Annotated in this window: 55 protein-coding genes and 1 pseudogene (2 of these 56 running past the window's edge); 31 read left to right on the top strand and 25 right to left on the bottom strand. The window is 73.0% G+C overall.

The genetic code is table 11. The features are described from left to right. Positions 1-709, bottom strand: the 5' portion of a protein-coding gene (locus Q1K26_RS09310) for an NYN domain-containing protein (RefSeq protein WP_300009187.1). Its footprint begins 422 nt before the window's first position; only the first 709 of its 1,131 coding nucleotides appear in the window; it begins with the start codon at positions 707-709; its stop codon lies off the left edge, out of view. A gap of 169 nt (positions 710-878) precedes the next feature. Between Q1K26_RS09310 and Q1K26_RS09315 the strand changes: the two genes are divergently transcribed. Both Q1K26_RS09315 and Q1K26_RS09320 read left to right on the top strand, forming a co-directional pair. Continuing rightward, a complete protein-coding gene (locus tag Q1K26_RS09315; protein ID WP_300009188.1) occupies positions 879-1,721 on the top strand; it encodes a siderophore-interacting protein in 843 nt (280 codons plus the stop codon). A gap of 46 nt (positions 1,722-1,767) precedes the next feature. Then, positions 1,768-2,703 (top strand): cation diffusion facilitator family transporter, encoded by a 936-nt coding sequence (locus Q1K26_RS09320; protein ID WP_300009189.1) that lies wholly within the window; start codon positions 1,768-1,770, stop codon positions 2,701-2,703. A 227-nt stretch (positions 2,704-2,930) separates the two neighbouring features. Here Q1K26_RS09320 and Q1K26_RS09325 read toward each other — a convergent pair whose 3' ends face one another. Beyond that, entirely contained in the window at positions 2,931-3,149 is a 219-nt protein-coding gene (locus Q1K26_RS09325) for a hypothetical protein (RefSeq protein ID WP_300009190.1), read from the bottom strand. Positions 3,150-3,247: 98 nt separating this feature from the next. Then, positions 3,248-4,666: an RNA polymerase sigma factor gene (locus Q1K26_RS09330; RefSeq protein WP_300009191.1), complete on the bottom strand. Its 1,419-nt coding sequence runs from the start codon at positions 4,664-4,666 to the stop codon at positions 3,248-3,250. A 252-nt stretch (positions 4,667-4,918) separates the two neighbouring features. On the opposite strand from Q1K26_RS09330, the gene Q1K26_RS09335 reads away from it, so the two are divergent. After that, positions 4,919-5,785, top strand: a complete 867-nt coding sequence (locus Q1K26_RS09335; RefSeq protein WP_300009192.1) for an inositol monophosphatase family protein — start codon at positions 4,919-4,921, stop codon at positions 5,783-5,785. Between the two features lie 67 nt (positions 5,786-5,852). Here Q1K26_RS09335 and cei read toward each other — a convergent pair whose 3' ends face one another. Then, on the bottom strand, positions 5,853-6,476 hold the full coding sequence (gene cei / locus Q1K26_RS09340) for an envelope integrity protein Cei (protein ID WP_300009193.1): 624 nt from the start codon (positions 6,474-6,476) through the stop codon (positions 5,853-5,855). Between the two features lie 46 nt (positions 6,477-6,522). Then, complete coding sequence (locus Q1K26_RS09345) at positions 6,523-7,620, bottom strand: phosphotransferase family protein (protein WP_300009194.1); 1,098 nt, start codon at positions 7,618-7,620, stop codon at positions 6,523-6,525. Positions 7,621-7,874: 254 nt separating this feature from the next. Here Q1K26_RS09345 and Q1K26_RS09350 point away from each other — a divergent pair, with 254 nt between their 5' ends. After that, a complete protein-coding gene (locus tag Q1K26_RS09350) occupies positions 7,875-8,177 on the top strand; it encodes a DUF4193 domain-containing protein (RefSeq protein WP_300009195.1) in 303 nt (100 codons plus the stop codon). 86 nt (positions 8,178-8,263) lie between these two features. Here Q1K26_RS09350 and Q1K26_RS09355 read toward each other — a convergent pair whose 3' ends face one another. Beyond that, positions 8,264-8,746: a DUF3093 domain-containing protein gene (locus Q1K26_RS09355; protein WP_300009196.1), complete on the bottom strand. Its 483-nt coding sequence runs from the start codon at positions 8,744-8,746 to the stop codon at positions 8,264-8,266. Positions 8,747-8,895: 149 nt separating this feature from the next. Here Q1K26_RS09355 and dut point away from each other — a divergent pair, with 149 nt between their 5' ends. Further along, on the top strand, positions 8,896-9,348 hold the full coding sequence (gene dut / locus Q1K26_RS09360; RefSeq protein ID WP_300009279.1) for a dUTP diphosphatase: 453 nt from the start codon (positions 8,896-8,898) through the stop codon (positions 9,346-9,348). Further along, entirely contained in the window at positions 9,345-11,432 is a 2,088-nt protein-coding gene (locus tag Q1K26_RS09365) for a DUF3710 domain-containing protein (RefSeq protein WP_300009197.1), read from the top strand. The genes dut and Q1K26_RS09365 overlap by 4 nt, the downstream gene beginning before the upstream one ends. 16 nt (positions 11,433-11,448) lie before the next feature. Here Q1K26_RS09365 and Q1K26_RS09370 read toward each other — a convergent pair whose 3' ends face one another. After that, positions 11,449-11,706 carry a hypothetical protein gene (locus Q1K26_RS09370; RefSeq protein WP_300009198.1) on the bottom strand — a complete coding sequence of 86 codons (258 nt, stop codon included), beginning with the start codon at positions 11,704-11,706 and terminating at the stop codon, positions 11,449-11,451. Positions 11,707-11,966: 260 nt separating this feature from the next. On the opposite strand from Q1K26_RS09370, the gene Q1K26_RS09375 reads away from it, so the two are divergent. Then, complete coding sequence (locus Q1K26_RS09375) at positions 11,967-12,344, top strand: OB-fold nucleic acid binding domain-containing protein (RefSeq protein ID WP_300009199.1); 378 nt, start codon at positions 11,967-11,969, stop codon at positions 12,342-12,344. After that, positions 12,341-12,979, top strand: coding sequence for a DUF3159 domain-containing protein (locus Q1K26_RS09380; protein WP_300009200.1), 639 nt, complete (start codon positions 12,341-12,343; stop codon positions 12,977-12,979). The genes Q1K26_RS09375 and Q1K26_RS09380 overlap by 4 nt, the downstream gene beginning before the upstream one ends. A gap of 750 nt (positions 12,980-13,729) precedes the next feature. Here Q1K26_RS09380 and Q1K26_RS09385 read toward each other — a convergent pair. Further along, a complete protein-coding gene (locus Q1K26_RS09385; RefSeq protein ID WP_300009201.1) occupies positions 13,730-14,386 on the bottom strand; it encodes a TrkA family potassium uptake protein in 657 nt (218 codons plus the stop codon). Positions 14,387-14,388: 2 nt separating this feature from the next. Further along, complete coding sequence (locus tag Q1K26_RS09390) at positions 14,389-15,051, bottom strand: TrkA family potassium uptake protein (protein WP_300009282.1); 663 nt, start codon at positions 15,049-15,051, stop codon at positions 14,389-14,391. Positions 15,052-15,189: 138 nt separating this feature from the next. Between Q1K26_RS09390 and Q1K26_RS09395 the strand changes: the two genes are divergently transcribed. From Q1K26_RS09395 to Q1K26_RS09415, 5 genes are all read left to right on the top strand, one after another. Next, on the top strand, positions 15,190-17,202 hold the full coding sequence (locus Q1K26_RS09395) for an APC family permease (RefSeq protein ID WP_300009202.1): 2,013 nt from the start codon (positions 15,190-15,192) through the stop codon (positions 17,200-17,202). Beyond that, positions 17,199-18,413, top strand: coding sequence for a TRAM domain-containing protein (locus tag Q1K26_RS09400; RefSeq protein ID WP_300009203.1), 1,215 nt, complete (start codon positions 17,199-17,201; stop codon positions 18,411-18,413). The genes Q1K26_RS09395 and Q1K26_RS09400 overlap by 4 nt, the downstream gene beginning before the upstream one ends. A gap of 66 nt (positions 18,414-18,479) precedes the next feature. Next, positions 18,480-19,322 (top strand): MaoC family dehydratase N-terminal domain-containing protein, encoded by an 843-nt coding sequence (locus Q1K26_RS09405; RefSeq protein WP_300009204.1) that lies wholly within the window; start codon positions 18,480-18,482, stop codon positions 19,320-19,322. Between the two features lie 225 nt (positions 19,323-19,547). Then, positions 19,548-22,145: a Tex family protein gene (locus Q1K26_RS09410; RefSeq protein ID WP_300009205.1), complete on the top strand. Its 2,598-nt coding sequence runs from the start codon at positions 19,548-19,550 to the stop codon at positions 22,143-22,145. Between the two features lie 3 nt (positions 22,146-22,148). Next, positions 22,149-22,571, top strand: coding sequence for a VOC family protein (locus Q1K26_RS09415; protein ID WP_300009206.1), 423 nt, complete (start codon positions 22,149-22,151; stop codon positions 22,569-22,571). An 86-nt stretch (positions 22,572-22,657) separates the two neighbouring features. Here the strand turns inward: Q1K26_RS09415 and Q1K26_RS09420 are convergent, their stop codons facing one another. Both Q1K26_RS09420 and Q1K26_RS09425 read right to left on the bottom strand, forming a co-directional pair. Continuing rightward, positions 22,658-23,404 carry a haloacid dehalogenase-like hydrolase gene (locus Q1K26_RS09420; RefSeq protein WP_300009207.1) on the bottom strand — a complete coding sequence of 249 codons (747 nt, stop codon included), beginning with the start codon at positions 23,402-23,404 and terminating at the stop codon, positions 22,658-22,660. 13 nt (positions 23,405-23,417) lie between these two features. After that, complete coding sequence (locus tag Q1K26_RS09425) at positions 23,418-24,179, bottom strand: tyrosine-protein phosphatase (RefSeq protein ID WP_300009208.1); 762 nt, start codon at positions 24,177-24,179, stop codon at positions 23,418-23,420. A gap of 241 nt (positions 24,180-24,420) precedes the next feature. On the opposite strand from Q1K26_RS09425, the gene Q1K26_RS09430 reads away from it, so the two are divergent. From Q1K26_RS09430 to ilvD, 3 genes are all read left to right on the top strand, one after another. Beyond that, entirely contained in the window at positions 24,421-26,154 is a 1,734-nt protein-coding gene (locus tag Q1K26_RS09430) for a DEAD/DEAH box helicase (protein WP_300009209.1), read from the top strand. A gap of 148 nt (positions 26,155-26,302) precedes the next feature. After that, on the top strand, positions 26,303-27,712 hold the full coding sequence (locus Q1K26_RS09435; protein ID WP_300009210.1) for a hypothetical protein: 1,410 nt from the start codon (positions 26,303-26,305) through the stop codon (positions 27,710-27,712). Positions 27,713-27,806: 94 nt separating this feature from the next. Then, complete coding sequence (gene ilvD / locus Q1K26_RS09440) at positions 27,807-29,480, top strand: dihydroxy-acid dehydratase (RefSeq protein ID WP_300009211.1); 1,674 nt, start codon at positions 27,807-27,809, stop codon at positions 29,478-29,480. Positions 29,481-29,529: 49 nt separating this feature from the next. Here the strand turns inward: ilvD and Q1K26_RS09445 are convergent, their stop codons facing one another. After that, positions 29,530-30,366 (bottom strand): alpha/beta hydrolase, encoded by an 837-nt coding sequence (locus tag Q1K26_RS09445; RefSeq protein WP_300009212.1) that lies wholly within the window; start codon positions 30,364-30,366, stop codon positions 29,530-29,532. Positions 30,367-30,538: 172 nt separating this feature from the next. On the opposite strand from Q1K26_RS09445, the gene Q1K26_RS09450 reads away from it, so the two are divergent. Beyond that, complete coding sequence (locus Q1K26_RS09450) at positions 30,539-31,048, top strand: hypothetical protein (RefSeq protein ID WP_300009213.1); 510 nt, start codon at positions 30,539-30,541, stop codon at positions 31,046-31,048. Between the two features lie 16 nt (positions 31,049-31,064). Here Q1K26_RS09450 and Q1K26_RS09455 read toward each other — a convergent pair whose 3' ends face one another. Beyond that, positions 31,065-31,382 (bottom strand): putative quinol monooxygenase, encoded by a 318-nt coding sequence (locus tag Q1K26_RS09455; protein ID WP_300009214.1) that lies wholly within the window; start codon positions 31,380-31,382, stop codon positions 31,065-31,067. Between the two features lie 109 nt (positions 31,383-31,491). On the opposite strand from Q1K26_RS09455, the gene Q1K26_RS09460 reads away from it, so the two are divergent. Continuing rightward, positions 31,492-32,412 carry an alpha/beta fold hydrolase gene (locus Q1K26_RS09460; protein WP_300009215.1) on the top strand — a complete coding sequence of 307 codons (921 nt, stop codon included), beginning with the start codon at positions 31,492-31,494 and terminating at the stop codon, positions 32,410-32,412. Positions 32,413-33,402: 990 nt separating this feature from the next. After that, positions 33,403-34,813: pseudogene (locus tag Q1K26_RS09465) on the top strand (IS1380 family transposase). Between the two features lie 145 nt (positions 34,814-34,958). Here the strand turns inward: Q1K26_RS09465 and Q1K26_RS09470 are convergent. From Q1K26_RS09470 to Q1K26_RS09485, 4 genes are read right to left on the bottom strand one after another with little or no spacing between them, the layout of a single operon-like run. Continuing rightward, on the bottom strand, positions 34,959-35,561 hold the full coding sequence (locus Q1K26_RS09470; RefSeq protein WP_363320450.1) for an IS5 family transposase: 603 nt from the start codon (positions 35,559-35,561) through the stop codon (positions 34,959-34,961). Continuing rightward, complete coding sequence (locus Q1K26_RS09475) at positions 35,461-35,739, bottom strand: transposase (protein ID WP_363320451.1); 279 nt, start codon at positions 35,737-35,739, stop codon at positions 35,461-35,463. The genes Q1K26_RS09470 and Q1K26_RS09475 overlap by 101 nt, the downstream gene beginning before the upstream one ends. A 39-nt stretch (positions 35,740-35,778) precedes the next feature. Continuing rightward, positions 35,779-36,675 (bottom strand): IS3 family transposase, encoded by an 897-nt coding sequence (locus Q1K26_RS09480; protein WP_300009217.1) that lies wholly within the window; start codon positions 36,673-36,675, stop codon positions 35,779-35,781. After that, positions 36,672-36,983, bottom strand: a complete 312-nt coding sequence (locus Q1K26_RS09485; RefSeq protein WP_166665856.1) for a transposase — start codon at positions 36,981-36,983, stop codon at positions 36,672-36,674. The genes Q1K26_RS09480 and Q1K26_RS09485 overlap by 4 nt, the downstream gene beginning before the upstream one ends. A 234-nt stretch (positions 36,984-37,217) precedes the next feature. On the opposite strand from Q1K26_RS09485, the gene Q1K26_RS09490 reads away from it, so the two are divergent. Further along, positions 37,218-37,418 (top strand): hypothetical protein, encoded by a 201-nt coding sequence (locus Q1K26_RS09490; protein WP_300009218.1) that lies wholly within the window; start codon positions 37,218-37,220, stop codon positions 37,416-37,418. Between the two features lie 242 nt (positions 37,419-37,660). Here Q1K26_RS09490 and Q1K26_RS09495 read toward each other — a convergent pair whose 3' ends face one another. Both Q1K26_RS09495 and Q1K26_RS09500 read right to left on the bottom strand, forming a co-directional pair. After that, complete coding sequence (locus Q1K26_RS09495; RefSeq protein WP_300009219.1) at positions 37,661-38,473, bottom strand: mycofactocin-coupled SDR family oxidoreductase; 813 nt, start codon at positions 38,471-38,473, stop codon at positions 37,661-37,663. Between the two features lie 51 nt (positions 38,474-38,524). Next, complete coding sequence (locus tag Q1K26_RS09500) at positions 38,525-39,346, bottom strand: TIM barrel protein (RefSeq protein ID WP_300009220.1); 822 nt, start codon at positions 39,344-39,346, stop codon at positions 38,525-38,527. A 220-nt stretch (positions 39,347-39,566) separates the two neighbouring features. On the opposite strand from Q1K26_RS09500, the gene Q1K26_RS09505 reads away from it, so the two are divergent. Continuing rightward, positions 39,567-40,835, top strand: a complete 1,269-nt coding sequence (locus tag Q1K26_RS09505; RefSeq protein ID WP_300009221.1) for an ROK family protein — start codon at positions 39,567-39,569, stop codon at positions 40,833-40,835. Here the strand turns inward: Q1K26_RS09505 and Q1K26_RS09510 are convergent. Genes Q1K26_RS09510 through Q1K26_RS09535 form a run of 6 tightly spaced genes read right to left on the bottom strand, consistent with a single transcriptional unit; the run spans position 40,825 to position 46,567 of the window. Beyond that, complete coding sequence (locus tag Q1K26_RS09510; RefSeq protein WP_300009222.1) at positions 40,825-41,412, bottom strand: UbiX family flavin prenyltransferase; 588 nt, start codon at positions 41,410-41,412, stop codon at positions 40,825-40,827. The two genes, Q1K26_RS09505 and Q1K26_RS09510, sit on opposite strands and share 11 nt — an antisense overlap. After that, entirely contained in the window at positions 41,409-42,836 is a 1,428-nt protein-coding gene (locus Q1K26_RS09515) for a UbiD family decarboxylase (RefSeq protein ID WP_300009223.1), read from the bottom strand. Before Q1K26_RS09515 ends, Q1K26_RS09510 begins: the two co-directional genes overlap by 4 nt. Further along, complete coding sequence (locus Q1K26_RS09520) at positions 42,833-43,726, bottom strand: sugar phosphate isomerase/epimerase family protein (protein WP_300009224.1); 894 nt, start codon at positions 43,724-43,726, stop codon at positions 42,833-42,835. The genes Q1K26_RS09515 and Q1K26_RS09520 overlap by 4 nt, the downstream gene beginning before the upstream one ends. Before the next feature lies 1 nt (position 43,727). Next, positions 43,728-44,594 (bottom strand): sugar phosphate isomerase/epimerase family protein, encoded by an 867-nt coding sequence (locus tag Q1K26_RS09525; protein WP_300009225.1) that lies wholly within the window; start codon positions 44,592-44,594, stop codon positions 43,728-43,730. A 15-nt stretch (positions 44,595-44,609) separates the two neighbouring features. Beyond that, complete coding sequence (locus tag Q1K26_RS09530) at positions 44,610-45,530, bottom strand: sugar phosphate isomerase/epimerase (RefSeq protein WP_300009226.1); 921 nt, start codon at positions 45,528-45,530, stop codon at positions 44,610-44,612. After that, entirely contained in the window at positions 45,527-46,567 is a 1,041-nt protein-coding gene (locus tag Q1K26_RS09535) for a Gfo/Idh/MocA family oxidoreductase (protein ID WP_300009227.1), read from the bottom strand. Before Q1K26_RS09535 ends, Q1K26_RS09530 begins: the two co-directional genes overlap by 4 nt. Before the next feature lie 459 nt (positions 46,568-47,026). Here Q1K26_RS09535 and Q1K26_RS09540 point away from each other — a divergent pair, with 459 nt between their 5' ends. The 10 genes from Q1K26_RS09540 to Q1K26_RS09585 form a co-directional block, all read left to right on the top strand. Beyond that, the gene (locus Q1K26_RS09540) at positions 47,027-47,896 is read left to right on the top strand and encodes a sugar phosphate isomerase/epimerase family protein (protein WP_300009228.1); all 870 of its coding nucleotides are present in this window, start codon (positions 47,027-47,029) and stop codon (positions 47,894-47,896) included. Continuing rightward, on the top strand, positions 47,893-48,705 hold the full coding sequence (locus Q1K26_RS09545; RefSeq protein ID WP_300009229.1) for a mycofactocin-coupled SDR family oxidoreductase: 813 nt from the start codon (positions 47,893-47,895) through the stop codon (positions 48,703-48,705). The genes Q1K26_RS09540 and Q1K26_RS09545 overlap by 4 nt, the downstream gene beginning before the upstream one ends. 29 nt (positions 48,706-48,734) lie before the next feature. Continuing rightward, entirely contained in the window at positions 48,735-50,135 is a 1,401-nt protein-coding gene (locus Q1K26_RS09550) for an FAD-dependent oxidoreductase (protein WP_300009230.1), read from the top strand. 416 nt (positions 50,136-50,551) lie between these two features. Beyond that, entirely contained in the window at positions 50,552-51,409 is an 858-nt protein-coding gene (locus Q1K26_RS09555; protein ID WP_300009231.1) for an ABC transporter substrate-binding protein, read from the top strand. 74 nt (positions 51,410-51,483) lie between these two features. After that, positions 51,484-52,296: an ABC transporter permease gene (locus Q1K26_RS09560; RefSeq protein WP_300009288.1), complete on the top strand. Its 813-nt coding sequence runs from the start codon at positions 51,484-51,486 to the stop codon at positions 52,294-52,296. Next, complete coding sequence (locus tag Q1K26_RS09565; RefSeq protein ID WP_300009232.1) at positions 52,293-53,075, top strand: ABC transporter permease; 783 nt, start codon at positions 52,293-52,295, stop codon at positions 53,073-53,075. The genes Q1K26_RS09560 and Q1K26_RS09565 overlap by 4 nt, the downstream gene beginning before the upstream one ends. A gap of 34 nt (positions 53,076-53,109) precedes the next feature. Beyond that, positions 53,110-53,952: an ABC transporter ATP-binding protein gene (locus Q1K26_RS09570; protein ID WP_300009233.1), complete on the top strand. Its 843-nt coding sequence runs from the start codon at positions 53,110-53,112 to the stop codon at positions 53,950-53,952. Positions 53,953-53,993: 41 nt separating this feature from the next. After that, on the top strand, positions 53,994-54,203 hold the full coding sequence (locus Q1K26_RS09575; protein ID WP_300009234.1) for a ferredoxin: 210 nt from the start codon (positions 53,994-53,996) through the stop codon (positions 54,201-54,203). 41 nt (positions 54,204-54,244) lie between these two features. Further along, complete coding sequence (locus Q1K26_RS09580) at positions 54,245-55,489, top strand: cytochrome P450 (protein WP_300009235.1); 1,245 nt, start codon at positions 54,245-54,247, stop codon at positions 55,487-55,489. After that, on the top strand, positions 55,486-56,783 hold the 5' portion of the coding sequence (locus tag Q1K26_RS09585) for an alpha/beta hydrolase domain-containing protein (protein WP_300009236.1). It continues 193 nt past the right edge of the window; the window shows 1,298 of its 1,491 coding nt (coding positions 1-1,298); the start codon lies at positions 55,486-55,488; its stop codon lies off the right edge, out of view. Before Q1K26_RS09580 ends, Q1K26_RS09585 begins: the two co-directional genes overlap by 4 nt.

A 56,783-nucleotide genomic window follows, 5' to 3' on the forward strand; every position in this document is an offset into this window, starting at 1 on the left:
CCGGGCCGTCGGCGTGGCGGGCCAGGTCGGCGAGGGTGCGTGCCACCACGGGGCCGACGTCGCGGTCCTCGGCGGTGCTCGCCACGGTCTCCTCGACGGCGACGCTGTCCTCGACGGGCACGGTCTCCTCGACCCGGGCAGGCTCGTCCACGACGGTCACCCGAGCCGGGGCGGCGACGGGTGCGGACCGGCGGCCGCGCGACGACCGGGCCACGGGGGCCTGCGACGGCTCGACGCCGGGCAGCCGGTCGTAGAACAGGAACTCGTCGCAGGCGGGCGGCAGCAGGGCCGAGGTGGAGGACTGCACCCCGATGCCGATCACCCGCTTGTCCAGCTCGCGCAGCTTGTGCACCAGCGGGGTGAAGTCGGAGTCGCCGGTGCCGATCGCGAACGTGGTGATGAAGCCCCGCTCGAAGGCCATCTCGACGGCGTCCACGGCCATCTTGATGTCCGCGGCGTTCTTGCGCGACGCCCCCATGCGCTGCGGGATCTCGATCAGCTCGACCTGCGCCCGCGCCAGCAGCCTGCGGTCGTCGTCGAAGTTGGACCAGTCCGCGTAGGCGCGGCGGGCCACGACCCGCCCGCGCACGGCCAGCGCCTCGGCGATCGGGGCGAAGTCGAACGGCGTGACGCCCAGCCCGTCGCGGGCCCCGATGGCCAGGTTCTCGTAGTCGAGGAACAGGGCGATGCGCTCGTCGTCGTTGCTCACTGTTCTCCGTTGTCGAGGGCCGGGGAACCCGCAGCCTAGATCGGGCGGTCCTCTCGTCGGGGGTGCGGGCGTCGAAGGGGACGGAGGCCGGTCTCCGACGGGTGGCCGGACCGGAGGGTGGCAGGCTAGCCTCAGCTAACAAATTCGTCGGTACTGAGGGGTGCACGCCATGTCGGACGAGGAGAACACCACCACCTACCTGGTCGAGGTCCAGGAGGTGCGGCGGCTCTCGCCGAGTCTCGTGCGGGTGCAGCTGGGCGGGGCGGGTCTCGACGGGTTCGCCTCGCTGGGGGTCCCGGACGAAGGGTGCGTGTTCCACTTCCCGGCCGACCCGGGCGGGGAACCCGACCCGGAGGTGGGTCGCTGGTACACGGTGCGCCGCTTCGACGCCGTGACCCGTCGGCTCACCGTCGACATCGTGGTTCACGACGGGGGCGCCGGGGGCGAGTGGGCCGCGGTCGCCCGGGTGGGCGACCGGTTGCGGATCACCCACCGGAACAGCTGGTTCAAGCGCCCCGAGACGGCGCGATGGCAGCTGCTGGTCGGCGACGTCACCGCGCTGCCGGCGATCGGGCGCATCGTGGAGGAGTCCGCGGCGACCGTGCCGACCACGGTCGTCGTCGAGGTGCCCGACGCACAGGACGCGCAGGTCCTCGACGGGGCCGAGGTCACCTGGGTGCACCGCCCCGAGCTGGCCACCGCCGGCAGCGGGCTGGAGGCGCTCGTGCGGTCGGTCGAGCTGCCCGACGGACCGGGGTACGTCTACGCCGCGGGGGAGGCGGCGGCCACCCGAGCGGTGCGCAAGTACCTGCGCCACGAGGCGCGGATGCCGGCGGGGTCCTACGGCGTGATCGGCTACTGGCGCGTGGACGGGGAGAGGTGGAGCCGGAAGTTCGCGGAGTCCGGCGTCGACACGGTCGCGCTGTACGAGGCGGCACGGCTCGCGGGGTCGGACGAGGAGGAGGTCCGCGACATCTACGAGAGCAAGCTCGCGGAGGTCGGGCTGCTGTGATCACCCCGCTAGACATGCACAGATGCGCATGAGTACGGTGTCGGCCATGGGGCTCGACGGGATCACGGCGCACCACGGCCACGGGCACGGGCACGGGCACTCCGCCGACACCGACCGGCGCCGGCTGGCGGTCGCGCTGGCGGTGACGCTGGCGACCGCCGCGGTCGGCGCGGTCGGCGCCGTGCTCACCGGCTCGCTGGCCCTGCTCGCCGACCTCGGGCACCTGCTCACCGACGCCGGCGCGCTCGCGGCGGCGTTCGTCGCGTCCGTGCTCGTCCAGCGGCCCGCCAGCTCCCGCCGCACGTTCGGACTGGGCCGCGTCGAGGTGCTCGTGGCCGGGATCAACGCGATCACGCTGGTCGCCGTGGTGGTCTGGGTGGCGGTCGAGGGCGTCGGCCGGCTCATCGAGCCGGCCGAGGTGCCGGGGCTCCCGCTGCTGGTGATCGGCGCGCTGGGGCTCGTCGGCAATCTCGTGTCGCTCGCCGTGCTCGCCGGGGGCGACCGCCGCAACATGAACATGCGCGGCGCCATGCTGCACGTGCTGGGCGACGCGCTGGGATCGGTCGGCGTGCTCGCCGCGGCGCTGGTGCTGATCCTCACCGGCTGGCCCTACGCCGACACCGTGGCCTCGCTGTTCATCGTGGCGCTGATCCTGCCGCGCACGGTCGCGCTGCTCCGCGAGGTGGGCCACGTCCTGCTGGAGGGCGCGCCGCGCGGGATCGACACGTCCGACGTGCAGGCGGCCCTGCTCACCGTGCCCGGCGTGCTGGACGTCCACGAGCTGCACGTCTGGTCGATCAACGACCGGCGACCGACGGTGTCCGCGCACCTCGTCGTCGACGAGGCCACGCACGTCGGCTGCGGGGAGGCGTCGGTGCTCGACGCGGCCGCGGGCCTGCTGCGCGAGCGGTTCGGCCTCGCCCACAGCACCCTGCAGATCGAGCAGGACGACCACACCGACCACGAGGACCGCTGTCACTGACAGCGAGCCTCGTGGCTCCTGGTGCTCGCTCCACCCGGTGTGCGGGCCGGGGCAGCGATCGCACCGCGCCGTCCTGGTGTCGGCGGTGTCGGGTGACCGGCGTCGTCGTGGGCCGGCTGCTCGCCGCGGCCGAAGGGTGCCACCGCGCTCGTGGTGCTCCGTGCGCCGTGGGGGAGCGAGTTCTGTGCGCCGCGGGGGAGACGGCGGCCCGATGGCCGCGGCCGGGGCTACTGCGCCAGATCGTCCAGGCTCGCCGCGGCGAGGATCCGCGCGACCCGCTCCTCGTCGGGGAGCACCGCCAGCCGGGCCGCGACGGAGTCGAGCCGGGCATCGTGCCCGAAGCGACGACGGAGCAGGATCCGCACGACGGTCCACGAGCAGCCGAGTTGTCCGGCGTCGACGTCGTCGAACCGGTCGGGGACGGGTCGCCCGGAGGAGTCGTTCATGGCGCGGCAGGCTAGGCCCGGGAACCAGGTTTCGGGGGCGAACGCGAAAGGCCCCTGCACCGCCCGAGGTGCAGGGGCCCTTTCATTGCGTGTCGCCGCTAATCCAGGTAGTCGCGCAGGACCTGGGAGCGGCTCGGGTGGCGCAGCTTCGACATCGTCTTCGACTCGATCTGCCGGATCCGCTCGCGGGTGACGCCGTAGACCTGGCCGATCTCGTCGAGCGTGCGCGGCTGGCCGTCGGTGAGGCCGAACCGCAGCCGCACCACACCCGCCTCGCGCTCGGACAGGGTGGCCAGCACCGACTGGAGCTGGTCCTGCAGCAGCGTGAAGCTCACCGCGTCGACGGCCACGACCGCCTCGGAGTCCTCGATGAAGTCGCCGAGCTGGCTGTCGCCCTCGTCGCCGATGGTCTGGTCGAGAGAGATCGGCTCCCGGGCGTACTGCTGGATCTCCAGCACCTTCTCCGGGGTGATGTCCATCTCCTTGGCGAGCTCCTCCGGGGTGGGCTCACGGCCCAGGTCCTGGAGCAGCTCGCGCTGGATGCGACCCAGCTTGTTGATGACCTCGACCATGTGCACCGGGATGCGGATGGTGCGCGCCTGGTCGGCCATCGCGCGCGTGATGGCCTGCCGGATCCACCAGGTGGCGTAGGTGGAGAACTTGTAGCCCTTCGTGTAGTCGAACTTCTCGACCGCACGGATCAGGCCCAGGTTGCCCTCCTGGATGAGGTCCAGGAACGCCATCCCGCGACCGGTGTAGCGCTTGGCGAGCGAGACCACGAGCCGGAGGTTGGCCTCCAGCAGGTGGTTCTTGGCGCGCTCGCCGTCGCGGACGATCCAGCGCAGGTCGCGCCGCAGCTGCGGGGAGACCTTCTCGCCGGAGTCGATCGCCCGGCGCAGGCGCTCGGCGGCGTAGAGGCCGGCCTCGATGCGCTTGGCGAGCTCGACCTCCTCCTCCGCGTTGAGCAGCGCGACCTTGCCGATCTGCTTGAGGTACGCGCGGACCGAGTCGGCCGAGGCGGTGAGCTCGGCGTCCTTGCGCGCCTGGCGTAGCGCCTCGGACTCCTCCTCGTCCCAGACGAAGTCGCCCGACTTCGTGGGCGTGGACGAGCGCTCGCGCGGGCCGCGGCGGTTGGCGCCGGTGTTGGCCGGCTCCTCGTCGTCGTCCTCCTCGTCGTCCTCGTCCGTGACGACGTCGGCGGTGGTGACGATGTCGGCCGGGGTCTCGGCGACGAGCTCGGGGTCGTCGAGGTCGACCTCGACCTCCTCGAGGTCGCCGCTGACCAGATCCGGGCCCTCCGGCGACCCGTCGAGTTCGGCGGAGCCGTCGGGCTCGGTCGACTCGTCCCCGGGCTCGCCCTTGGTGGCCGGCGCGGCCTTGGCGGCGCGCGAACGCGGCTTCGGCGTGGCCTTCGACGCGGGAGCGGTCTTGGCCCGGGGCGCCCGGCGTGCGGGAGCGGGAGCCGTGGCCTGATCGGCCGGCGACTCGGTTCGGGTTGCGGAATCTGCGGCTGCCACCTAGGCCCTCTCACTACGGTGCGCTCTGTGGTGAGCCGGAAGAGCACATACCGGCTGCGTGACGAGATCTGTGCCTGACGTGTTCGACAGGGCTTGTGATCGTGCCCGCCCCCGGCGGCGCCCGGGCTGGTGATGCTCTCGGCGGCCGATCCGCGGTGGGGTACCCGGCCATTGTAACTGTGTGCGTCGTGGGTGCTGACGCCTTGCATGCCGCAGGCGTGTCCCGGCCCGTCGATGTGATCGGATGTGGCGGTGACCGACCCGTCCCGCACTGCCCCACCCGCGGCCGACCCGGCCGCGTTGCGCCTGCTCGCCGAGGGTGTCGCCCGCGACGCGGCCGAGCATCTGCGCGGCCTGCCGCGGCCGTGGGACACCGGTCCGGCAGGCGGCTCGGTGGGCACCAAGAGCAGCCCCACCGATGTGGTCACGGCGTCGGACACCGCGGTGGAGGCCCTGATCCGCGAGCGGCTGGCGGCGCTGGCCCCCCGCGACCTGATCGTGGGGGAGGAGCACGGCGGGGTGGCCGGCACCGACGCCGAAAGGGTCGTGTGGGTCCTCGACCCGATCGACGGCACGGTCAACTTCCTCTACGGCCTGCCGTGGTACGCCGTGTCGGTGGCGGCCACGCGCGGCGGGGTGACGCTCGCGGGCGCCGTCGTCGAGCCCGTGTCGGGGCGGGTCTGGAGTGCCGCGGCGGGCCAGGGCGCCACCTGCGACGGCAGGCCGCTCGCCGTCTCGGCCGTCACCGAGCTGGCCCTGTCGCTGGTCGGCACCGGGTTCGCCTACGACGCGCGCCGCCGCGGCAGGCAGGCCGCGCTGGTCGCGGGCCTGCTGCCGCGGATCCGCGACGTGCGCCGCACCGGGTCGGCGGCGCTCGACATGTGCGCGGTCGCCGCCGGCTGGACCGACGCCTACCTCGAACACGGCTGCAGCTGGTGGGACTGGGCGGCGGCCGCGCTCGTCGCGCAGGAGGCCGGTGCCGTGGTGCGGGTACCCGGGGTCGCGGGGCTGCCCGATCCCGACGACGGGCTGGGGTCCGACGCGATCCTGGTCGCCGCGCCCGGGATCGCGACCGAGCTGGCCGCACTGGCCCGCGGGCACGGCGCCGCGGAGGTCTGAGCGGCAGGGGTGCCGGCCGTCGGCGTCCGTGGCGCGAGCGGCGACCTGCCGGGCCGTGCGCCGCCCGTCAGCAGGCTGCGCCGCGCGCCTCGGCGAGCGTCGTCGGGTCGGGCGGCATCGGCTCGCCGGTGGCCCCGTCGTCCGCGGGTGAGGGAGCCCCCAGGCTCTCCAGGACGTCGCGGACCGGGCGCGGCGGGTTGACGTCGCCGAACGCGGTGCCGACCGACACGTCCACGGTGGGTTCGGCCCGCCCGTCCCGCACCAGCTCGGCGCAGGGCAGTACCAGGGCGACGGTGCTCGCCGCCCCCTCGCCCGCCGCCCCGAAACGGATCTGCCCGACGCACTCCATGTCGCCGTCGGGGAAGAAGGGGTCGTTGTCCGGGTCGCCCGCGGCGGCGAAGCCGAGATCGCCGAGCTGGGCGGCCACGAGGTTCGCCTGGCCGCGCTGGCCGCTCGCGTTGAGCACGCGCACGGGCGCCTGGCCGGGGGGAGCCGGGGCCACCGCGTCGAGCGCCTCCGCGTCCAGCGACTCGCCGGGCGACCCGACCGCGGACTCGGGGCAGGACTGCGGCCCCGACGGCCCGGACGCGTTCGTCAGCACGACGGTCCAGGTGACGACCGCGGCCACGGCGAGGACCGAGACGACGGCGACGAGCGGGCCGCGCCGGCGGCGCCGCAGCGGGGCGGTCACGGCCGCACCTCGCGTGACCCGGCGGTTCGTGCGGCCGCAGGGTGCCTCACGAGCCCAGCCCCTCGGTGAGCACGTGCCGGCCGAGCGTGACGAGCGGGTCGACGGCGTCGTCGAGCCCGTCGGCCATCGACGCGGGCACCATCCCGGCGTGCACCCGGGCGAGGATCCCCGCGAGCACGACGGCCAGCTTGAACGTGCCGAACGCGACGTACCAGTTGAGCGGTTCCAGATCGAGGCCCGAGCCCGCGGCGTAGGCCGTCGCCACCTCGGTGCGGGTGGGGAACCCCGGCAGTCGGGTGGGGCTGGGGATCCGCTGCGCGGCCTCCCACAGGGGATGGTCGTCGGCCTGGCGCCAGTAGACGAGCAGCAGACCCAGGTCCGCCATCGGGTCACCGAGGGTGGACAGCTCCCAGTCGAGCACGGCGCGGATCCGCCCGGGGTCGTCGGCGTCGAACAGGCAGTTGTCGATGCGGTAGTCGCCGTGCACGATCGTGTTCCGCTGGGTGGCGGGCACCGAGTCGGCCAGCGTCCGGGCGAAGCCGGTCAGCGCGGCGGCCGTGTCCTCGTCGGCGGCCCCGCCCGCGTCGCGGGCGGCCTCCCACTGCTTCCCCCAGCGCCGCACCTGGCGGGCCATGAACCCGTCCGGGCGGCCGAAGTCGCCGAGCCCGACGGACTCCGGCTCGACCGCGTGCAGCGCCACCAGCACGTCGACCAGCGCCTGCCCGGCCCGCCCGCGCTCGCCCTCGGTGGCCGCCCACCCGTCGGGGAGCTCGCCGAGCGGTACCACCCCGTCGACGAGCTCCATGACGAAGCACGGCGCGTCGACAGGGGGGCCCTCCTCGGCCCAGGCGAGCACCCGGGGCACCGGCACCGCCGTCGACGCCAGCCCGCTGATGACGCGCCGCTCGCGGCCCATGTCGTGCGCCGTGGCCGCGACCTGCCCCACCGGCGGCCTGCGCAGCACGACGTCCCCGGCCGCGCTGGACACGCGGTAGGTGAGGTTGGACCGGCCCGCGCCGATCGGGCTGAGCGTGCACTCCGACCACCGGGGATCGTCGAGTCGAGCGGCCAGCCAGGCGCCCACCCGACCGGCGTCGGCGCCGGGGACGGAGCGGTCGGGTCCGGGAGCGGGAGACGCGGTCACGAACGAGGACCCTACGGGGGTGGTGGGCCCGCCGAGCAGGCCCGTGGCGTTCGGAGCGGGCCGACGAGCCGATCATGTGAGGCGCGCCGTGACGGGGGGTTGACGGGTGGGCTAAGGTTCGCCGCCCGGGCAGGGGTTCGGGCGCGTGTTCGGGTGAGACCGGCGTCACTCCCGGAGCCGGGCACAAACCCCGCCGCTGTGACGTTGTCCAGCGGCACGACGACGACGAACTGCAGTTCACGAGGGTGGGGACGATGGCAACCGACTACGACGCTCCGCGGCGCAACGAGACCGACGACATGGCGGAGGACTCGCTCGACGAGTTGAAGGCTCGTCGCAACGAGGCGCAGTCGTCCGTGGTCGACGTCGACGAGACCGACACGGCCGAGAGCTTCGAGCTCCCGGGTGCCGACCTGTCCGGCGAGGAGCTCACCGTCAAGGTTCTCCCGAAGCAGGCCGACGAGTTCACCTGCGCCAGCTGCTTCCTTGTGCACCACCGCAGCCGGCTCGCCGAGAGCAACGGCAGCCAGTACATCTGCCGCGACTGCGCCGCCTGAGCTCCGATCGCCGACGCCCCCGGACCCCGCAGGTCGGGGGCGTCACCGCGTTCCGGGGTGGCTGTGCCGCGGGGTGGATGTGCAGCTCAGCGTCCGAGCGCGGCCAGCAAGCGGTCGGGATCCGACACGCTGATCACCCAGTACGGCACGTCCGCGTCCGGGTCGGTGATCTCCAGGCGCACCACGGGCCGGATCCAGGCGCGGTGCAGCAGGTGGGCTGCCGGGTCCAGGTCGGGACCCAGCGCCACCTGCTTGGCGTCGCGGTCGCGGATCACCTCGACCCGGCCGATGCTGTCCACCGCGACCGACTCCTCGCCCGCGTGCAGCCGCCCCTCGCGGACCCGCACCCGGGTGCGACCCAGCCACACCAGCACGCCGACCGCCACCGGGACCACCACCGCGTAGCCGATCCACGACCGCAGACCCGGGTAGCCCATGTGGATCTCGGCGCCGAGCAGGGCCGCCACGCCGACCGCCGGCAGGTACCACCACCACGGCACGGACAACCGCTCGTCGAACCCGGGGATGCCGGACGTCGCAGGTTTCGGCGTCGATGGGTGCTCGTTCACAAGCACCGAGGGTAGCGTCGACCGTCGTGTCCGGCTCCGTCGATGCTCCCCAGCAGGCGCCGTCCACCGCACCGCCCGCCGCACCGCAGACGGCCGGGTCGTCGGTCGACGGGCGCGCCGCCGACGTGTCGCCATCCGACGTGTCGCCGCTGGAGGTTCCGGTCGTCCGGCTCGACCCGGCGCTGCCGCTGCCCTCCTACGCCCGCCCGGGCGACGCGGGGGCCGACCTGTCCTGCACCGCCGATCTCGTGCTCGCGCCCGGGGAACGCCGTCTCGTCGGCACCGGCGTCGCTCTGGCGCTCCCGCACGGGTACGCCGGGTTCGTGCACCCGCGGTCCGGGCTCGCCGCCCGCACCGGGCTCTCGATCGTCAACGCCCCCGGCACCGTCGACTCCGGGTATCGCGGCGAGATCCGGGTCTGCCTGATCAACCTCGGCGGCGAGGAGGTGACGTTGCGGCGCGGTGACCGGATCGCCCAGCTCGTCGTCCAGCGGGTGGAGCAGGCCCGGTTCGTCGAGGTCCCCGCCCTGCCCGCGTCGGAGCGGGGCGCCGGGGGGCACGGCTCGACGGGCGGTCACGCCGCGCTGGGGGAGGCCCCGTGACCGCCGACGCCCCGGGCCGTGTCGGCAGGCGCACCGGCGCCACCGGGGCGTTCCGCACGGGCTCGCACAAGGCGGCCCGACAGGCCGCGCGGGACTTCGGGCCCCACGACGCCGAGGACCTCGACCCGGGCGCGGCGCCCGCGCCGGGGACGGTCGACTTCGGGTCGGTCCGGGTGCCGGTGCCGGAGGGCGGCACGGTCACCGTCGAGCCCACCGCGAACGGGCGGTTGCAGGCCGTGCACGTCACGATGCCCGGCGGCCGGCTTTCGGTGAGCGCGCTCGCGGCCCCGAAGTCCTCCGCCCTGTGGCCCGAGCTGGTCGCCGAGATCGACACGTCGCTGCGCGACGGCGGCGCCCGGGTGCGGTCGTTCCAGGGTGAGTGGGGCCGTGAGCTGCACGCCCGCACCGGTGCCGCCAACTCGGTCTTCATCGGCGTCGACGGTGCCCGCTGGATGCTGTACGGCGTCGCGACCGGTCCCGCGAGGTACGCCGTCGAGCTCGAGGCCGCGCTGCGCACCATGATCAAGGGTGCCGTCGTGGACCGCGGCCGCTCGCCCTACCCGGTACGCACCGTGCTCCCGCTCGTCGTCCCGGAGCATCTGGTCGCCGACGCTCCGGTCGAGGAACCGCCGCGGTCGGTCCCGGTCCCCCCGGCGGCCCCCGCGCCCGCGGCGGCCCCCGCGCCGCCCTCACCGCCGACGCGGCCCGTGCCCCCGCAGCGTCTCGTGGCCGCTCCGCGTGCGGTGGCCCCGATCCGGACCGTGGAGCCCCGGACGGTGGAGCGCCGGACCGTGGAGGCCCGGACCGTGGAGGTCCGCCGGCCGGTGCCTCCTCGGGTCGTGCCGATCCCCGTGTCGGCGGACGCCACGCAGGCGCTCCCGGTGTCCCCCCGCGCCACCGCGCAGGCCGGTCGTCGGCCGGTCGATCCGCCGGCCCCCGCGCCTCCGCCCGCCGATCCGCCGACACCGCTGTGGGCGGCCCCGCCCGGGCCGGTCGGTGCGATCGAGCTCGGGCGGGACCCGGGCGACGACGTGAGCGTGGATCGGCCGCTGAACGACGTCGTCACCCCGACCGAGTGGTGGCCCGCGATCCCCGCCGAGCCGGACGACGGCCCCGCGCCGGACCCGTGGGGCGGGTCGGGGGCGTCCACCGGGTTCGGCTCGCCGGTCGGCGAGGGTCCGCCGGCACCCGCCCCCGCGCCCCCAGCCCCGGCCGGGGCCGGCCGGCAGGCGGAGCGGGCCCGGTTCGACGAGATCGGGACGCCGGCCACCGAGCAGTGGCCCGTCGTGCCGGTGGCGGGGCCGCCGCGCGGGTTCCCGCAGCCGCTCGGCCGCGGCGACCGGACCGAGCGGCGGCCTGCGGTGCCGTCACCCGAGGACGAACGCCGGATCGCCGAGGAGCCCACCGCCGGGGAGACGTTGTACGCCGAGCTGCGGGCCGGGCGGGCCGTCGATCCCGAGCCGCCGGTCTCCGAACTCGTGTCGTTCGATTCCCTCGACGCCCAGCCGTCGGACGCCGAGCCGCTGTTCGCCGACCTGCTGCAGGCGCGGCGCCGCCCCGTCTCCGAGCCCGCCGAGCCCGCCGGACCGGCCGGTCGCCGTCGCGCGCCGGAGCAGGCCGGTCGCATCGCCGGGCGGCGCCGGGCCCCGGACGCACCGGCCCGGGCCGCCCCGGGCGGTGGTCGCCGCCGGGCCCCGGAACCGACCTCGTTCCCGGACGGGGCGCGTCGGCCCGACGACACCCTGGACCTCGCCGCGCTGGTCCGGGAACGGCCCGGGCGTCGCCGCGCCCGCTACGAGCCGGGGTCCGACGCCCGTGGCGCAGCGCGTGCCGGCGATGTCGACGGAGCGCCGTCCGGTCGGGGTGGGCGTCGGCGTGCCCCCGAGCCCGAGCCGCTTCCGCCGTCGGGAGCGGACACCACGCCGCTGCCGGTCGTGGCACCGCCCGCCCCGGGCCGCCACGGCCGCGCCGACCCGGATCCGGATCCGGATCCGCCGAGCACCCCCGGCGGGGACGGCCCCGCGCTCACCTACCGGCCCACCGGGCCCGCCCGCAACCCGGGCCGGCACCACCGGCCGGGCTGATCCGACGGCGGCCGGGTCACCCACGCGCGGACGCCTGGAGCCAGCCGAGCACCGCAGCGCGCCCGAGCACGGCGGGATCGGCCCCGAGCGCGTCCAGCGTCGTGGTGTGCAACACGGCGACGGGCAGCAGCGCACGCCAGCGCCGGGCCTCGGCCGGCGGGTGCAGCGGGTCGCCGGACAACGCGACCACCCCGGCCGGGACACCGAGCCCGGCCGGTTCGCCGTCGGTGGGACCGGGCTCGGCCGCGGCCGCGTACCGGGGCGGCGGGGCCACCAGCGGCACGCCCGTCGACCGCAGCGGCCCGGCGAACGCCGTCCCGGACGAACACCTCGTCCGACGCCGATCCGGGCAGCACGACCGCCGCGCACGGACGACCGTCCGGCGGGCGGAGCCACCGTTCGGCGCACGGCGGGGTGCACGCGGCCCGGTCCGCGGGACCGGACCCCGCCAGGCTCTGCGGGACACGTTTCGCGGGAGTTACCCTTGCAGGGTAGCGAGCCCGATGGCGGGCGCCGGTCGTGCTGGGAGTGAGATTGAGTACCACCGACGGTGGCGCGTTCCGCAGGATGCTCAAGAGGCTCACCAGCGACGTCGACACCCTGGACGCCGACGACCTCTCCGACGACGCCGAGAGGTCCGGGGCCCAACGGGCGTCGGACTGTGCCTGCGGCGACGAGGTCGAGGTGCTCGGTAGGCTGCGCAGCGTGGAGTTCTGCCCGCAGGACGCGGACGCGTCCCTGGAGGCGGAGCTGTTCGACGGCAGCGAGGGAGTCACGTTGATCTGGCTGGGCCGGCGGCGCATCCCGGGCATCGAACCGGGACGCACGATGCGGGTACGGGGGCGGCTCGCCGTCCGCGACGGGCGCAAGGTGCTCTACAACCCGTACTACGAGATCTGCCAGGCGCAGTGACGGCGGGTCCCGAGGGCACCGCGCCCCAACGTCAGTTCCCCACGCTGCTCGAGCAGATGGGCGGCGTGCCGGGCATCGTCGCCTCCACCATCCCGGTGGCCGTGTTCGTGGTGGCCAACATCGTCTTCGAGCTGCAGGCCGCGATCGTCTCCGCGGTGGTGGCCGGCGTCGCGGTCACGGTCTGGCGGATCGCTCGCAAGCAGGCGCTGCAGCCCGCCGTCTCCGGCCTGCTCGGCGTCGCCATCGCGGCGTTCATCGCCAGCCGCACGGGGGAGGCCCGCGGGTTCTACCTGCCCGGCCTGATCGCCAGCGCCACGTTCGGGCTCGCGTTCCTCGTGTCGGTGCTCGTGCGCCGCCCGCTCGCCGGGGTGATCTGGCACGGGATCAACGGCGACGGCCAGGGCTGGCGCCGCAACCCGGCGCTGCTGCGTGCCTACACCTGGGCCAGCCTGCTGTGGACGCTGGTGTTCGCGTCCCGGGTCGTGCTGCAGGGGCTGCTCTACGACGCCAACGAGGAGACCTGGCTCGGCGTCGCCCGCCTGGCCATGGGTTACCCGCTCACGGGCCTGGCCCTGCTGTTCACGATCTGGGCCGTCCGCCGCGCCACCCGCACGCCCGCGCCCGCCGCCGGTTGACCCCGCGGGGCCGCGGAGAACCGCTCGTCCCGGCGGGGTGCCCGCGCTGATGCCGGTTCACCGTCGCCCCGCCCGGCCAGCACCACCCGACGGGGCGCGTCCGGAACCGCGGACGGGTCGAGGAGCGGACGTCCGGCTCCGCCGGTCCCGACCCGCCGCTGGTGGCGGTGACCCCGAGCGCGGTGGATGATCGCCGTCCCGGAACCGCCGGGTGTGTCTCGGGCCGTCGGGTGTTCCGAGACGCTGATCTCGGGGCGGGGGCGGCGGTGATCGGTGCGCAGGTCCGACGGGCGTGGTCCGGTTCGCGGATGTGCCGGGTCTCTGCTGGCCGGCGTGGGGCGCCTGTGGTGCAGCTCGCCGTCCCGTCCCGTCCCGGGACGTGCCGTGGTGGCGGGTGGGTCCGGTCCTGGTCGCCGGGGTGATCGGCGTGTCGGAACCGGGAGGTGTGCGTCGTGCGGTTCCGGGTTCCGATTCGGTGATCATGGTCCGGGCTGGCGGGCATGATCGGCGTGGTGGAACCGGTGGGCGTGTCCTGGCGCGCGGAGCGTTCCCGGACGCCGATCATCGCTCCCGGCTCCCGGCTCCCGGCTCCCGGCTCCCGGCTCCCGGCTCCCGGCTCCCGGCTCCCGGCTCCCGGCCCCCGGCCCCGAAACAGGCCTGTAGCTCCGCCAGCTGCCTCGAGTCGCGCCGCTGGGTCGCGCCGCTGGGTCCCGCCGCCGGGTCCCGCCGCCCGACCCGGGCGGGCCCCGCTCAGCGTTCCAGGGCGGCGCGGATGTCCTCCTCCACCGCCGCGGTGGCGACGAGGACGAGCTCGTCGCCGGGTTCGAGCGCGTCGTCGCCCTGGGGAACGATCACGCGCCCGCCGCGCAGGATCACCACCAGCGCGGAATCGACGGGCAGCTTCACCGACCGCACCGGGCGCCCGGCCAGCGGCGTGTCGGCGGGCAGCGTCACCTCGACCAGGTTGGCCTGGCCCTGTCGGAAGGTGAGCAGCCGGACGAGGTCACCCACCGCCACCGCCTCCTCCACCAGGGCGGCGAGCAGGCGCGGCGTCGACACGGCGACGTCGACACCCCAGTTGCCGCCGAAGAGCCACTCGTTGCGCGGGTCGTTCACGCGGGCGACGACGCGGCGCACCGCGAACTCGGTCTTGGCCAGCAGCGACACGACCAGGTTGACCTTGTCGTCGCCGGTGGCGGCGATCATGACGTCGCAGCTCTCGATGTCGGCGTCCTCCAGCGAGGACAGCTCGCACGCGTCCGCGTGCACCCACTCGGCCGCCTCGACGGCCTCCGGCTCGATCTGGGACAGCTCCCGCTCGATGAGCATCACCTGGTGCTTGTTCTCCAACAGCTCCAGGGCGATCGAGCGTCCGACGGCCCCGGCCCCGGCGATGGCGACGCGCATGATCAGCCTTCCTGGGGGGCGGCGGCCGCGGCCGCGGTGACGTCGCTGACGGTGCCCGACACGGCGGCCACGTAGACCGTGTCCTCCGCCTGCACGACGGTGTCGGGCTTGGGCAGCACGCCGGTGCCGAAGCGCACGACGAAGGCCACCCGGCAGCCCGCGACGCCCTCCAGCTCCTTGATCGAGTGGCCGACCCAGTCCTCGTGCAGCGGTAGCGGCAGGATCGCCACGGTGCCCGAGGGTTCCCGCCACGCCGAGGCCACGCCGTCGGGCATCAGCATCCGCATCAGCCGGTCGGTGCTCCAGGGCACCGTGGCCACGGTCGGGATGCCGAGGCGCTCGTAGACCGCGGCGCGCTTCTCGTCGTAGATGCGGGCCACTACGCGCTCGACGCCGAAGCTCTCCCGCGCGACGCGGGCGGCGATGATGTTGGAGTTGTCCCCGCTGGACACCGCGGCGAACGCCTGCGCGCGCTCGACCCCGGCCTCGACCAGGACCTCCCGGTGGAAGCCCTGTCCGACGACCTGCCGGCCGTGGAAGTCCGCGCCCAGCCTGCGAAATGCCTGCGGGTCCTTGTCGATCACCGCCACCTCGTGGCCGAGCCGCTCCAGGCCCGCGACGAGCGCCGACCCGACCCGGCCGCATCCCATGATCACCACGTACACGCGCACCGTCCTCCTGCGTCGGGCGCACGCTATCGCGGACGGCCCGCCTCGCACACCGCTCGTCCCGGCCCGCGCCCTGGACCGGACCCACCCGGGCCTCCTCCGTCGGTCCTTCCGTTCCCGGCATAGGCTGCGCGGGTGTCCACGCTCGCCACAGCGGTGAAGCGCATCCTGGTCGGGCGGCCGCAGCGCAGCGATCGGCTCAGCAATCAGCTCCTGCCCAAACGGATCGCGCTGCCGGTCTTCGCCTCCGACGCGATGTCGTCGGTGGCGTACGCGCCGGAGGAGATCTTCCTGACGCTGTCGATCGTGGGGATCTCCTCCTACGTCTTCTCGCCGTGGGTCGGCGCGGCGGTCGCGGTCGTGCTGCTCACGGTCGTCACCAGCTACCGGCAGAACGTGCGGGCCTATCCGTCGGGCGGGGGGGACTACGAGGTCGCCACCGTCAACCTGGGCCGCAGGGCCGGCCTGACCGTGGCGAGCGCGCTGCTGGTCGACTACACGCTCACGGTCGCGGTGTCGATCTCGGCGGCGGCGGCGAACGTCGGCGCGCTCGTGCCGTTCGTCGGGGAGAACAAGGTGGCCTTCGCGGTCGCGACGATCGTCGTGCTCACCGCGGTGAACCTGCGGGGTGTGCGCGAGTCGGGCGTGGCGTTCGCGATCCCGACCTATGCGTTCATGTTCGGCATCGGGACGCTGATCATCTGGGGCCTGACGCGGATCCTGCTGCTGGGTGACGACGTGCGGGCCGCCAGCGCCGACCTCGAGCTGGTGTCCCAGGGTGACGCCCTCACCGGCCTGGCGATCGCCCTGCTGGTGCTGCGCTCGTTCACCCAGGGCTGCGCGGCGCTCACCGGTGTGGAGGCCATCAGCAACGGGGTGCCCGCGTTCCGCAAGCCCAAGTCGCGCAACGCCGCCACCACGCTGCTGCTGCTCGGCGTCATCTCGGCCGCGATGTTCATGGGTCTGATCGCGTTGGGCCAGCTGACCGGCGCGAAGATCGCCGAGGATCCCGTCCTCCAGTTCCCGGGGGCGGAGGGCTACGTCCAGCAGACGCTGGTGGCGCAGCTGGCGGCCGCGGTGTTCGACACCTTCCCGCCGGGCTTCTTCCTCGTCGTCGTGGTCACCGCCCTCATCCTGGTGCTCGCCGCCAACACCGCCTACAACGGCTTCCCGGTGCTCGGCTCGATCCTGAGCCAGGACCGCTACCTGCCGCGCCAGCTGCACACCCGCGGCGACCGCCTCGCGTTCTCCAACGGCATCGTCGCCCTCGCCGCCGTCGCGATCCTGCTGGTGATCGGTTTCCAGGCCGAGGTCACGCGGCTCATCGCGCTCTACACGGTGGGTGTGTTCACCTCGTTCACCCTCAGCCAGTTCGGCATGCTCCGGCACTGGAACCGCCTGCTCGCCACCGAGAAGGACCCCTCGGAGCGGTCCCGGATGCTGCGCTCCCGGCTGATCAACGGCTTCGGCGCCGCCATGACCGGTGTGGTGCTGGTCGTCGTGCTGATCACGAAGTTCACGCGCGGCGCCTGGATCGCCATCGCCGCGATGGCGGTGTTCTACGCCCTCATGCAGGCCATCCAGAAGCACTACGACCGCGTGTCGGCGGAACTGGTCGCGGGCGACGGTGACGGTGTGCTGCCCTCGCGCAACCACGCGATCGTGCTCGTCTCCACCCTGCACAAGCCGACCCTGCGGGCGGTCGCCTACGCCCGCGCCACCCGGCCCGACGTGCTGGAGGCCGTCACCGTCAACGTCGACGACGCCGACACCCGCAAGCTGGTGCGCGACTGGGACAAGCGCAAGATCCCGGTGGCGCTCAAGGTCGTCGAGTCGCCGTACCGGGAGATCACCAAACCGGTGCTGGACTACGTCAAGCGCATCCGCAGCGACAACCCGCGCGACGTGGTCACCGTCTTCATCCCCGAGTACGTCGTCGGCCACTGGTGGGAGCAGATCCTGCACAACCAGAGCGCGCTGCGGCTCAAGGGCCGGCTGCTGTTCCAGCCCGGCGTGATGGTCACGAGCGTGCCGTGGCAGCTCGTGTCCTCCGAACGGGTGGTGGCGCGCCGCCCGGAGACCCCGCCCGGCTCGTCCCGCCGCGGCTACGAATCACCCGACAAGGGCAGGGACAGGGCATCGAGATGACGAGCACGACCGGCACGCTGGACTGGACCGACCGCATCCTCGACCTCGACGTCGGGCCGGTCGCGCACGGCGGGCACTGTGTCGCCCGCGTCGACGGCCGCGTCGTGTTCGTGCGGCACGCGTTGCCCGGCGAGCGGGTGCGGGTCGTCGTCACCGAGGACGGCGGTGGCGGGTTCTGCCGCGCCGACGCCGTCGTGGTGCTCGACGCCTCGCCGCACCGCGTGCCGGCGCCGTGCGACTGGGCCCGCGCCGGGGGTTGCGGGGGCTGCGACCTGCAGCACGCCGACCCGGCGGCCCAGCGCGAGCTCAAGGCCGCCGTGCTGGCCGAGCAGTTGCAGCGCCTCGCCGGGATCGTGCGGCCCACCCCGGTGGAGGAGCTGCCGGGCGGGCCCCTGGGCTGGCGGCACCGGGTACGGCTGGCCGTCGACGAGTCCGGGCGGGCGGGCCTGCGCGCCCACCGCAGCCACGACGTGCTGCCGATCGCCGACTGCCCGCTGGCTCCGGCCGGCGCCCTGCCCGACGTGCTCGGTCACACCTTCGAACCGGGCGGCGAGGTGGGGGTGGCCGCCGACGCGGACGGGATCGTGCACATCGACGCGCCCGGCGTGCACGCCGGTGGGTTCCCCGACGACGGCGCGGTCGTGCAGCGGGCGATCGGCCGCGAGTGGCGGCTGTCGCCCGGGGTGTTCTGGCAGGTGCACCCGGCGCTGCCGGACACCCTCGCGGCCGTCGTCGGCGAGTGGGCCGCCGCCCCCCAGGGCGGGGTGGCCTGGGACCTCTACGGCGGGGTCGGGCTGTTCGCCGCCGTGCTGGCCGGGCAGGTCGGGCCGGGCGGGCACGTCACCGTCGTCGAGTCCGCGCGCACGGCCGTGGCGGACGGCCGGGTGGCGCTCGCCGACCTCCCGCAGGTGAGCTGGCGGGTCGGTCGCGTCGAGCGGCTGGTCCCCGAGCTGGACGGGCGATCGCTGTCCGGCCGCCCGGACGTCGTCGTCGCCGACCCGCCGCGCAAGGGTCTGGGCCGGGCGCTGGTCGACGCGCTGGCGGCCCGCGGTCCCGCCCGCGTCGTGCACGTGGCCTGCGATCCCGCGGCGCTGGCCCGCGACGTCGCCCTGTTCGCCGGGCACGGCTACGAGCTGGCCGGGCTGCGCGCGTTCGACGCCTTCCCGATGACCCACCACTTCGAGTGCGTGGCCCTGTTCGCACGGCCGTAGCGGGTGATCGAGCCCCGGGGCCGGGGCTGCCGCCCGTGGCCGTCGCCCGCGCGGGATGATCGGCCGGTGGACGTCGACGACCTCGCCCGGCACCTCGACGGCTGGGCGCCCGGGCCCCGGCTGAGCACCGGGCGGATCGGCGCGTGGCCGGGGGAGGCGTTCGCCGCGCTGCTCGACCGGGAGGCACCCGGGCCGGAGCTGCCGCCGCTGTGGCACTGGTTCCACCTGCTCGACCACCCCGCGCAGGCCGAGCTGGGCGAGGACGGGCACCCCGCGCACGGCCGGTTCCTGCCGCCGCTGCCCGACCGCAGGCGGATGTTCGCCGGTGGGCGCCTGGAGGTCCGGGCCCCGCTGCGGGTCGGTGACGAGGTGACGCGCCGGTCGTCGCTGGTCGCGGCCACGCCGAAGGCCGGGCGCAGCGGGGCGATGGTGCTGGTGACGCAGCGCCACGAGTTCGCGGTGGAAGGCGCGACGGCCGTCGTCGAGGAGCAGGACTTCGCCTACCGCAGCCAGCCGGCAGGCGTCGCCCGGCCACTACCGTCGCCGCCCGCCGACCGGTCCGAGGGTGCGGGGGAGTGGCGGGCCGAGCTGCTCCCGGACGCCGCGCTGCTGTTCCGCTTCAGCGCGCTGACCTACAACACCCACCGCATCCACTACGACCACCCCTACGTCACGGAGGTCGAGGGCTACCCCGGTCTCGTCGTGCACGGTCCGCTGCTGGCGCTGCTGCTGCTGGAGCTGCCGCGCCGGTTCGCGCCGCGGCGTCGCGTCACCGGGTTCGCCTACCGGCTGCGGCAACCCGTGATCGCCGGATCCACGGTGGTGGCCCGGGGGTCGGCGGACGGCGGCCTGCGGGCAGGCGTGCGCGGCCACCCGGCGGCGGTGACGGCCACCCTGACCCTGGCCTGATCGGGTCCGCCGGCCACCACGTGGCGGCGGGGCCCTCCCGCGCACCGAGTCGCGTCTCGCGCACGTCCGGCGGTGCGCGGGTGACGGGGAGGTGCGCGGGACACCCGTGAGGCGGACGGCTCCGTGGTGCGGGTGCGGGGTGGCCGTGCGGTGCGGGGAGGTCGTCGCGCGGTGGCACCGACCCCGGTTCGCGGGGCGGGTGGCGGGGCGCGGGACCATGTCGGGGTGACCAGTACCGCCCCCGCCTCCGTCCCCCGCGCCACCGGCCGCCCGCACGGCCCGCACACCGTCGAGCAGCGCATCGCCGACGAGCTGGGCGTCCGCCCGAACCAGGTGGCCGCGGCCGTCGGGCTGCTCGACGGCGGCGCCACGGTGCCGTTCATCGCGCGGTACCGCAAGGAGGCCACCGGCACCCTCGACGACGCGCAGCTGCGCACGCTGGAGGAGCGCCTGGGATACCTGCGGGAGCTGGAGGAGCGGCGCAGCGCCGTGCTGGAGGAGGTCGGGAAGCAGGGCAAGCTGACCCCGGAGCTGGAGGAGCGGATCCGGGCCGCGGAGTCCAAGGCCCGGCTGGAGGACGTCTACCTGCCGTTCAAGCCCAAGCGCCGCACCAAGGCGATGGCCGCACGCGAGGCCGGGCTCGAGCCGCTGGCCGACGCGCTGCTCGGCGACCCGTCGCTCGACCCGCAGGTGACCGCCGCCGGCTACGTCACCGAGCAGGTCGCCGACGCCGCCGCGGCGCTGGAGGGGGCGCGGGCGATCCTCGTCGAGCGCTTCGCCGAGGACGCCGACCTCATCGGCGGGCTCCGCGAGCGCATGTGGACCCGTGGCGTGCTCGTCACGAAGGTCCGGGAGGGGAAGGAGGTCGAGGGCGCCAAGTTCGCCGACTACTTCGACTTCTCCGAGCCGTTCACGAAGCTCCCCTCCCACCGGATCCTGGCGGCCCTGCGCGGGGAGAAGGAGGAGATCCTCGACCTCTCCCTCGAACCGTCCGCCGAGCCGGCCGAGCCGGGGGTCCGGACCGACTACGAGGCCACGGTCGCCGCCGCGTTCGGGATCGACGACCGGGGCCGCCCGGCCGACAGGTGGCTCGGGGAGGTCGTGCGCTGGGCGTGGCGCACCCGCATCCTGCTGCACCTGGGCATCGACATCCGGGTGCGGCTGCGCACCGTCGCCGAGGAGGGCGCGATCGGGGTGTTCGCCACCAACCTGCGCGACCTGCTCCTGGCCGCACCGGCCGGCAGCCGGGCCACGATGGGCCTGGACCCCGGCCTGCGCACGGGGGTGAAGGTCGCCGTCGTCGACGCGACCGGCAAGGTCGTGGCCACCGACACGATCTACCCGCACGAGCCGCGTCGCGACTGGAAGGGCGCGCTCGCCGCCCTCACGAGGCTGGCCGCCGCGCACGACGTCGAGCTCGTCGCGGTCGGCAACGGCACCGCGTCGCGGGAGACCGACCAGCTCGCCCGCGAGCTCGCCACCGCCAACCCCGCGCTCAAGCTGACCCCCGTGATGGTGAGCGAGGCGGGGGCCTCGGTGTACTCGGCGTCGGCGGTCGCCTCGGCCGAACTGCCCGACCTCGACGTGTCGCTGCGCGGCGCGGTCTCCATCGCGCGGCGCCTGCAGGACCCGCTCGCCGAGCTCGTCAAGATCGACCCGAAGTCGATCGGGGTGGGCCAGTACCAGCACGACCTGACCGAGGCGGCCCTGTCGCGCTCGCTGGACGCGGTGGTCGAGGACTGCGTGAACGCCGTGGGCGTCGACGTCAACACCGCGTCGGTGCCGCTGCTGCGGCGGGTGTCGGGCATCACCGAGGGGCTCGCCACGCAGATCGTGGCGCACCGCGACACGCACGGACCGTTCCGCACCCGTACGGCCCTGACCGACGTGCCGCGGCTGGGCCCGAAGGCGTTCGAGCAGTGCGCGGGCTTCCTGCGCATCCGTGGGGGCGACGACCCCGTCGACATGTCCGGCGTGCACCCGGAGGCGTACCCGGTCGTCCGCCGCATCCTGGCGGCGGCCAGGACCGACGTGGCGTCGCTGATCGGCAACGCCGCCACGCTCCGGTCGTTGCGCGCCACGGACTTCGTCGACGAGAACTTCGGCCTGCCCACCGTCTCCGACATCCTCGGCGAGCTGGAGAAGCCCGGCCGCGACCCGCGCCCCGCGTTCCGCACCGCCACGTTCGCCGACGGTGTCCACAGGATCTCGGACCTGCGTGTGGGGATGCTGCTGGAGGGCCAGGTCACCAACGTGGCCGCGTTCGGCGCGTTCGTCGACGTCGGGGTGCACCAGGACGGCCTCGTGCACGTGTCGGCGATGTCGAAGGACTTCGTGTCCGACCCGCGGGAGGTGGTGAAGAACGGCGACGTGGTCCGCGTCAAGGTGATGGAGGTCGACGAGGCCCGCAAGCGCATCTCCCTGACGCTGCGCCTGGACGACGAGCCCGGCGCCGGCGGCAGGCCGACCCGGGGTGGCCCGCGGGGCGAGCGCCAGGGCGGGTCGGGCGGTGAGAGGTCACGCGGCGGGAAGCCCGGCGATGGGAGGTCCGGCGGCGGGAGGTCCGGCGGTGGGAGGTCCGGCGGTGGGAGGTCCGACGGCCGGAACCAGGGCGGTGGAGCGGCCCCGGACGGTGGTGACCGTCGGGGCGGACCCCGCGGTGCGGGAAGCGGGTCACGGAAGGGCGACGCCAGGGGCGGTGGCCGACCGGCGGCGCAGAGCGGTCGCGGCGGCAGCTCCGGCGGCGCTGGTGGGCCGGGCAACAGCGCCATGGCCGACGCCCTGCGCCGTGCCGGCCTGGCCGACGACCCGAAGAAGAAGTAGCCGTTGCACCTCGGGTTGGTGGCGATCGTCGTCGACGACTACGACCCCGCGCTCGACTTCTTCGTCGGAGCGCTCGGCTTCGAGCTCGTGGAGGACTCGCCGTCGCTGACCGACGACGGGCGCCCCAAGCGGTGGGTGGTGGTCCGGCCACCGGGCGCCGCGACCGGCCTCCTGCTGGCCCGCGCCGACGGCGCGGCGCAGTCGGCGGCGGTCGGCACCCAGTTCGCCGGCCGCGTGGGGCTGTTCCTGCGGGTCGAGGACTTCGCCGCGTCCCACGCTCGGATGGTCACCGCCGGCGTGCGGTTCGTGTCGGCCCCGCGGGACGAGCCGTACGGCCGGGTGGCGGTCTTCCTCGACATCGCGGGCAACAGGTGGGACCTGCTGGGCCCGCCGCCGACGGGTGTGCCGGTGGCCGGCGGGCCGTGAGGTGGGTCGGTGCCCGAACGGAACCTGGTTGCTGTTCGGCGACGCCGGAGCAGCAATGAGGTTCCGCTCGAGCGACCTGTGGCCCGTCAGTGTCCGCGCGGTGATCGCCGCGGTTGCGGCGGAGCCGCCTCGTCCCGCAGCCGGCCCGTCGCCAGCAGCGCCACGACACCGTCGACGTCCGACAGGTCGTCGAGCACGTGGTGGGCACCGGCGTCCGCCAGCTCCGCGGCGGAGGCCGGCCCGGTCGCCACCCCGACCGCCGTGACGCCGGCGGCCAGCGCCGCGCCGACGTCGTGGACCGTGTCGCCGACGACGACGACCTCGGTGAACTCCCCGTGCGCGGCCTCCGCCCGGCCCCGGCTGCGCAGGACGAGTTCGGACCGGACGGGGTGGTCGTCGCCGTACCCGCCCACGGCGGTGTCGAGGTACGGGTCGAGGCCGAACGCGGCGACCTTCCCGATCCCGACGGCGCGGATGTTGCCGGTGACCAGCGTCTGCACGACCCCCGGCCGCCGGTGCAGGGCCGCGAGCACGTCGGGCACCCCGGGCAGCAGGGTGCCGCGCGCGGCCATCAGGTGCGCCCGGGCCGCCGACTCGGCGCCGTAGCGCGCGAAGAACGGCCGCAGGTACGGCCCGGCGTCGGCGATCCCGTGCTGGGCGAACAGCTCGGGGGCGAGCGACAGGTCGGTGCGCCCGGCCGCCTGCAGGTCCCCGGCCCACGCCACCCCCGTGACGGCCGTGAAGGCCGCGGCGAAGGCCTCCACCCCGACCCCGCCGCCCACGAGCAGGGTGCGGTCGACGTCCCACTGGATCAGCCGGGCGGGAGGGAGCACGCCGCCGATGCTGTCACGCCGCCGGCGCACGCACCGGGCTGAGCAGCCGGTCGGAGAGCCGGGCCAGGGTGTCGGCGCCCACCCCGTGCGTCGCCAGCCACCCGGCGGCGCCGCCGTCCACCGCGTCGAGCTCGTCGAGCACGGCCTCCAGCGCGCCGACGTGCACGCCCATCAGTGCGCGGTTGCGCGGAGCGCGGATCCCGGCACCCTGCAGCGCCGCCCACAGCCGCGGCAGGTTGGCCTCGGTGCGCAGGTAGTCGGCGACGACGTCGGAGCGGCGCACCCCCACCGCGCGCAGCAGCACGGCGACGACGATGCCGGTGCGGTCCTTGCCCGCGGTGCAGTGCACCAGCACCGGTCCGGGCGAGCCGGCGACCAGCCCGACGATGACCGCGATCCTGGCCGCGGCGTCGCGCACGAGCATGCGGTAGGCGGTGCCGAGGTCGTGGTGCCCGGACCGGTCGGCGAGCGCCGGCGCGAGGTCTGCCCCCATCGGGACCCGGTGCACGGCGGTGCCCGGCGCGTCGAGCGGGTGCGGTCCGGTGCCGAGGTCGGGAGGGCCGACGGACGAGGCCCGGGGTGGTTGCGACGAGTGCTCCTCGGCCGTCCGCAGGTCGACGACGACGGCGGGCGGCCAGATCGCGACGTCGCTGCCCGCGCCACCCCCGGGGAGTGGCACCTCGCTGCGGTAGAGCACGCCGCGGCGCACGATCCGGCCGTCGTCGGTGCGCAGGCCCCGCAGGTCGCGCAGGTTGGTGGGCGCAGGGGAGCTCATGGGATCCAGGGTCCCGGGGCCGGGTGAACGGCACGCGACATCGTGACCGACGGCGCATGTGACCTCCGCTGACACCACCCCGCCTTCCGGGTGAGTGCCGTCACCTGGGACTATGTGAGGACGATGGTGCGTTGAGGGCCATCAGAGACCGCAACGGCCAGGCAGATCTCGTGCAGGGGGCCCGCGGGCTCGCCCGCGGGTACGCCGACGTGTGCCCGCTGACTGCGACGAAAGACCTGACTTGAGTCTGTACGACCACGAGAACGTGCCCACCTTCGCCGACCTGCCGCTGCGCGCCGAGCTGAAGTCGGTCGTCGAGGAGCTGGGCTACACCCAGCCCAGCCCGATCCAGGCCGAGGCCATCACGCCGCTTGTCGAGGGCCGTGACCTGCTCGGTCAGGCGGCCACCGGCACCGGCAAGACGGCGGCGTTCGCGCTGCCCATGCTGGAGCGCCTGTCGGACCTGCGCCCCGGCCGTGAGCGCGGCGCCGCGCCGTTCGGCCTGATCCTGGCCCCGACGCGCGAGCTGGCGCTGCAGGTGTCCGAGGCGGTCACCCGCTACGGTTCGCACCTGCGCACCCGCGTGCTCACCGTCTACGGCGGCGCGCCCGTCGGCCCGCAACTCAAGGGCCTGCACCAGGGCGTCGACGTCGTCGTGGCCACGCCCGGCCGCGCGATCGACCTGATGAACCGGGGCGCGCTCAAGCTCCACGACCTAGAGATGGTCGTCCTCGACGAGGCCGACGAGATGCTCGACATGGGCTTCGTCGAGGACATCGAGACGCTGCTCGACGCCACCCCCGACAGCCGGCAGGTCGTGCTGTTCAGCGCCACCATGCCGCGCCGCATCGAGACCCTCGCGCAGAAGTACCTGCGCGAGCCGGTCACCGTGCGGATCGCCCGCGAGGAGCAGGTCGCGGGCGAGGCGCCGCAGGTGCGCCAGACCGCGTACCTGGTGCCGCGCAGCCACACCACCGCCGCGCTCGGGCGCGTGCTGGAGGCCGAGCGCCCGACGGCCGCCATCGTCTTCTGCCGCACCCGTCTCGACGTCGACGCCGTCACCGAGACGCTCACCGGGCGCGGTCTGCGCGCCGAGGCGCTGCACGGCGGCATGGACCAGGAGCACCGCACCCGGGTCGTCGAGCGGCTGCGCAGCGGGCGCACCGAGCTGCTCGTCGCCACCGACGTGGCGGCCCGCGGCCTGGACATCGACCTGCTCACCCACGTCGTCAACCACGACGTCCCGCAGAGCTCCGAGGCCTACGTGCACCGCATCGGGCGGGTCGGGCGGGCCGGGCGCGAGGGCGTCGCGATCACGCTCGCGCCGCCGTCGAAGGTCTACGCGCTGCGCAACGTCGAGCGGCTCACCGGGCAGCCGATCGTCATGGCCCCGGTGCCCACCGCAGCCGACCTGCGGGCCGCCCGCCTGGAGCGCACCCGTGACGCGCTCCGTACCGCACTCACCGACGACGCGCCTTCCGACGACACGCCCGCCGACGACGACGGTGTGCGCGCCATGATCGCCGGGCTGGCCGAGGACTTCGACCCGGTCGACGTCGCCGCCGCCGCCGTGCGGCTCATGGCGCAGGCCGCGGGGTCGCCCGACGACGGCGAGGACATCCCCGTCGTCACCGCCCCGCGCGCCGGGGGCCGGGACCCCCGCGGCCCGCGCGAGCCCCGCGGTCGCGGCGGCGCGGCCGGCACCCGCGAGCCGAAGGCCGGCACCACGCGGCTGTTCGTCAACGCGGGGCGGGCCAGCGGTGTGCGCCCGCAGGACATCGTGGGTGCGCTGGCCAACGAGTCCAACCTGACCGGCCGCGACATCGGCGCCATCCAGATCCACGAGCGCCACGCCCTGGTCGAGATCCCCGAGCACACGGCCGACGACGTTCTGCGCAGCCTCAAGGGCACGACGACCCTGAAGGGCCGCCGGGCCAACATCCGCCGCGACCGAGGCTTCGCGACAGCCCGCTAGCCCCCGCGGTTCCGCACTTCGGAGCCACACTGCTGATTCCGCGCCCGCGAAACAGCACTGTGGCTCCGAAGTGCTTTCGGGGTGCACGGGTGGGTGGGATGTGTGCGAACGTCTCCGGGGGCGGGCGGTGCGCTGTTAGCTTGCGGCCGTGGGGCGGAGTCTGCGTGCTGTCGTCGTGGTGGCCGTGCTCGCCGTCGTGGGGTGCTCGGTCACCGTGCCCGGTACGCCTGCCCCGGCACGTGGGGTCCCCGTCGCCGACCTGCCCTTCGACGACGCCGAGCGGATCCTCGCCGAGCAGATGGCGATCGTGCGCGGGTGGGACGCGTGCGCCACGCTGGACGTGGCCGCCGCCGAGCGGCTCACCGGGGCCGTCGCGTTCTCCGTGCGCCCGGTACGGGGGTTCGACGGCTGCGAGGTGGCGCTCGAGGTCGCCGGCACCGATCGGTTCTCCTACGTCTCGGTCGAGGCCGGCGAGGTCGAACCCGGTCCGGGGCCGGACGCCGAGGCGGGCGGGCGCCGCTTCCCGGCGATCGCGCCTGCCGACGGGGCCGAGCGGCGCGCCGAGTGCGGCTACGCCCGTCCGGTCGGGTCCGGCTGGGGCGTGCTGGTGCGCGGGGAGGTCGTCGACGACCCCGCCGCGTCCTGCGCGCTCGCACGCGGCTACCTCGCCGAGATCCTCGGCCGGGTCGACGCCCCGCCCCGCCGGGCCGCCGCGGGCACCGACCCGGCCTTCACCATCGGTGGGCAGGACCCGTGCGCGGCGCTCGCGCTGCTGGTGCCGGACGCGGTGGACGTCACCGTCACCGGCCCGCGGCGCTGCGGCGCGGGCGACGTCGAGGTGGCGTTCGGACTGCAGCAGTTCGAGACCGACGTCGCCGGCACCGTGTCGAGGATCCCGGGCGGGCGGCTGGAGTCCGTCGAGGAGAGCGAAGCCGGGTGCACGGTGACCCGGCAGGCCAGCGACACCACGCTGCTCGCCCCGTCGCTGCCGTACCTGCACCGCGAGACGCTGGCCGTCGGTGCCGTCGACTGCGACACCGCGCGGGGTCACCTGGCCCGCATCGAGTCGACCCTGCCCGGTCCGGCCACCCCCGCGACGGGGGCGCTCGCACTCGGCTCGCTGGAGGGTTTCCCGGTGGCCGCGGACGTGGGCGCACCGTTCGACCCGTGCGCGACCGTCGGTTGGTCGGCGTTCCCCGCCGACCTGCGGCCCGCGGGGATCGATCCGCGCCCGTTCCCCGCACCGGTCGATGCCGGCACGCTCTACCGCGTGGGCTGCGACTACGCGTCGGACGCCATCGCGTCCGTCCTGAGCTGGGGACCGCCCACCGGCGGCTACAGCATCGACCCCGCGGTGCGGCCGGGTAGCGCCACGCAGTTCGGTGGCCGGCCGGGCCTGGAGCACCGGTCGCTGCAGGGGCAGGCGCCGCTGTGCCTGTCCACCATGGCGCTGGGCAACGGGCTGGCCAGCATCGTCACCCTCGCCCGGGACACGCGGGCCGACCTGTGCGCGGCGAACCGCACCGTACTGGAGACGCTGGCCCCGCTGGTGCCGTGACGACCCGCCCACCCGCACGAGTCGCGGGGTGGCGCGGACGTCGCGGCCGCGAGGGGGAAACTGGGGCCACCACCACGTCAGGAGCATGCAACTCATGAGCGACATCAAGCCCCGTTCCCGCGACGTCACCGACGGCCTGGAGCGCACCGCCGCCCGCGGCATGCTGCGCGCGGTCGGGATGCGCGACGAGGACTTCGGCAAGCCGCAGATCGGCATCGCGTCGAGCTGGAACGAGATCACCCCGTGCAACCTGTCGTTGCAGCGCCTGGGCCTCGCGGCCAAGGAGGGCGTGCACCGCGCGGGCGGGTTCCCGATGGAGTTCGGCACGATCTCGGTGTCCGACGGCATCTCGATGGGCCACATCGGGATGCACTGGTCGCTGGTGAGCCGCGAGGTCATCGCCGACTCCGTGGAGACGGTCGTGCAGGCCGAGCGGCTCGACGGCACCGTGCTGCTCGCCGGCTGCGACAAGTCCCTGCCCGGGATGCTGATGGCCGCCGCGCGCCTCGACCTGGCCGCCGTGTTCCTCTACGCCGGGTCGATCATGCCCGGGTACGTGGGGGAGCGGGAGGTGACCATCGCCGACGCGTTCGAGGCCGTCGGCGCGTGTGCCCGTGGGCTGATCACGCGCGAGGAGGTCGACGCCATCGAGCGCGCGATCTGCCCCGGCGAGGGCGCCTGCGGGGGCATGTACACCGCGAACACGATGGCGTCCGCGGCCGAGGCGCTGGGCATGGCGCTGCCCGGTTCGGCCAGCCCGCCCGCGGTCGACCGGCGCCGCGACGGGATCGCGCGGGCGTCCGGCGAGGCCGTCATCGGGATGATCGAGAAGGGGATCACGGCCCGGCAGATCCTCACCAAGGAGGCCTTCGAGAACGCGATCGCGGTGGTGATGGCGTTCGGCGGGTCCACCAACGCGGTGCTGCACCTGCTCGCGATCGCGTGGGAGGCCGGCGTGCCGCTGGAACTGGCCGACTTCACCCGCATCGGTGACCGCGTGCCGCACCTGGCCGACGTCAAGCCGTTCGGGGCGCACGTGATGTCCACCGTCGACCGGGTGGGCGGCGTCCCCGTCGTGATGAAGGCGCTGCTCGACGCCGGGCTGCTGCACGGCGAGGTGCTGACCTGCACCGGGTCCACGCTCGCCGAGAACCTCGCCGAGATCGACCCGCCCGACCTCGACGGCGACATCCTGCGCGCACTGTCGAACCCGATCCACCCCACCGGCGGCATCACGATCCTGCACGGCTCGCTCGCGCCCGAGGGGGCCGTGGTCAAGAGCGCCGGGTTCGACTCGTCGCGGTTCGAGGGCACCGCGCGCGTGTTCGACGGCGAACAGGGCGCCATGGACGCCGTGCCCGACCTGCAGCCCGGCGACGTCGTCGTCATCCGGTACGAGGGGCCCACGGGCGGGCCGGGGATGCGGGAGATGCTCGCCGTCACCGGCGCGATCAAGGGCGCGGGCCTGGGTAAGGACGTCCTGCTGCTCACCGACGGCCGGTTCTCCGGCGCGACCACCGGGCTGTGCGTGGGCCACGTGGCGCCCGAGGCCGTCGACGGCGGGCCGATCGCGCTCGTCGCCGACGGCGACCGGATCGTGCTGGACATGGCGGCCCGCACCCTGGACCTGCTCGTCGACGACGCGGAGCTGGCCCGCCGCCGCGAGGCCTGGACCCCGCCCACCCCCACGGCCGAGCTGCGCCGCGGGGTGCTGGGCAAGTACGCCAAGCTCGTCGGGTCGGCGTCGCAGGGGGCGGTCTGCTCCTGATCCGCGGCGTACCGGTAGAAGGCCGCGGCGGCGCGCACGTCGTCGTTCGTCAGGACGGGGTAGCCGCTGGTCGGACGCATGTCGTCCCCCGGGCCGAGGCGAGGATCTCGGCATCGACCACCGAGCGCGCGGTGACGTAGAGCCCGTGCGGTGCGCCCTCGACGAGCCGGAAGGCCGCGTGGGGGAGCAGCGTCGCCGTCGGTCGGCCGGTGAGGTCGATCGGCGCGGAGGCGTCGGCGTCACCGTGCAGGACACGCACCGGGATCCGGATCGCGCGCAGGTCCTCGGTGAGGTCGGTGGTGGTGAACGCGCGCAGGCAGGCGATCTGCACCTCCAGCGGCGTGGCGAGGATCGCGCGGATCCCGTCGTCGACCAGCGCCCGTGACACCCACGAGCCGGCGCCGCCGGTGGCGAAGTAGGCCGGTGCCGAGTCGTGGAACCAGCGCGGCCGGTCGGCGGCCAGGTCGGCGACCATCGCCTCGACGAACGCCTCCCCGACCGACCCGGCCAGGTGCGGTGTCATCGCACCGAGGAACACCGCCCGCGCGGCCCGGCCGGTGCCCGACCGCCCCAGCCAGCGCGCCACCTCGCAGGTGCCCATGCTGTGCGCGACGACGGTGAGGTCGCGCAGGTCGAGATCCTCCACCAGCCCGGCGAGGTCCCCGGCGAGGGTGTCCAGGTCGTACCCGGTACTCGCCACGTCGGAGCGGCCGTGGCCGCGTCGGTCGGGCGCCACGCACCGGAACCCGGCCGCCACGAGTGAGCGCATCTGGTACTCCCACATCGCCGAGCTCAGCGACCACGCGTGCACCAGCAGCACGGGCGGCCCGTCGCCGACGTCGATGTGGAACAGCCGCGTCCCGTCGGCTGCGTCGCGGTAGGGCATCGGTCTCTCCTCCGACGGTGTGTCCGGCCGCGCCGAGCCTGCCGTCGTGCGGGAGGCCGCGGGACAGCCCGGCGACGGGCACGGCCCTCCGCCGTTCGACGGACAGCGGTGTGCCCGGAGCAGCCCGTGGTCCCGCACGGACACCCGCTGAGCGGCCACTACGCTGCCGCCCATGGTGAAGACCCGGGAGATCCGCGAGATGGAGCAGGCCGCCGCCACGGTCGGGGACCTGCTCGCCGACGCCGTCGGCGCCACGCTGGAGCACCGCACGCCCGAGGCGGCGCGCGAGGCCGCGGCCGAGCTCGTCGGCGTCGACGACCGGGCGTCGCCGCAGACCCAGGGCGGGCCCGCGCAGCTGATGGGCATGCTGACGCTGGTCCGCTGGCTGGGCCTGGTGCGGGACGCGACGCCCGAGCGGGGATCGCGGGTCGACGAGGCGCTCGACCGCGTGGGCGAGCTGCTCGGGTCGCGCTACCGCGCCCGGGCCCGGTACGTGGCGGGCGCGCTGGAGAGCGAGGAGGCCGCGGTCGAGGTGCCCGCGGCGCAGTCCGCGCTGCAGGAGGAGTTCCTGCCGGCCCTGACCTGGCTCGTGGCCGGTGCGGTCGCCGAGTTCGGGGACGGCGACGTCGCCTGGCTGCGCGGGCTGGAGAACGGGACGACGGTCGCCGACATGTTCGGCTAGTGCCGCCCCGCCCGGGTCAGGCGATGCGGCGCAGCTGCTGGATCACCAGCGGGCCGTCGAGCAGGTCGTCCATGGCGGCCAGGAACGTCGCGATGTGCGCGGTGGCGAGGTGGGCCTCCAGGTGGGCCGCGCTCTCCCAGTTCTCGTAGAAGTAGAAGACGGCCGGGTCGTCGGCGCCCTGGTGCAGGGCGTAGGTGACGTACCCGTCCTCCTTGCTGGTGGGCTCGACCAGCGCCTCGAGCGCCTCGCGCAGCGCCTGCTCCTTGCCGGGCTTGGCACGGGCGTTCGCGATGACGGTCAGCAGTTCGCGGTTGGCGTCGGTGGGGATCGACACGGGAATCTCCTCGGGGCTCGACGGTGAACGACGATCACGGTAGTGATCGATCGAACCGGTAGCGTCACGGCGGCGAAGATGTGAGTGGCACCACACGAGGGAGCGGTTCATGGTCGAGGAGACCGGGTTCGACAGCCACGGCACGCGGTGCGCGGCCTGGTACCTGCGGGCCGGGAGCGACGCGCTCACCGGCTCGCGAGGCCGCCCGTGCGTGGTGATGGCCCACGGGTTCGGCGCCACCCGCGACGCCGGGCTGCTGCCCTTCGCCGAGCGGTTCGCCGAGGCCGGCGCCGACGTCCTCGTCTTCGACTACCGCGGCTACGGCACCTCCGAGGGCACGCCGCGCCAGAACGTGTGGCACGTGCGGCACCGCGAGGACTACCACTCGGCCATCGCCCACGCGCGCGGCCTCGACGGCGTCGACCCGGACCGCATCGTGCTGTGGGGCAGCTCGTACTCCGGCGGGCACGTCGTGCCGGTCGCGGCGAAGGACGGCCAGGTCGCGGCCGTGATCTCGCAGGGCGCCGCCATGGACGGGCTCGCGGCGCTGCTGGAGATCGGCCGCTACGCCGGGATCGGGCAGTTGCTCAGGCTGACCGGGCATGCGCTGCGCGACATCGCCGGCTCGCTGCTGGGCCGCGAGCCGCACCTGATCCCGGTGGTCGGCCCGCCCGGCTCGCTCGCCGCCATCACCGCGGAGGGGGCCGAGACCGGCTACCGCTCGATCATGGGCCCGACGTTCCGCAACGAGATGTGTGCCCGCGGTGCCCTGCTCATCCCGCTCAACCGGCCGGTCACTGCGGCGTCGAAGCTGCGGGCTCCGATCTTCCTGGTCGTGGCGGCCGACGACAACATCGCCCCGCCCGCGGCCGTGCGCGCCGTCGCCGCGAAGGCGGGCGCGGGCTCGGAGATCCTGGAGCTGCCGTCGGGGCACTTCGACATCTACACCGGAGCACTCTTCGAGCGATCTGTGTTGGCGCAGGTCGAGTTCTTTCAGCGTACGTTGCGAGTGACGGCGTCGACCGGGTGACCGGAGTTCCAGCACAGCGCATACTCGCCTGAATATGTTGCGTGGCGGATTTCGCGTCGTTGCTCTAGCTCCAAAGCCGTTCAGTTAGGCCGGTGGCGGCGCTGTCAAGATCATCGTGATGTCGATGGTGATCACTGCGGAACGGCTGCGTCCGCGGTGACGGCCCTGGGCGGTGCTGGCGACGTATTTGGAGATCGCGCGTTTGACCACGCGTGGGTCGGTCCGGACTCGGCGGGCGGGAAGGAGCTGGTCCAGGACGTGGCGGCCGATCGTGCCGACGAGATCGAGCGCCGGACGAAGGGGAGCACCACGATCGCGGCGGTGTGCGGTTCGAGCAGCCGGAGCCGGGCGCTGACCGGTCGGCTCGGTCCTGACGAGTCTGCGGAGGTCACTGCAAGGACGGTCGGATGCCGCTGGTCGAGATGATCAGTTGCGCCGCTCGGTCGGCGCGAACGAGGGAGTCGCCGGTGGCGCGGCAGACCAAGACGTCGACCGGTCGCCCGACGAACACGCCCCGGTCGGTTGCGCAAATCGCGGTGGCCCGACTGGTCGTTCCGACGCCACCGGCAACTCCGGCCACCGACCGTCGGGCGGACTGCCGGATCGTCCCATTCGTAAGTTCCACGCTCTCGCCTCCATTGCTGGTGGGCGAAGTGCACGTTTCGGGATGAGCGGTCGCGTGGTCGGCCGTGGCTTCTTCGTGGTCACGCTGGCGGTGATGGTTCCCAGGCTCAACACTGAGCCTGGAAGAGATCAGGTTGTCGGCGGCAGCTGAAAACTGAACAGGGCGTGGCGACACCTGATCAGTTTTCGGCTGCCGTTGACACAGGTCGGTAGTCGGCCGATTGCAAGAACGATCCGATGCACTAGCCCCGGCTCTTTCATGAGTCGGTCGGCGTGTCGATGCCTGGATAGACGAAGTGCCTCGCTACCAGGGGAAACTGTGCTTGCTGAGGGCGCAGTCCACTCTGACGGAGAGGCACTTTCGAGGTGCAGGCTACAACGACCCGGCCGAGGATCACGGCAACCGCGGACGGGGAGGGTGTGGTGTCGCATGCCGGGTCGCGGCTGCTCGCCGACCTCGCGAACCGGACCACGCTGACCGCGCAGCTCGCCGAGGAACTGGCCGGGCCGCGCAAGCCGCGAGCCCGGCACGATCCGGGTCGGGTGCTGGTCGATATGGCTGTAGCGGTCGCTGACGGCGCGACGACGATCTCGGATGTCGCGGTGCTCGCCGATCAGGCCGAGTTGTTCGGGTCGGTGGCGTCGGACTCGACGTGTTGGCGGCTGCTCGATCAGCTCGACACCACCCGGCTGGGCGCGGTCGCGCGGGCTCGGGCCGCGGCGCGGGAGGTCATGTGGGCGCAGCGCGCCGAGCTCACCGGGGCGCCGTTCCCGCCCGCGATGGCGGCCGGGCGGGAGCTGCCCGGGCTGGTGATCGACCTCGACGCCTCGATCGTGGTCTGTCACAGCGAGAAGGAGCACGCGGCGCCGACGTTCAAGAAGACCTTCGGCCACCACCCCATGCTCGCGTTCTGCGACAACACCGGCGAGTTCCTCGCCGCGCAGCTGCGCCGCGGGAACGCGGGCAGCAACACCGCCGCCGACCACATCGCGGTGCTCGACGCCGCGCTCATCCAGCTCCCCGACGCCCACCGCCACGGCACCCCGATCCTGGTCCGCGCCGACACCGCCGGCTGCACCCGGGAGTTCCTCGCTCACGTCCGCAGCCGCCGCGACGACGCGGTGAGCTGCGAGTTCTCGGTCGGCTGGGCGATCAGAGACAAGGAACGGGCCGCGATCAGCGCGATCCCCAAGACGGTGTGGACAGGCGCGATCGACACCGACGGCGGGCACCGCGACGGAGCCGGGCTGGCCGAGATCACCGGCGTCCTGCCCGCTCGATCGTTGTCCGGCTACCCGGTCGGAACACGAGTGGTCGTGCGCCGCGAGCGTCCGCACCCCGGAGCGCAGCTCGACGCGTTCGAGGAACGAGACGGGGTGGCGCTACACCGCGTTCGCCACCGACACCCGCGTCGGGCAACTCGCCCGCCTCGATGCTCGGCACCGCGCGCACGCCCGGATCGAGGACCGCATCCGCTGCGCGAAAGACGCCGGACTGGACCACTTCCCGTCCCGCTCGTTCGCGATCAATCAAGCATGGCTTGCCGTGGTCATGCTCGCCGTTGACCTCCTCACCTGGACCCAGCACCTGCTCCTGCACGGCGAACTGGCCAAGGCCGAGCCGAAGACGCTGCGCTACCGGCTGCTCCACGTCGCCGCGAGGCTCACCCGCGGGCAACGCCGAACCTGGCTGCGCATCCAGCGTGCCTGGCCCTGGGCGCGGGACCTGGCTGCAGCGTTCACCCGGCTCGTCACGCTGCCCATCCCTGCTGGTTGATCTTCTATCCCAACACGACGAGCGGCGGGAGCCACCGGCAGAACAGCACGCCGGTCACCTCGACATGCCCACCCACCGGCACGGTTCAACGAACATCAACCAGCTCGATCACAAGATCAGCCGACGGCTCCGTGAATCACCGGGGCTAGGGCGTGTCTCCTAATGCCTGGAGCCAGGTGACGATGGCCTTGAGGACGGCGCCACCGCGGAAGGTCAGTGCGAGCTTGTCGTAGCGAGTCGCGAGCCCGCGCCACTGTTTGACGGTGCAGAACCCGCGCTCGACGACGTTGCGGTTGCGGTAGTCCACGGCGTCGAACGCTGGTGGGCGGCCGCCGCGAGACCCGCGACGTTTGCGGTGTCCTTGCTGGTCAGCCGGTTCAGCGATGACCGCGACGATCCGTCGTGCCCGGAGGTGGCGGCGGATCGCCCGCGATGAGTAGGCCTTGTCTGCACGCATCCGGTCCGGGCGGGTCCGCGGCCGGCCCGGGCCGAGCCGGGCGATGCTGAGGTGGCGCATCAGGTGCGGGAACATCGGGGCGTCCCCGGCCTGGCCCGGGCCGATGAGGACCACCAAGGGGTAGCCGTGGCCGTCGACAATCTGATGGATCTTCGTCGACAGCCCGCCGCGGGACCGGCCCAAAGCGTGGTCAGCGGGTTCGACCAGCAGATTGTTGTAGTTCGATCTCGCCCCCCGTGTCCCGGGAGAGGTTCGCCGCGTGCTGATGCGCCCGGATGATCGTGGAATCAACCCCGGCGTCCCAGTTCACGATCCCGGCGCCGTCCGCGACGCTCAACAGCGCCGCGAGCACCTGATCCCAGGTGCCGTCACCGCTGTAGCGGCGGTGCCGCTTCCACAAGGTCTGCCAGGGCCCGAACACCGCCGGGACATCACGCCACGGCAGCCCGCATCGGTACCGGTAGATGATCCCTTCGACTGAGCTTCCCCCGGTTCGCCGGAGTGCGGGTTACCTGTCGGCGTCGCGCTGGGTGCGACGATAGTCGTCTTCGTACTCGTCGGGTGAGAGCCCGCCGAGGCGGGCCTGGATCCGGCGCGGGTTGTACCAGCCGTCGAGGTAGCGGATCAGGGCGTGCTCGGCGTCGCGGCGGGTTGTGAAGGTGGTGCCGGGCCAGTAGAGCAGCTCGATCTTGAGGGTGGACCACAGGTTCTCGGCGAGGGCGTTGTCGTAGCTGTCCCCTGTGGACCCGGTCGACGGGGCGACACCGGCGTCGACCAGGCGCTGGGTGAGTCGCAGCGCCGTGTACTGGGCTCCCTTGTCGCTGTGAAAGATCAACTGGCCGGGGCGCAGGTCCCGCGAGCGCAGGGCGTGGTTGAGCGCGGTGAGGACCAGCGCGGTCGTCGCACGGGGGTCGGTGGCCCAGCCGACGACCCGGTTGGAGAACGCGTCACGCACCGAGGCCAGCCACAACACGCCCTCGCCGGTGACGATCCGGGTCAGGTCGGCCACCCAGACGCGGTTCGGCGCGGTCGCGGTGAAGTCGCGTTCGAGCAGGTCCGGCGCCGGCCGGTGGGCGGGGTTCTGCCGGGTCGAGCCGCCCTTCCAGCCGCGGCGCAGGTGGGCGCCCTGTAGGCCGTGCTCGCGCATGATCCGCTCGACGCGCTTGCGGCCGACGTGCACGCCCTGGCGGCGCAGCTCGAGCCAGACCCGCGGGGAGCCGTAGGTGGTGGCGAACTCGCTGATCGAGCGGATCTTCACGATTTGCTCGAGCAGGACGGCGTCGTCGAGCTGCCGCTGCGATGGTGACGCGCGGCGGGCGCGCCAGTCGTAGTAGGTCGAGGCCGCGATGTTCAGGACCCGTAGTACGAGACCGGCGGGGAAGTCATGGGCGTCGACGAAGCTCATGACCACCTCCGGGTCGGGCCGATCTCGCTGGCGAAATAGGCGCTCGCCGCGCGCAGGACCTCGTTGACCCGCCGCAGCTCGGCGTTCTCCTTCGCCAACCGCCGGTTCTCGGCGAGCATGTCGGTCGACGGCCGATCATCGCGCTCGCCCTTGTCGGCCTCCGCTTGGCGGACCCAGTTGCGCAGGGCCTCGTGATGCACCCCGAGCTGCTGCGCGAGCCCGCGGAACGTCGGGCGGGGGTCGGACTCCCGATACAGCCGGACCGCTCGTTCGCGCAGCTCATCGGGGTACTTCTTCGGTGCGGGCACCAGTGCCTTCCTTCCTGGTTCTCAAGATCGAACCAGTGTTCAGACACTCCGGCAAAGCGGGGGAACCTCAGACCACCCGGCGGTCATCGCGGAACGGCCGTCCCCGACGACCCGCCGACGAGGGCAGCAACGGGGCGATCAGAGCCCACTCGGCATCGTCGAGCACCGCAGTCCGAGACATCGATCAAGCATCACCCACACGAGCCGCCCCGTTTGGGAGACACGCCCTAGTTGATGAGGCGTTGGTCAGGCTCCGGATCCGAGTTCGAGTACACGACCGACCAGATCGGCGCTCGGCGCGTCGATGACGCCCACTGGGTGGTGACCGTGCGGCTCGAGGGCACCTTCCCGGGTGGTGTCGCCGAGCTCGACTACCGGTTCACACTGCTGGATGACCTCGTCGCCGAACTCGTCATCGCCAACCACGCAGCCTGACCGAACCCGCGCCACCCCGAGCTTCAGCGGAGAGAAGAATGTGGGGCGGATGGCCCGGTGGCGGGCGCTGCTGTCGACCATCCTCTGCGGAGCGATGCCGGCAAGGTCCGGCGTGGGGAGCTGCGCAACGAGCGGTCAAAGGGAGGGGCGGGAAGGCCCTGGCGATGCCGTGGCCCGGCCGGATGTCGTCGCCCTCCCAGGGTTGAGCAGGTAGGGGGCCGGGCGGCCCCCGATCTGTCGCCTCACTTGAGGAGGAAGCCCGCGTCCACGGGGAGGGTCACGCCGGTGACCCACTTCGCCTCGTCCGACACGAGCCATGTGATCACCGATGACACGTCGGCCATTGGCATCGCGTCGACCGGCATCAGGTTGCCCCGCATGGCGTCGCCGAGCTCGGGGTTCGCCTCCAGCCATGCCGGGAAGAAGTCGTTGTTCGACATGGGGCTGTCCACGCCGGTCGGGTGGATCGTATTGACCCTGATCCGTGCGGCTGCCAGCTCCCGCGCCAGGGTCCTCATCAGACCGACGACGCCATGCTTGGCCGCGGTGTAGTGCGTGCATCCCGCGACGCCCTTGAGCCCGGCGATGGAGGACGTGATGACGATCGACCCGCCGTTTCCGGCCGCGAGCATGTGCGGGACGACCGCTCGGCAGGACTTGAACACGCCGGTGAGGTTGACATCGATCATGTCGTCCCACTGCTCGTCGCTCAACGCCCACGTGGTGTCGGAGAGGCTGAGGATTCCGGCGTTGGCCAGCAGCACGTCGATACGGTCGAACTCGCGCATCGCGGTGTCCGCCACCTGCTGCATCGCCGCGGTGTCCCGCACGTCGGCCTGGAGGGCGACACAGCGCCGGTCCTGCTGCTCGACGAGTTTGACCGTCTCGTCGAGGTCGGCGGCGTCCGCGAGCGGGAAGGGCACCGATGCGATGTCCGACGCGATGTCGCAGACGACCACGTCCGCCCCCTCGCGTGCGAGTGCCACCGCGTGGGAGCGACCCTGTCCGCGCGCGCCACCGGTGATCACGGCGACCTTGCCGTCGAGCTTGCCCATGTCCGTCTTCCTGCCTGTGGGGTTGCGTGGAGCGCGTGTCGCCCAGGGTTCTCAGGGCGCCAGTAGCTGGTCGAGATATGCCTTGCTGATCTCGGCGGCCCGCTGGGGGTCGCCGTCGTAGGAGTCCAACTCGACGATCAGCCAGCCGTCGTAACGGACCTCGCGCAGCGCCGCGACCACGTCCGCGAAGTCGATCTCTCCCTGGCCGAGCGGCAGGAAGGCGAACGGGTCGGGCCGCAGGTCCTTGAGATGGACGTGGCGGACCCGGTCCGGGTAGCGGCGGATCAGCGCGGCCGGGTCCCCGCCGCCGGCCACCAGGTGTGCGGTGTCGGGGCAGAACCCGATCCGCGACCGCTTCATGACCATGTCGAGCTCGTCGGGGCTCTCCACCATCGTCGTGAGGTGGGGGTGGTAGCAGGCCTGCAGGCCGTGGCCGGTCGCGATGTCGGTCACCGCGTCGAGTGCCTCGGCCAGCCGGTCGTAGTCCTCGGCCGGGTTGCCGCTGCTGCGCCGGGCGCCCCCGCCGACGACGAGGTGCTCCGCGCCGAAGGCGGCACCGAGCTCGGCGGTGACGGAGATCCGGTGGAGCTCGTCGGGCAGGGCGTCCCGGTAGACGAAGTTCCCACCGGCGTAGACACTGACCAGGCGAAGCCCGGTCTCCGCCAGCAGGGCCCGGAACGCGGCCGGGTCGTCAGCGAGGTCGGCGAGGTTCCCGTCGAACATCTCGACGCCGGCGTACCCCGCGGCGGCGATGTCGCGCAGCGCCTGGTGCATCGACCCGGCGGCGCGGTAGTGCAGGTTCTTCACGCTGGTGACGCCGGTGGCGTCGGCCACCACGCCGCCCCAGGTGATCGAATGGCATCCGCTCCGCACGACAACCTCCTGTGTTCCGTATGTCATCTAATGTCGTTGGCGTGCAGAAGTCAACGCTTGACATACTGAACTTGAAAGGGTCGCCACGGCGGGACGGCGGCCGCAGCGAGCGGGCGACGCACGGAACGTCGTCCGGCGTCGACCGCCGGCCCGTCCGCACACGGTAGGCTCTCCCCGGCGCGAATCCGCGGCCTCGGGCCGGACATGCGGGGGGAAGGCGATGACCGCGACCGACCGGGGAGCGAGTCTTCCCCCGGAGCAGTTGGACGCACTGGTCACGGTCCTCGACATGGTGCGCTCCGGTGAGGCGTGCACGCGGCCTGAGCTGGGCCGGCGGTCGGGCCTGGGACGAACCGTCGTCACCCAGCGGGTCGGCCACCTCATCGATTCCGGGCTCGTCGAGGAGGGCTCGCTCGGTCCGTCGACCGGCGGACGTGCACCTCGCCAGCTGCGCTTCCGAGCCGAGGCCGGGGCCGTGCTCGTCGCCGAGCTGGGGGCCACCAGCATCGGCGTCGGCATCACCGACCTGGCGGGCAGGCTGCTGCACCACAGCGAGCGTCCCTGGGACATCGCCGCCGGACCCGAGGCTTCGCTGGAGCAGGTGGAGGCGTCCTTCGACGAGCTCCGCGCGAAGCCTGACATCCCAAAGGTGTGGGGAATCGGGATCGGCGTCCCCGGGCCGGTCGAGATGGCCACCGGACGCCCCGTCGCGCCGCCGATCATGCCCGGATGGGACCGCTATCCCGTGCGCGACCGGCTCGGCGCGCAGTACGGCGTGCCGGTGTGCGTCGACAACGAGGTCAACGCGATGGCACTCGGCGAGTACCGGGCAGGCCTCGGCCAAGGCTTGCGGGACCTCATCTACCTCAAGCTCGGCACGGGTATCGGAGCAGGCCTGATCTCCGGCGGCCGGCCCCATCGCGGGGCGCAGGGCTGCGCGGGGGACGTCGGGCACGTCGCCGTCGTCGACGACACCGACGTCGTCTGCCGGTGCGGCAACGTCGGCTGCCTCGAGGCGCTCGCCGGAGGAGCCGCACTGGCGCGCGACGCGACCACCGCCGCCACCGGCGGGCAGAGCCCGTTGCTGGCCGAGCGGCTCGCCGCCCAGGGCCACCTGAAGGCCGAGGACGTCGCTCGGGCCGCGGAGTACGGCGATCCGGTGTCGGTCGAGCTGCTCACCCGCTCGGGACGCCTGGTCGGGACGATGCTGGCCACCCTGGTCAACTTCTACAACCCGTCGCTGGTGGTCATCGGCGGCGGCGTGGCGGCGTCGGGCGACCTGCTGCTCTCCGCGATCCGGCAGGCGGTCTACCGGCGCTCGCTCCCGCTCGCCACCCGTAACCTCCGGATCGCCCGGTCCCCCCTCGACGACCGGGCCGGGCTGATGGGTGCGGGCTTCATGGTTGTGGACGAACTGTTCTCCACCGCCCGGATCGGTACCTGGATCGCGGACGGTTCCCCGGCGGGGCGCCCGGAACTCACCGCGTGACGCGTGCGTCCGCGATCCCGTTCCACCGGTGGGCTGCCCCGACCTCGAGATCGAACAGGTCGAGGACACGGCCGACGGTGTGGTCGACGATCTCCTCCAGCGAGCGCGGGCGGATGTAGAAGGCGGGCACCGGTGGCGCGATGATCGCACCCAGCTCGCTCAGCTCGGCCATCGTCCGCAGGTGGTTGCGGTGCAGAGGCGTCTCCCGCACCATCAGGACCAGACGGCGCCGCTCCTTCAGCACGACATCCGCCGCGCGAGTCAGCAGGCCGGACGTCGTCCCGGCGGCGATCTCCGACATCGACTTCACCGAGCACGGGGCCACGACCATCCCCAGCGTGCGGAACGATCCGCTGGCGATGCTCGCCCCGATGTCGTGGTGGGGGTGCACCACGTCGGCGAGGCGTTCCAGGTCGCCCGCCGTCACGTCGGCCTCGTGCGCCAGGGTCGTGTGCCCGGCCTTGCTGACCACGAGGTGCGTCTGGACGGGCCCGTCACGCAATAGCTCCAGGATGCGCAGCCCGTAGACGGCGCCGGAGGCACCCGAGATGCCGACGATCAGCCGGGGGGCGCTCATCGGGACAACCGCTCCAGCCAGTCCGCCGGGGCGGGCTCGGTCAGGCTCTCGACGTCGAGCTCCAGCTCACCCGGCACCCGGATCCGGGTGAAGGTCATCTCCGGGACACTGAGCGGGACGGTGGCGTCGAGCCCCATCTTGGCGCCCACCCCGTCGACCGTGGAGGGATCGAGCTTCGAGCCCTGCGTCCCGGCGACGACGACCAGGTCACGGTCGGCCTGGAAGCGTGTCGCCACCGCCCACTCGACCTCGGTGGGGTTGTGCACGTCCACGTCGGTGTCCACCACCGTGACGTGCTTGACGTCGTAGTGCACGGCGAGCGCGCCGAGGATGACGTTCTTGGCCTCGCCCTCCGAACGCTTGTCGATCTGCACGGCCAGGTGGTAGCGGCAGGTACCGCCGCGCGAGAGGTGCACGTCCCGGACCGAGGGGAAGCTGCGGCGCAGGTCCGACAGGAACGACGCCTCACGGGGAATGCCCCCGAGCAGCAGGTGCTCCATGCTGCCGCCCACGATGGTGTGGAACAGCGGCCGGCGCCGGTGGGTCACCGCGGTCACCTCGATCACGTGCCGCAACGCGCGCTCGCCGTAGTACTGCGGGAACTCGCCGAAGGGGCCCTCGGCCTCGCGGACGTCGGCGAGCAGCCGGCCCTCCAGGACGATCTCGGCGTCGGCCGGCACCCGGACGTCACTGGTCAGGCAGCGGGTCACCGGCAGCGCCGAGCCGCGCAGGGCGCCGGAGATCTCCAGCTCGTCGTGCCCGATCGGCACGATCGCCTGCGAGGCCAGCAACGTCAGCGGGTCCACCCCGATGACGACGGCCACGTCGAGATCGCGCCCGGCAGCTTCCTGCTCCTGGAAGAACGCCAGCGTGTGCCGCGGGAGCAGCAGCGCGCCGAGCCGATCCCGGCCGCTCACCTGCAACCGGTGGATCGCGACGTTCTGGACGCCGGTGTCCGGATGACGGGTGATCAGCAGGCCGGCGGTGATGTAGGCGCCGCGGTCGTGCTCGTTGTGGGTGGGGATCGGGAGCAGGCGGGTGAGGTCGACCTCGTGGTGCACGACCTGCTGGCAGGGCGGGTCGGTGACCTCGCGGCTGGGCACCGGCTCGAGGCACGCCTGCTCGAATCGGCGCAGCAGCTCGGACTGGGGTACGTCCATCGCCTCGGCCATCCAGGCCCGCTGAAGGAGCAGCCCGGACACCACGGGGACCGGGTGGCCCCCGGGGCGCGGGAACGCCGTGGCGCTGGTGCCCTCGAGCCGGTTGGCCAGCCCGGCGACACCGTGGACCAGGTCCATGCCGGGGCTGCCCAGGGTGAGCCGCCCGGTCCGTCGGAGTTGGTCGAGCCAGCCGCGCATACTCGCGCCGACCGGAGGGGCAGGGACCGTCGCCCCCGCGGGGGGCGCACTCGGGTGCGCGGTCATCGGATCACTCCTTCGTCATGGGACCGTTGCCCGACCCCGTCGAGGAGCGGGCGCAGGAAGCGCGCGGACTCGGCGGCGAGCGCGTCCATAGACGGGGCGACCGGCCGCCACAGCGACACCGCGCGGGCGATCTCGCGGACCGTCGGGAGGAACGACTCGACGACGACGGCGCCGGTGTAACCGACCTCGTCGAGCGCCTCGACCGTCCCGGGCCAGTCCGTGTGTCCGCTGCCGGGGGTACCGCGGTCGTTCTCCGAGGCCTGCACGGCGAGGATCCGGCTTCCGGCGGCCCGCACGGCCCCGGGCAGGCTCTTCTCCTCGATGTTCATGTGGAAGGTGTCGAGCAGCAGGCCGACGTGTGCGGCACCGATGTCGTCACAGAGCCGCAGCCCCTGCTCCACGGTGTTGACCAGGTCGGTCTCGAACCGGTTGAGGGGCTCGACGGCCAGCCCGACTCCCGCCTGCGCCGCGACCGCCGCGACCGCGCGCAGGCTCTCGACAGCGCGATCCCACTGAGCCTGCCGCTCGCCCCGATCGAGCAGCCGCGCCTGACCGGTCGGGGCGTACATCGGGCCGCTGACCAGCGGGCTCTGCACCTCGGCGGCGAACGCGATGCAGTGCTCCAGGTAGTCGCGCCCGGCGCGGCGGTGCGCAGAGTCCTCGTGCGAGACGTCGCGGCCGGGTCCGAACGCCCCACACACCAGGACGGACAGCCCCTCGGCACGTGCTGTCCGGGCGACCTGCGCCGCGGTCAGCACGGTGGGGTCCTCGATGCAGACCTCCACGAGGTCGTACCCCCATCCGCGGACCTTGCCGAACAGGTGGAGGTCCTGGTCGGAGAACGGGGAGGCGAGCACGAAGGTGCTCAGGCCGATCGGGTGCGCGGCCACCTCAGCCCTTCCCGTCCAGCGCCCGCCGGGCCCGCACCTGCTGCTCGACGGCGCGCAGCGTCCGGATCGCGCGCTCGGTGTAGCGGTCGAAGAACTCCTCCTGGCGTCCGGAGGCGAACGGGTCGGCCGCGGCGGGTAGCAGCTCGAAGCTGAGGTACCCGCGGTAGTCGATGTCGATCAGCACGTCGACGATCGGCTCGAAGTCGATGAGCGCCCCACCGGGAGCGGTGCGGTCGGAGTCGGCCAGGTGCACGTGCTGCAGCACCCCGGCGCTGGCCCGGAACGCCTCGACGATCGAGGACTCCTCGATGTTCATGTGGAACGTGTCGCCCTGCACGCCGCCGTTGGCGAGACCGGTGGCCGCCCACAGCGCACGGGCCTGCTCGAGCCGGTTGAGGAAGTAGGACTCGTAACGGTTCCAACACTCCAGGGAGAAGCTGACGCCCTGTTGCGCGGCGTACTCGCCCGCGGTGCGGATCGACTCGACCGCCCACGTCCACTCGTCGGCGGGATCGGCCAGCGGGGCCGTCTTCATGCAGGCGGTCGGGTGCACGACGACGGTCGGGCAGCCCATCACGGCCGCGAAGTCCGCGAGGTCCTTCACGTACTCGATCGCGCGGGCCCGCTGGGCGGCGGCGGGGTGGACGAGGTCCCGCTCGGCGGTGTAGATCGAGCAGATGCTGCTGACGGCGATGCCCGCATCGGCCGTGCGACGCGCGACCTGCCGAGGATCGATGCGCTCGGGCTCGCCGACGATCTCGATGGCGTCGTAACCGAAGCGGGCGACGCGCTCGACCGACTCGGCGAGGTCCTCCCCGACGTATACCAGTGAGTTGTAGGCGTACCGGAACGGGGTGTCGGTGCTCATCTGGGCTCCAGGTACTCAGGCGACGATCAGTGGGCGCAACGTGCGATGGGCGATCTCGAGCCCGGTCCGGACCTTCTCCTCGGTGCCACCCCAGACCGGGTCCTCGTGCTCGACCGACAGCACGCCGTCGAAGCCGCCCTCGTAGAGCGCGTCGACGACACCGCGCCAGTCGACCTGGCCGAGGCCGGGGACCCGGTAACGCCACCAGCCGACGTCCCACGGGTCCTCGCGGACCACGGCCCGGCCGGGCCAGCCGTACCGGTTGCGCTGCGCGGGGAAGAGCTGGACGTCCTTGGCCTGGGCGTGGGGGATCCGGTCCACGTACGGGCGCAGGGCCTCGACCGGGTCGATACCCATCCACACCAGGTGCGACGGATCGTAGTTGAGGTAGAGGCCCAGCGAGAACATCCACTCCCACAGCTCGGGGGAGTAGGCGAGGTTGCCGGGGTAGCCGTCGGGGTGCCAGCCCTCCATCACGCAGTTCTCGATCACCAGCTTCACCCCGCGCTCGCCGGCGCGGTCGACGAGCGGGGCGAAGACCGTCTCGGCGTCGCGGAGGTTCTCGGCGACGGTGCGTCCGGGATGGCGTCCGACGAAGGTGCCGACACAGGGGCAGCCGAGCAGCGCGGCGGCGTCGATGCACGCGGCGACGTGGGAGTTGACGGCGGCGCGCTCGGTGGGGTCGGGATGCAGGTTGTTGTCGTAGTAGGCGAGCGAGGACACGGTCAGGCCGTTCTTGTCGACCAGTGCCCGGGTCTCGTCGGCGTGCCCGGAGCCGAACCCGGCCACGTCGAGGTGGGTGGCGGTGAACGGCCGCGCTCCGAGGTCGGGCCAGGCGGCAACCTCGAGTGCCTCGTAGTCGTGCAGGCCCGCCCACTCGGCGATCTCGGCCAGCGAGCGGTCGGGCAGGCACGCGGTCAGGAACCCGAGCTTCACGAGGGGACCTCCACCCATGTCGAGGACTGCGACGACGTGACGACGGCGTCGGTGAGCCGGGCGGCCCGCAGCCCGTCGGCGAATGTGGGCAGCCCGTCGGGAGTGTCCCCGCCGATCGCGGCGTAGGTGTCCGCGACGAAGGCGTTGAAACAGTCCTGATATCCCTGGGGGTGGCCCGGCGGCAGGATCGACTGGCGCGGGGAGAGCCCCGGCGACCCGCGGTGCAGGACGCGGGTCTCGGCGGCGTTGCTGATGCGGACGGTCTCCGGGTTCTCCTGGTCGAAGCGGTACGACGCGTCGAAGCCGTCGAGCGCGAGGATCAGCCCGTTCTTGTGCCCGGCGGCGACCTGACTGACCACCACCGAGCCGGATACTCCCCGGTCGGTGGTGAACTGCATCGTCGTCTGCGCGCCGGAGCCGGTGGTCCGGGCACTGAGCTGCGCGATCCGCTGGCCGCTGACGAACTCCACCAGGTCGCACCAGTGCACCCCGATGTCGGCGAAGGCGCGGAACTCGCCGCCCTCGCCGTGCTCGCCGCGCCATCCGGCCGGGGCGCCGGCCACCTGCCAGTCCTGCAGGTAGGACCCGTGCATCAGGTGCAGCGGACCGCCTTCCCCGGCGGCGACGCGGGACCGGATCGCCCGGACGCCCGGGTAGAAGCGGTAGACGAAGGGCACGGAGGCGACCACCCCCGCCGCCGCGGCCCGGTCGGCGAGCAGCCCGGCGTCCGCCAGTCGTACCGCGAGCGGTTTCTCGCAGATCACCGGCTTGCCGGCCTCGATCGCCCGGCTCGCCAGGTCCAGGTGCAGCGAGTTCGGTGTGCAGACGTGCACAACGTCGACGTCGTCGGCCTCGATCAGTTCCCGCACGCTGTCCGCGCCGGTCTGGGCGCCCAGCCGGGAGGCGGCTGCGGCGGTGCGCTGCGGTGTCGAGGCGACCACCCGTTGCACGGTGCTCCCCGCAGCGCGTACCGCGTGCGCGTGCACCGTCCCGATAAAGCCGGCACCGATGATTCCGGCGCGTAGTGTGTCACTCATCGGGGCGCAGCTCCAAGTGCGTCGGGGACGGTGCCGGGGCAGGCGACCGCGAACGGCGGGATGGGTGACCGGCGCGTCGGGCGACCCGGTGCCCGCGGTGGGACGCAGCCCCCGGTGGCAGGGTCGCGCGGTGTGCCGCTACCGGTCGAACCGCGGATGTGGCCGGCGGCCGACTGCTCGCACGGTATTGATTGAAACGTGCAGAAGTCAACCCTCCACATGACTGCGAAGCGCGCCCGATCGCGGTGTCCGCACGGAGTGTCGGGGCCCGCGGGGCGTTCTGGTAGGCGTTCTACATGCGAGAACACCTGATGCCGACTATGGCTTCGAAGAGGTTGACATCTGCTTGTCAGAGACATAAGACTGCGGTCTCGCGATCGAAGCGACCCCGGTCACACCACGGTGGTCGCCCTGCCGTCTCGAAGGAGCGCCTGTGCCAACCGTCGCCCGGAGCGGGTCGTGAGCCCGTCGCTGCGCTACACCGCCGAGGTTCTGCCCTACCACGACCATCCCCTCGACGTGGCCGTGCGCGAGCTGGCCGGGCTCGGCTTCACCGAGGTCAACCTCTGGTCCTCGGCCCATCCGCTCGCCGACCACGTGGGCCCCGGCGACGACCCGGGTGCGATCCGGCGGATGCTCGACCGCCACGGCGTGCGTCCGTGCGGCCTGACGATGTACGGCCGGACCCGCGACGAGATGCTGGAGCGGATCGAGTTCGCCGCCGCGCTCGGCATCGACACGGTGGTCTTCGACTGCGAGGCGGACTATCCGGACTTCGTGGCGACCTTCCTCCCGCCTCTGGTCGAGGCGGCGGCGCGGCACGGGGTGCGGATCGCCGTGGAGAACCACCTCACCGTCCCGTTCTCGGCCGACTTCGAGTCCGGCGCGGGCGAGCAGCAGCGCTGGTCGGAGGGGGTCGACACGCTCGCTCAGATCCGCCGCCTGGTCACCGACATCGACGACCCGCACCTCGGGATCTGCCTCGCGCCCCCGCACCTGTGGGTCGTCGGGGACTCGATCAGCGAGGCGATCACGTTCCTGGCCGAGCGCAAACGCTTGTTCTACTACTACGTGTGGGACATCGACCGTGCCTACCGGCGCGGCGTCGACGGGCTCAACTTCGGGCCCGGTGAGCGGCAGCTCCCGCGTCCCGGAGGGACCATCGACCACGCGGTCCCGCTGGGCACGCTCGCCCGGGTCGGCTACCGCGGACCGGTGAGCCTGAAGTGCCACGGCACCGCTGGCTGGCCACGGCAGAGGATCACCGAGGCGCTGTCGGCCGCGGACACCTACGTACGTTCCTGCCTGCCGGTCGTCGAGGCGTCGTGAAGCGGCTGGAGGGCAAGGTCGCGATCATCACCGGCGGCGCCAGGGGGCAGGGCCGCTCACACGCGGTCACCCTCGCCGCCGAGGGGGCGGACGTGGTGATCTGCGACGTGCCGGGCGACATCGCCACCGTCGAGTACCCGATGGGTACCGCGGCCGACCTCGCCGAGACGGTCGCGCTGGTGCAGGCGCAGGGTGGCCGGTGTGTCGCCGTGGAGGCCGACGTGCGGGACACCGCGCAGGTCCGCGCCATGGCGGACAGGTGCATGGCCGAGTTCGGCCGGGTCGACGTCCTGGTGGCCAACGCCGGTGTCATGAGCGCGGCGGACAGCACCTGGGACCTCACCGACGAGCAGTGGCAGGACATGCTCGACGTCAACCTCACGGGGGTCTGGAAGACCTGCCGTGCCGTCGTCCCGCACCTGCGGGCGGGCGGGCGGGGTGGCGCGATCGTGATCACGGGCTCGACCGGGGGCCTGCGTGCGGTGGCCGGGTGCACGCACTACAACGCGGCCAAGCACGGCGGCATCGCGCTGATGACCACGCTCGCCTGGGAGCTGGCGCCGGAGTTCATCCGGGTCAACGTGGTGCACCCGACCGGGGTCGACACCGACATGTCGAACAACCCCTGGTTCGTCGAGTGGCTCGAGCAGCACGAGGAACTCGCCGGTCCCATGCGCGGCAACCGGATGCCGGTCGAGGTCGTCACGCCCGCGGACGTGTCCCGCACGATCGCCTGGCTGGTGTCCGACGACGCCCGCTACGTGACCGGCCAGCAGATCCGGGTCGACGCCGGGTTCATGATCAAATGAGCGGGACGAGCGCGCTCCCGGGTGTGCGTGTGGCCGTCGTCGGGTCCGGCCCGGCCGGCGCCTTCGCCGCCGCGCAGCTGCTGGCGACCCCGGGCGCGGCGATCGAGGTGCACGTGTTTGACCGCCTGCCGACCCCGTGGGGCCTGGTCCGTGCCGGGGTGGCCCCGGACCACCCCAAGATCAAGTCTGTGACCCGGGTCTTCGAGCGGAACGCGCTGCTCCCGGGTTTCCACCTGCACGGCAACGTGCACGTCGGCCGCGACGTCTCCCACGACGAGCTGGTCGGCCACTTCCACGCCGTGCTCTACGCGACCGGGGCTCCGGACGACCGCCGCCTCGGAGTACCGGGCGAGGAGCTCGCCGGGAGCCACAGCGCCACCGAGTTCGTCGGCTGGTACAACGGCCACCCCGATGTCGCCGGCGCCCACTTCGACCTGTCCGCACGTCGGGCGGTGGTGGTGGGCAACGGCAACGTCGCGCTGGACGTGGTGCGGATGCTCGCGCTGGACACCGACGAGCTGGCCCGCACCGACATCGCCGACGCCGCCCTCGACGCGCTCGCGGCCAGCCGCGTGGAGGAGATCGTCGTCCTCGGCCGGCGCGGACCGGCGGACGCCGCGTTCACCACCCCGGAGCTGCGCGAGCTCGGCCGGATCGCCGACTGCGAGGTCGTCGTCGATCCGGCCGACCTGGCTGCGGACGCGGTCGGCGGCACCGGCGGGTCGTTCGGGCCGAGGGTCGCGGACAACCTCGAGGTGCTGGCCGAGTACGCCGCGCGCAGGCCTGCCGGGACACGTAGGCGCATCGTGCTGCGGTTCCGGGTGTTCCCGGTCGAGCTGACCGGGACCGGCCGGGTCACCGGTGTGCGCCTCGGGCACAACGAGCTCGTCGGGCCGGCCGGCGGTCCGTCGGTGCCGGTGCCGACCGGCCGTCTCTCCGTGGTCGACGCCGGTCTGGTCCTGCGGTCGATCGGCTACGTCGGGCGTGCGGTGCCGGGAGTGCCGTTCGACGCCGCGACCGGCCGGATCGACAACGTCCGGGGCCGGGTCCGCGACCCGGTGTCGGGCACCCCGTTGCCGGGGGTCTACACCGCGGGCTGGATCAAGCGCGGCCCGTCCGGTGTCATCGGGACGAACAAGAAGTGTGCCCAGGAGACGGTGTCGCTGCTGGTGGAGGACCTCGTCGCGGGCCGGCTCCACGGGCGGTCCCCGGACCCGGCCGAGCGCCTCCTCGATCGGCTGGGGCGACGTGGGGTGGAGGTCGTCTCCCGGGAGGGCTGGTCGGCGATCGACGCGCACGAGCGGGCACTCGGCGAGCCCCTGTCCCGTCCCCGGGTCAAGCTCGTGCACCTCGATGCGCTCCTCTCCCGTGCCGCCGCGGGGACCGGCGTGCCGGCGGTGGGCGAGGGGGGTTCCGCGACGGACGATTGATTTGTCGATCCCGTCCCCTCTACTGCATCGGGACGATTGACATCTGCACACGGTATGCATAAGAATGACTCCAGAGCGCCTGATCCGATACTGCCGGCGCACCCGATGACGCCGAAGACCTGAATCGCTCGGCGCCGGAGCGCGACCGTTTCCTCACGAAGGACCGGTCGCCCTTCCGGCAGGTCACGGTGTGCCCGTGCCCGCTCCGGCGCTCCTTTCCGCCCGTTCTGGACTTTCCCCCGGTGGACCGTTTCCCGGTCCCCTCTCTCCCCCTCCCGTCAAACAAAGGAGTCAACATGCGACGGATCGGAAGGCGCCCGTTCGTGGCGCTCGTAGCCGTTGTGACGGCCGGAACGCTGGCCGCCTGCGGGGGTACCTCCGCAGAACCGGCCGGGGCCCCGGGCCAGGTGACGCCGGTGAGCGCGACGGTCCTGGCCGCCTCGACACTGGCGCCGGTCTACGCGGGTGTCGAGAACGGCTTCTTCAGCGAAGCGGGCATCGACCTGGCACTCACCCAGGCCGCGCCGTCGGCGGTCGTGCCCGCCGTCGTCAGCGGTTCCACCACGTTCGGCTACCTGGCGATCCCGTCGATCCTGCTGGCCGCCAGCAAGGACCTGCCGATCAAGATCGTGGCCAACGCGGGTGCCTCGCCGGACTCACCGGTGGTCGTCCCCAACGCCAGCGCGGTCCAGACGTACGCGGACCTCGCGGGCAAGCGGATCGCCGTGCCGAACCTCGGCGGGCTGGGCCAGTTCGCCGTGGTCGGCGCGTTGCTCAACAACGGCGTGGACCCGGCGGGCGTGCAGCTGCTCGAGGTCCCCTTCGGCGACATGGAGGCCGCGCTCGACCGTGGCACCGTCGACGCGGCCTGGCTCATCCAGCCCTTCGCGGCCCTCGCGGAGCAGCACGGCAAGACCCGCTCGCTCGGGTCCTCGGTCGAGGCGGCGGACATGGCCGCCATGGGCAGTGCCTACTTCTTCACGCTCGACGAGACCGTCACGAAGAACCCGGACATGGTCGGCAGGTTCGTCGACGCGGTGAAGCGCTCCAACGCCTACGGCCTGGAGAACGTCGACGAGATGGTCGACATCGTGCCGTCCTTCGCCCAGATCCCGCCCGAGGTCCTCGGCCCGAAGCTGGTCAGCGCCACCTACGGCGAGATCCCCGTCGACCAGCTCAAGCGGGTCAACGACTTCATGGTGGCCAACGGGTTCCTGACCAAGTCCGTCGACGTCGACGCCCTCGTCTGGACGGGCGCCACTGCCGGTCGATGACCGGCCCGACGGTCACCGGCCGCGGTTCACGCGGCCGCTGACCGGGACGTCGATGAGGAGGAGCGGTGAGCGAGATGCTGAGGGAACGCACGACTGAGGTACGGGCGCGCGCGGTCGTCGGGCGGTCCGCCTACGGCCTGCTGGGCGTCGCGGGCGTGCTGGTGGTCCTGCAGGCGATGTCCGTGCTCGAGATCGTGGACCGCAACACATTCCCACCCGTCACCGAGGACATCGCGGTGCTGGCGGAGCAGATGACCACGGCGACGTTCTGGTCCGCCGTCGGGAGCACGATGATCGGCTGGGCGGTCGGTCTGGGCCTGGCGATCCTCATCGCGGTGCCGGTGGGCGTGCTGGTGGGGTCGTTCCCGCTGGCCTACCGGGCCTTCCGGATCCCGATCGAGTTCCTGCGCCCGATCCCCTCGGTCGCGCTCATCCCGCTCGCGGTGCTGCTGTTCGGGACGGGCATGGAATTCAAGCTCTTCCTGATCGTCTTCGCCTCGATCTGGCCGATCCTCATCCAGGTGCTCTACGGCGTGCAGGACGTCGACCCCGTCGCCAGCGACACGGCCCGCTCCTTCGGCTTCGGCCCGGTGAGCCGTCTGGTGCGGGTGACTTTGCCCAGCGCGCTGCCCTATGCGGCAACCGGCCTGCGCATCTCCGCCTCGATCGCGCTCGTGCTGGCGATCACCGCGGAGATCGTGGTCGGCGCCCCCGGCCTGGGCGGACTGATCAACTCGGCCCAGCAGGGAGGCTCCTACACCGTCATGTACGCGCTCATCCTCGCCACCGGACTGCTCGGCTGGGGCGTCAACGTCGCCCTGGAACGCGGTGAACGGCGGGTCCTGCACTGGCACGTCTCGCACCGTCCGACAGGAGCCGAACTGTGAGGGCACACCGTGGGGCGGCGGGCACGGCGCTGGAGATCGCCGTCCCCATCCTGATCTTGCTCGGTTGGGGGGTGTGGTCCGCGCAGGCCGGAAGCCTCTACTTCCCGCCCCTGACCGAGATCCTGCAGGCCTTCTGGAACATCCTGCTGCTGGAGCGGTTCGTCAGCGACGTGCTGCCGAGCCTCAGCCGGCTGATGGTCGGATACGTGCTCGGGGTCGGCCTGGGCATCGTGGCGGGCTTCCTGCTCGGGCTGTCGGAGACCCTGACCCGGATCACCGGACCGCTCGTGCACTTCATGCGCGCCCTGCCGGCACCGGCGATCCTGCCCTTCGCCCTGCTGGTCTTCGGCCTGGGTGACGCCATGAAGATCAGCCTGATCGCCTTCGGGTGCTTCTTCCCGGTGCTGCTGACAACCATCGACGGGGTCCGCGGCATCGAGCCGGACTACCTCGCCGCAACCAGGGTGTACGGGATCAGCCGGAGGGACCGGCTGTGGCACGTGATGCTGCCGGCGGCGCTTCCGCAGATTGTCGGGGGAATGCGCACCAGCCTGTCGCTGGGGTTCATCCTCGTCGTGATCAGCGAGATGGTCGCGGCGACATCGGGGATCGGTTACTTCGTCCTGCAGGCCCAGCGCACCTACGAGCTGCCGAACATGTGGGCGGGAATGATCCTGCTCGGCATTCTCGGATACCTCGTCAACGTCGTCTTCGTCCTTGTGGAGCGGCGGGTGCTGCGCTGGCACCGGGGAGCACGAGCAACAGCGGACGCGCAGTGAGCCTCGTCCACCCGACGTCGAGAGGAGCCGAACAATGCTCGAGATCCACCACCTGAGCAAGACCTACGGAACGGGGGCCGCCGCCACAACGGCCGTCGGTGACGTCTCGTTCACCGTCGAGAAGGGCGAGTTCGTCTGCGTCGTGGGCCCATCGGGATGCGGCAAGACGACCCTGCTCAAGTGCATGTCGGGGCTGCTGACGCCGACCTCGGGCGAGGCGCGGCTGCACGGCGTCCGCATCGACAGCCCACCCCGGCAGATGGCGCTGGTCTTCCAGGACTACAGCCGGTCGCTGTTCCCCTGGATGACCACGCGGCAGAACATCATGTTCCCGCTGAAGAACAAGAACCCCGACCGGAAGACCGCCCGCAAGCTGGCCGACCAGGCCGCCGAATCGGTTGGTCTCGGGGGCTTCGGCGACCGCTACCCGTGGCAGCTCTCCGGCGGTATGCAGCAGCGGGTGGCGATCGCCCGGGCGCTGGCCTACCAGCCCGAGATCCTGCTCATGGACGAGCCGTTCGCCTCCGTCGACGCTCAGACACGCGTGGACCTCGAGGACCTGACGCTGCGGCTGCGGAACGACTACGGCGTGACCGTGGTGTTCGTGACCCACGACATCGACGAGTCGGTCTACCTCGCCGACCGCGTCGTGATGCTCACGCAACGTCCCACGAAGGTCGGGGAGATCCTCGATGTCGACCTGCCGCGCCCGCGCGACCAGGTGGCGACCAAGGAGCTGCCTCGCTTCGCCGAGCTGCGGGCACACGTCTACACCGCGATGAAGCGCCCGGGGGCGGCCGAGCTGCGCCCACCCGTCGATGCGCCGGCGCCCCCGCGCGACACCGGTCTCACCGCGGAGATGAACCTGCAGCACTGAGCCGTGCTGCGTACCGCAACCCACCCCACGCCAGGAGAATCATGCGCATCGTCGCCGTCGACATGGACCTCTGCGAAGGCCACGGCAAGTGCTATCTGACGGCTCCGGATCTGCTCCGGCCGCAGGACGACGCCGGTCGTGCGGAGTTTTTCGCCGACCCGATCGACCCCGCCGACACCGTCCGGTTCCGGCGCGCCGACGGGGCAGTCCTCGGGTGCCCGGAGCGGGCGCTGTCGTGGGCCGAGGCCTGACCGGTCCCCCGGGACCCCGGGACACATCGAGAGGAACCAGCATGAGCCTGTACACCCAGTTCGACCACTACAACCCGCCGATCGGTCCGGACGGCACGCCCTACGAGTTCTACGAGGCGCTGCGCGATGAGGCGCTGCAGACCGATACCCCGATCGGCTGGAGCGAGGTGTACGGCGGCTTCTGGGTGGTGACGGGGTGGGCCGAGGCCAAGGAGATCCAGCGCAACAACACCGCGTTCTCCAACGCGGGGACGACGTTCCCGACCTACGACACCCCCAACGACCGGCCCCTGATGCTCGCCGGCAGCGATGACCCCCAGCACGCCAAGTACCGCAAGTTCGTGCAGGCGCGTTTCTCGCCGGGCCAGGCCCAGGGTTTTGCCTACCGGCTGCGGGTGGTCACCAACGAGCTCATCGACTCCTTCATCGACCGCGGTCGCTTCGACCTGGCCGACGGTTTCACGAACGAGCTGCCCGCCCGGCTGACGGCGATCATGGGCGGCCTGCCCGAGTCCGACACCGGCCTGTACCGCACCTGGGTGCACGCCGCGGCGCAACTCTCGGTGGCCAAGTCGGGCGCGTCCGCGGCCTACATCCGGGAGCTCGACGAGTACTTCCAGACCAAGATCGAGGACTGGCGCTCGCGTCCGGACGGCGACTACATGGCGATGATCGCCCAGGGCCATATCGACGGTGAGCCCCTCAGCGACGCCGAGGTCAAGGGCTTCTTCTTCGGACTCCTGCTCGGCGCCATCGACAACACCTCCTACCTGCTCGCCAGCATGTTCTGGCGGCTGTCGTGGGACCACGAGCTGCGCCGCAGGCTGGTGCGCCACCCGGAGCTACTGCCCAGCGCCATCGACGAGTTCCTGCGGTTCTACTCACCCGGCATCTCCGGGCGCCTGGTCCTCGAGCGCATCACCCTCGGCGGGGTCACGATGGAGCCGGGCCAGCAGGTCGTCATGCTCCACCAGGTCGAGAACCGTGACCCCCGCGAGTTCGAGCACCCCGACGTGTTCGTGCCGGACCGCTCGCCCAACCGCCACTTCGCGCTCGGCCTGGGAATCCACCGCTGCCTGGGGATGCACATCCTTCGGGTCGAGGCCCAGGTCATGGCCGAGGAGTTCTTCAAGCGCATCCCGGAGTGGCGGTTGGACCCGGACCGTCCGGCGCGCTGGTACGCCGGCCAGGTCAGCGGGATGGCGACGGTGCCGATCGTGTTCCCTCCCGGCGGCGGACTCCCCGAGCCCGGCTGGGTCCCCGGCCGCGAACCGGCCCACGCATGAGCGCGGGGGGCGTGCAGGCACGCACCCCGTCGCCCGGCGCGACGGTCGAGGGGCCGGTGCCCGTGACCGCGGAGTCCCGCCCGTTCATGGTGCGCAGGGGCGATCTGGACGCCGCGGGGTTCGTCGTCGAGGAGTACTTCCTCGCCGGTACGGCCAACGTCTACGACTGGGGCCCGGAGGGGACGTCGGAGAGTCCGGTCGTGCGCACACCTGCCGCGCCGTACCGCACGCGGATGCTCATCCGCAGGCCGGTGGACCCGACCCGGTTCAGCGGGAACGTTTGGGTCGAGCTGAGCAACCCCTCCCGTGCGCACGACATCGAGCTGCAATGGTGCGCGGCGACCGACAAGTTCCTGCGCGACGGTGACGTGCACGTGGCGTTGACGATCAAGCCCATCGCGGTTGCCGCGCTGCAGCGTTTCGACCCGGTCCGCTATGCGTCGCTGTCGATGGCCAACCCGCTGCCACCGCAGGAGCAGACGGTCGGCTCGCTGCCGGGCGAGCCCGGCTACGACGAGAACCTCTCGAAGCTCTCCGAGAACGGGTTGGCCTGGGACATCATCAGCCAGGTCGGACTGCTGATGCGCAGCGGAGATCACGCCGGGTCGCTGCGGGGCTACGACGTCCGGCACGTGTTCGCCACCGGCGTCTCCCAGACCGGATTCTTCCTCAACACGTGGACGGCGAACTTCTCCGGCCCGGCCGCGGCGGCCGCGGGCGGGCCGGTCTACGACGGCGTCGTCGCGTTCATCGGCGCGGGGAAGACGGTGCCGATCAACCAGGCGCTCGCGGCCACCGGGCCCGACGACCCGCGCAGCGCGCTGCCCGCCGGGCACGTCCCCTTCATCCGCGCCGACTCGCAGAGCGAGCCGTTCACCCTCGACGGGTACCGGACGCGCCGGCCCGACAGCGACGACCCTGCGGACCCCTACCGGCTCTACGAGTACGCCGGCACCTCCCATGGCTGGTCGGATATCTACAACCACCAGGCACCGCTCGCCGACGTGCTAGCCGCAGGTGCCGCGCCGCTGACCTTCGCCACCTGCGCGGAGCACACCTGGAACAGCCTGCCGCGGCAGTACCTCGAACCGGCGGTGCTGGCCAACATGGAGCGCTGGGTCGCCGACGGGCTCGCCCCGCCGCGGCAGGCCGAGCCGCTCCGGATCCTGGAGCCGGGTACCCCGCGGGCCCGTTTCGAGACCGACGAGCACGGCAACGTGCTCGGCGGGGTGCGCACGCCCTATGTGGACGTGCCGACCCGCACCTACCACGACCGCGCCACCGACTCGTCCCC

This window comes from Pseudonocardia sp. (assembly GCF_029263155.1).
In the GTDB taxonomy this organism is placed as follows: domain Bacteria; phylum Actinomycetota; class Actinomycetes; order Mycobacteriales; family Pseudonocardiaceae; genus Pseudonocardia.

Coding starts and splice junctions, on each gene's coding strand:
- Q1K26_RS09315 (WP_300009188.1), top strand. CDS start 879: ATGTCGGACGAGGAGAACACCACCACCTACCTGGTCGAGGTCCAGGAG.
- Q1K26_RS09320 (WP_300009189.1), top strand. CDS start 1,768: ATGGGGCTCGACGGGATCACGGCGCACCACGGCCACGGGCACGGGCAC.
- Q1K26_RS09325 (WP_300009190.1), bottom strand. CDS start 3,149: ATGAACGACTCCTCCGGGCGACCCGTCCCCGACCGGTTCGACGACGTC.
- Q1K26_RS09350 (WP_300009195.1), top strand. CDS start 7,875: ATGGCAACCGACTACGACGCTCCGCGGCGCAACGAGACCGACGACATG.
- Q1K26_RS09385 (WP_300009201.1), bottom strand. CDS start 14,386: ATGCGCGTCGCCATCGCCGGGGCCGGGGCCGTCGGACGCTCGATCGCC.
- Q1K26_RS09400 (WP_300009203.1), top strand. CDS start 17,199: ATGACGAGCACGACCGGCACGCTGGACTGGACCGACCGCATCCTCGAC.
- Q1K26_RS09425 (WP_300009208.1), bottom strand. CDS start 24,179: ATGAGCTCCCCTGCGCCCACCAACCTGCGCGACCTGCGGGGCCTGCGC.
- ilvD (WP_300009211.1), top strand. CDS start 27,807: ATGAGCGACATCAAGCCCCGTTCCCGCGACGTCACCGACGGCCTGGAG.
- Q1K26_RS09445 (WP_300009212.1), bottom strand. CDS start 30,366: ATGCCCTACCGCGACGCAGCCGACGGGACGCGGCTGTTCCACATCGAC.
- Q1K26_RS09450 (WP_300009213.1), top strand. CDS start 30,539: ATGGTGAAGACCCGGGAGATCCGCGAGATGGAGCAGGCCGCCGCCACG.
- Q1K26_RS09460 (WP_300009215.1), top strand. CDS start 31,492: ATGGTCGAGGAGACCGGGTTCGACAGCCACGGCACGCGGTGCGCGGCC.
- Q1K26_RS09480 (WP_300009217.1), bottom strand. CDS start 36,675: ATGAGCTTCGTCGACGCCCATGACTTCCCCGCCGGTCTCGTACTACGG.
- Q1K26_RS09490 (WP_300009218.1), top strand. CDS start 37,218: ATGAGGCGTTGGTCAGGCTCCGGATCCGAGTTCGAGTACACGACCGAC.
- Q1K26_RS09495 (WP_300009219.1), bottom strand. CDS start 38,473: ATGGGCAAGCTCGACGGCAAGGTCGCCGTGATCACCGGTGGCGCGCGC.
- Q1K26_RS09505 (WP_300009221.1), top strand. CDS start 39,567: ATGACCGCGACCGACCGGGGAGCGAGTCTTCCCCCGGAGCAGTTGGAC.
- Q1K26_RS09510 (WP_300009222.1), bottom strand. CDS start 41,412: ATGAGCGCCCCCCGGCTGATCGTCGGCATCTCGGGTGCCTCCGGCGCC.
- Q1K26_RS09515 (WP_300009223.1), bottom strand. CDS start 42,836: ATGACCGCGCACCCGAGTGCGCCCCCCGCGGGGGCGACGGTCCCTGCC.
- Q1K26_RS09525 (WP_300009225.1), bottom strand. CDS start 44,594: ATGAGCACCGACACCCCGTTCCGGTACGCCTACAACTCACTGGTATAC.
- Q1K26_RS09535 (WP_300009227.1), bottom strand. CDS start 46,567: ATGAGTGACACACTACGCGCCGGAATCATCGGTGCCGGCTTTATCGGG.
- Q1K26_RS09560 (WP_300009288.1), top strand. CDS start 51,484: ATGCTGAGGGAACGCACGACTGAGGTACGGGCGCGCGCGGTCGTCGGG.
- Q1K26_RS09570 (WP_300009233.1), top strand. CDS start 53,110: ATGCTCGAGATCCACCACCTGAGCAAGACCTACGGAACGGGGGCCGCC.
- Q1K26_RS09575 (WP_300009234.1), top strand. CDS start 53,994: ATGCGCATCGTCGCCGTCGACATGGACCTCTGCGAAGGCCACGGCAAG.
- Q1K26_RS09580 (WP_300009235.1), top strand. CDS start 54,245: ATGAGCCTGTACACCCAGTTCGACCACTACAACCCGCCGATCGGTCCG.